General features: G+C 46.6%; 36 protein-coding genes and 1 pseudogene (1 of these 37 running past the window's edge). 29 read left to right on the top strand and 8 right to left on the bottom strand.

Features of this window, described 5'->3' with window-relative positions; all coding sequences use genetic code 11:
• The 8 genes from bcsA to Abor_RS02900 all read left to right on the top strand — a co-directional run.
• Nucleotides 1–1005: the 3' end of a UDP-forming cellulose synthase catalytic subunit gene (bcsA, locus tag Abor_RS02935; RefSeq protein WP_048840349.1), read on the top strand. The gene continues 3606 nt to the left of window position 1, outside the view; only the last 1005 of its 4611 coding nucleotides appear in the window; the start codon falls outside the window, past its left edge; the stop codon is at nt 1003–1005.
• Between the two features lie 8 nt (nt 1006–1013).
• A complete protein-coding gene (locus Abor_RS02930; protein ID WP_048840348.1) occupies nt 1014–4625 on the top strand; it encodes a cellulose synthase subunit BcsC-related outer membrane protein in 3612 nt (1203 codons plus the stop codon).
• Nucleotides 4626–4638: 13 nt separating this feature from the next.
• Nucleotides 4639–5058: a cellulose biosynthesis protein BcsD gene (bcsD, locus tag Abor_RS02925; protein WP_048840347.1), complete on the top strand. Its 420-nt coding sequence runs from the start codon at nt 4639–4641 to the stop codon at nt 5056–5058.
• Nucleotides 5059–5094: 36 nt separating this feature from the next.
• Nucleotides 5095–5739, top strand: coding sequence for an SGNH/GDSL hydrolase family protein (locus Abor_RS02920; RefSeq protein WP_048840346.1), 645 nt, complete (start codon nt 5095–5097; stop codon nt 5737–5739).
• Nucleotides 5740–5749: 10 nt separating this feature from the next.
• The gene (locus Abor_RS02915) at nt 5750–6829 is read left to right on the top strand and encodes a family 8 glycosyl hydrolase (protein WP_052946343.1); all 1080 of its coding nucleotides are present in this window, start codon (nt 5750–5752) and stop codon (nt 6827–6829) included.
• Between the two features lie 206 nt (nt 6830–7035).
• The gene (gene rfaD, locus Abor_RS02910) at nt 7036–8064 is read left to right on the top strand and encodes an ADP-glyceromanno-heptose 6-epimerase (RefSeq protein ID WP_048840345.1); all 1029 of its coding nucleotides are present in this window, start codon (nt 7036–7038) and stop codon (nt 8062–8064) included.
• Nucleotides 8065–8115: 51 nt separating this feature from the next.
• The gene (gene rfaE1, locus Abor_RS02905) at nt 8116–9552 is read left to right on the top strand and encodes a D-glycero-beta-D-manno-heptose-7-phosphate kinase (RefSeq protein ID WP_048840344.1); all 1437 of its coding nucleotides are present in this window, start codon (nt 8116–8118) and stop codon (nt 9550–9552) included.
• Nucleotides 9553–9582: 30 nt separating this feature from the next.
• Nucleotides 9583–10719 (top strand): AGE family epimerase/isomerase, encoded by a 1137-nt coding sequence (locus Abor_RS02900; protein ID WP_048840343.1) that lies wholly within the window; start codon nt 9583–9585, stop codon nt 10717–10719.
• A gap of 4 nt (nt 10720–10723) precedes the next feature.
• Here the strand turns inward: Abor_RS02900 and Abor_RS02895 are convergent, their stop codons facing one another.
• The 3 genes from Abor_RS02895 to aspT all read right to left on the bottom strand — a co-directional run bounded on the left by Abor_RS02895 (nt 10724) and on the right by aspT (nt 15180).
• Nucleotides 10724–11671, bottom strand: a complete 948-nt coding sequence (locus tag Abor_RS02895) for a transporter (RefSeq protein WP_232014972.1) — start codon at nt 11669–11671, stop codon at nt 10724–10726.
• Nucleotides 11672–11872: 201 nt separating this feature from the next.
• A complete protein-coding gene (locus Abor_RS02890) occupies nt 11873–13462 on the bottom strand; it encodes a bifunctional aspartate transaminase/aspartate 4-decarboxylase (protein ID WP_048840342.1) in 1590 nt (529 codons plus the stop codon).
• 26 nt (nt 13463–13488) lie between these two features.
• Nucleotides 13489–15180 carry an aspartate-alanine antiporter gene (aspT, locus tag Abor_RS02885; protein WP_048840341.1) on the bottom strand — a complete coding sequence of 564 codons (1692 nt, stop codon included), beginning with the start codon at nt 15178–15180 and terminating at the stop codon, nt 13489–13491.
• A gap of 936 nt (nt 15181–16116) precedes the next feature.
• Here aspT and Abor_RS02880 point away from each other — a divergent pair.
• The 9 genes from Abor_RS02880 (at nt 16117) to Abor_RS02840 (ending at nt 37973) form a co-directional block, all read left to right on the top strand.
• Nucleotides 16117–16983, top strand: a complete 867-nt coding sequence (locus tag Abor_RS02880) for a glycosyltransferase (RefSeq protein WP_048840339.1) — start codon at nt 16117–16119, stop codon at nt 16981–16983.
• A 50-nt stretch (nt 16984–17033) separates the two neighbouring features.
• Nucleotides 17034–18089 carry a glycosyltransferase gene (locus tag Abor_RS02875; RefSeq protein WP_048840338.1) on the top strand — a complete coding sequence of 352 codons (1056 nt, stop codon included), beginning with the start codon at nt 17034–17036 and terminating at the stop codon, nt 18087–18089.
• Nucleotides 18090–18352: 263 nt separating this feature from the next.
• Nucleotides 18353–19153 carry an ABC transporter permease gene (locus Abor_RS02870; RefSeq protein WP_048840337.1) on the top strand — a complete coding sequence of 267 codons (801 nt, stop codon included), beginning with the start codon at nt 18353–18355 and terminating at the stop codon, nt 19151–19153.
• A gap of 9 nt (nt 19154–19162) precedes the next feature.
• Entirely contained in the window at nt 19163–19909 is a 747-nt protein-coding gene (locus Abor_RS02865; RefSeq protein ID WP_048840336.1) for an ABC transporter ATP-binding protein, read from the top strand.
• 193 nt (nt 19910–20102) lie between these two features.
• On the top strand, nt 20103–22943 hold the full coding sequence (locus Abor_RS02860; RefSeq protein WP_048840335.1) for an ATP-binding protein: 2841 nt from the start codon (nt 20103–20105) through the stop codon (nt 22941–22943).
• Between the two features lie 24 nt (nt 22944–22967).
• A complete protein-coding gene (locus Abor_RS02855; RefSeq protein ID WP_048840334.1) occupies nt 22968–23681 on the top strand; it encodes a response regulator transcription factor in 714 nt (237 codons plus the stop codon).
• Between the two features lie 310 nt (nt 23682–23991).
• Nucleotides 23992–24633, top strand: a complete 642-nt coding sequence (locus Abor_RS02850) for an invasion associated locus B family protein (protein WP_048840332.1) — start codon at nt 23992–23994, stop codon at nt 24631–24633.
• Nucleotides 24634–24948: 315 nt separating this feature from the next.
• The gene (locus tag Abor_RS02845; RefSeq protein ID WP_146855174.1) at nt 24949–28665 is read left to right on the top strand and encodes a beta strand repeat-containing protein; all 3717 of its coding nucleotides are present in this window, start codon (nt 24949–24951) and stop codon (nt 28663–28665) included.
• Nucleotides 28548–37973 (top strand): autotransporter outer membrane beta-barrel domain-containing protein, encoded by a 9426-nt coding sequence (locus tag Abor_RS02840; protein WP_048840331.1) that lies wholly within the window; start codon nt 28548–28550, stop codon nt 37971–37973. Before Abor_RS02845 ends, Abor_RS02840 begins: the two co-directional genes overlap by 118 nt.
• 642 nt (nt 37974–38615) lie before the next feature.
• Here Abor_RS02840 and Abor_RS02835 read toward each other — a convergent pair.
• A complete protein-coding gene (locus Abor_RS02835) occupies nt 38616–41102 on the bottom strand; it encodes a sensor domain-containing protein (RefSeq protein ID WP_126621219.1) in 2487 nt (828 codons plus the stop codon).
• Between the two features lie 504 nt (nt 41103–41606).
• Here Abor_RS02835 and Abor_RS02830 point away from each other — a divergent pair.
• On the top strand, nt 41607–42170 hold the full coding sequence (locus tag Abor_RS02830) for an acyltransferase (protein WP_048840329.1): 564 nt from the start codon (nt 41607–41609) through the stop codon (nt 42168–42170).
• Nucleotides 42171–42565: 395 nt separating this feature from the next.
• On the opposite strand, the gene Abor_RS02825 is transcribed toward Abor_RS02830, so the two are convergent.
• The 3 genes from Abor_RS02825 to Abor_RS02815 all read right to left on the bottom strand — a co-directional run bounded on the left by Abor_RS02825 (nt 42566) and on the right by Abor_RS02815 (nt 45724).
• Nucleotides 42566–43870 (bottom strand): LTA synthase family protein, encoded by a 1305-nt coding sequence (locus Abor_RS02825; protein ID WP_158319714.1) that lies wholly within the window; start codon nt 43868–43870, stop codon nt 42566–42568.
• 232 nt (nt 43871–44102) lie between these two features.
• Nucleotides 44103–44855, bottom strand: coding sequence for a class I SAM-dependent methyltransferase (locus Abor_RS02820; protein ID WP_048840327.1), 753 nt, complete (start codon nt 44853–44855; stop codon nt 44103–44105).
• 191 nt (nt 44856–45046) lie between these two features.
• Nucleotides 45047–45724 carry a COG4648 family protein gene (locus tag Abor_RS02815; protein WP_048840326.1) on the bottom strand — a complete coding sequence of 226 codons (678 nt, stop codon included), beginning with the start codon at nt 45722–45724 and terminating at the stop codon, nt 45047–45049.
• Nucleotides 45725–45733: 9 nt separating this feature from the next.
• Here Abor_RS02815 and Abor_RS02810 point away from each other — a divergent pair, with 9 nt between their 5' ends.
• Genes Abor_RS02810 through Abor_RS02765 form a run of 10 tightly spaced genes read left to right on the top strand, consistent with a single transcriptional unit; the run spans nt 45734 to nt 55879 of the window.
• Nucleotides 45734–46021: a phosphopantetheine-binding protein gene (locus Abor_RS02810; protein ID WP_048840325.1), complete on the top strand. Its 288-nt coding sequence runs from the start codon at nt 45734–45736 to the stop codon at nt 46019–46021.
• Nucleotides 46018–47670: an AMP-binding protein gene (locus Abor_RS02805; protein ID WP_048840324.1), complete on the top strand. Its 1653-nt coding sequence runs from the start codon at nt 46018–46020 to the stop codon at nt 47668–47670. Before Abor_RS02810 ends, Abor_RS02805 begins: the two co-directional genes overlap by 4 nt.
• Nucleotides 47670–48581, top strand: a complete 912-nt coding sequence (locus tag Abor_RS02800; RefSeq protein ID WP_048840323.1) for an LpxL/LpxP family acyltransferase — start codon at nt 47670–47672, stop codon at nt 48579–48581. The genes Abor_RS02805 and Abor_RS02800 overlap by 1 nt, the downstream gene beginning before the upstream one ends.
• Complete coding sequence (locus tag Abor_RS02795) at nt 48578–49144, top strand: LolA-related protein (protein ID WP_048840322.1); 567 nt, start codon at nt 48578–48580, stop codon at nt 49142–49144. The genes Abor_RS02800 and Abor_RS02795 overlap by 4 nt, the downstream gene beginning before the upstream one ends.
• Nucleotides 49141–51477: an MMPL family transporter gene (locus tag Abor_RS02790; RefSeq protein WP_048840321.1), complete on the top strand. Its 2337-nt coding sequence runs from the start codon at nt 49141–49143 to the stop codon at nt 51475–51477. Before Abor_RS02795 ends, Abor_RS02790 begins: the two co-directional genes overlap by 4 nt.
• On the top strand, nt 51474–52676 hold the full coding sequence (locus Abor_RS02785; protein ID WP_048840320.1) for a beta-ketoacyl-[acyl-carrier-protein] synthase family protein: 1203 nt from the start codon (nt 51474–51476) through the stop codon (nt 52674–52676). Before Abor_RS02790 ends, Abor_RS02785 begins: the two co-directional genes overlap by 4 nt.
• Complete coding sequence (locus Abor_RS02780; RefSeq protein ID WP_084594332.1) at nt 52673–53467, top strand: beta-ketoacyl synthase chain length factor; 795 nt, start codon at nt 52673–52675, stop codon at nt 53465–53467. Before Abor_RS02785 ends, Abor_RS02780 begins: the two co-directional genes overlap by 4 nt.
• Nucleotides 53461–53901, top strand: coding sequence for a hotdog family protein (locus Abor_RS02775; RefSeq protein WP_048840319.1), 441 nt, complete (start codon nt 53461–53463; stop codon nt 53899–53901). Before Abor_RS02780 ends, Abor_RS02775 begins: the two co-directional genes overlap by 7 nt.
• The gene (gene fabG / locus Abor_RS02770) at nt 53898–54617 is read left to right on the top strand and encodes a 3-oxoacyl-ACP reductase FabG (protein WP_048840318.1); all 720 of its coding nucleotides are present in this window, start codon (nt 53898–53900) and stop codon (nt 54615–54617) included. Before Abor_RS02775 ends, fabG begins: the two co-directional genes overlap by 4 nt.
• On the top strand, nt 54614–55879 hold the full coding sequence (locus Abor_RS02765) for an NAD(P)/FAD-dependent oxidoreductase (RefSeq protein ID WP_048840317.1): 1266 nt from the start codon (nt 54614–54616) through the stop codon (nt 55877–55879). The genes fabG and Abor_RS02765 overlap by 4 nt, the downstream gene beginning before the upstream one ends.
• Nucleotides 55880–55942: 63 nt before the next feature.
• Here the strand turns inward: Abor_RS02765 and Abor_RS02760 are convergent, their stop codons facing one another.
• A complete protein-coding gene (locus Abor_RS02760) occupies nt 55943–56926 on the bottom strand; it encodes a chorismate transformation FkbO/Hyg5 family protein (protein WP_048840316.1) in 984 nt (327 codons plus the stop codon).
• 94 nt (nt 56927–57020) lie between these two features.
• On the opposite strand from Abor_RS02760, the pseudogene Abor_RS02755 reads away from it, so the two are divergent.
• Nucleotides 57021–57590, top strand: a pseudogene (locus Abor_RS02755) (transposase); the annotation flags it as partial.
• Nucleotides 57591–57671: the final 81 nt, after the last annotated feature.

Genomic DNA, 57671 nt, shown 5'->3' with positions numbered 1-57671 from the left:
GCGTTGCTGCCCGCACGCTCGACATTGCAACAGCACCATGTTGAAATACCCGTATGGGGTGTCTATGGCCAGAATGAACTGAATTTTTATTTTGATGGTAGACCCATGGCACGTCGGGACTGCAGTGCTATGGCGCAGGATCTTTCATTGGAATTAAATCCAGATTCTTATTTGGATCTGCGCCGTGCGTACCATCTTGCCACGTTGCCGAACTTAGCACTTTTCGCCAACAGCGGTTTTCCGTTCACAAAAATGGCTGATTTGTCGGAAACAGCTATTGTCCTACCAGATCGTGCAGGCGCAGGCGTTTTAACAGCTTATCTCGATTTAGCCGGTCTTTTTGGATCTTACACGTGGTTGCCTATTTCTGGGGTGGATATCGTGCCATCTCGAGAAGCAGAAACAATAAAAAATAAAGATATTATCGCTATTGGTCTTGCATCTGGTGGAGTGCAAACATTGGGCGAGGGAGGGGCGTCATTATTGCGCGCATCTCCTTACCAACTTGAAGGTGATAAAATAAGTTTAAAAGAGCGAAGCATCTTGAATGGTTTACGATATATGTTTGCCAATGAGGTACGCCAAGGCAGCCAGACCGTTACTTTCCAAGGTAGTGTTTCTCTTGAATCGAGTGCGGCACTGATTAGTGCTCAGTCTCCGCTGGCATCGGGCCGTTCTGTGGTTGTACTTGTAGCGGGTAATCCACAAGGGTTGAATACGCTTATAAATACGATTGAAGACCCTACACTTGAAAGGGGTATCCAAGGAGATCTAACCTTCGTTGCGGGAAATACAATTTCTGCTTCAAGAAGTGGTCCAACCTTTACGGTTGGTAATGCCCCTATTTGGATCTGGATAGACTGGTATTTCAGTGAGCATCCATTACGTGTTATTATTCTAGCAGTCTTAAGTATCTTGGTCTTAGGGAGTATATTGAAAAAGCTGCTAGCGGCTCATGCAGCTAAACGTCAAGCTTATCTGCGTGCAAACGAAGCGGAGGAATAGTTGCTAGTATGAAGTATTTCGCTGCACTCGGATTGGGCGTTGTTAGCTTTGGTGGTATTGCCGTACCTGCCTCTTGGGCCGAGCCATTGGATATGCCAAAATCAGCATCAGTTGATGTTGGTGCTTTACTGTTGCAACGTGCACAGTATTGGCATGATCACCAACAAATGGATAATGCTCGGCAGACCCTAGCGCAGGCTGCACATCTTTCTCCAAATAATCCACATATTTTAGAGCTGCAAGCACAATGGGCGCACGAAGATAACGATGCTGCGGGTATGCAAAATGCCTTGCAGGCTTTGCGTGCACGTTTTCCTGGCACTCCTGAGATGCAGCGTATTACGTCCAAACTTGCTACAGATGACGATGCGGTTATTGATGTCTCTGAAGCCCGTAGTTTGGCTCAAGCTGGAGAAACTAGTGCAGCAGCTGCCGCGTATCGTAAATTATTTCCTAATGGTCCGTCACCGGCGTATGCTGTTGAATACTATGAAACTATGGCGGGTGCTGTTGGGTATCGAGATAAAGGGCGTTTGGGGCTTAAGCAACTTGTTGCGCAAAGCCCCAATAATATGGATGCCCAAATTGCTTATGCCGAGGTGCTTACATGGCGGCCTGCGACGCGTAATGAAGGGCTGCAACGCTTACAGCAGCTTGCCAACATCCATGGGCTTTCTGATCGCCAAAAGACATCTATTGAGCATGCGTGGAGCGAAGCATTACATTGGTTGGCGGAAACACCTGAGAGTGTGACGGCGTATGATGCATGGTTAAAAATTCACCCGCAGGATACTGATATTCTTGCTATTCGTAAGCGTGCAGAATTAGCTGAATCAGAGAATGCAGTATTAAGTCGTACTCAAGGGTATCAGGCTCTCGCAAATGATGGTGTGGCTGATGCAGACACTTATTTTTCTCAAGCTGTAGCAGAGCGTCCCTCAGATGCAGATGCTTTAGGCGGGCTGGGTTTAGTACGCATGCGTCAAGGGCGCATGCAAGAAGCCGCTGACCTTCTACAAAAAGCAACGCAGGCTGACCCCCAAACAGCCAACAAATGGTCTTCAGCCTTAGCTGCTGCGCAGGTATCTGCCACTTATGGTCAGGTAAAGCCTTTAATACAGTCAGGTAACTACGCTGCTGCGAAAAATGCTCTTCAAAAAGCTATAGAATTAGATCCGCACCAAGCTGGTCTATTAACCTTGTCTGGAGATGTTTCCAAAAAAGAAGGAAATATTTCTGAGGCTGAAAGTTGGTATCGTCAGGCATTGGCTATACAACCCAGCAATGTTGGTGCTTTGCAAGGGCTTTATGGCATATTGCGGAACACAGCACGTAGCAGTGAACTAGCCCAAGTGGAAAAACAATTGGCTAGCGTGTCTCCAGACTATGCGAAAAGAATAGAAGATGCTGATTTGCTTAAAAAAGCAGAAAATGTCAGTAATTTAGACGAAAAAATAGATCTATTACGCCGTGCAGTTGCGAATACCCCGCATGATGCATGGGCTAATTTGCATTTGGCGCAAGCACTTTTGGCGGCTGGAAATAAAGCAGAAGCAAGGCAGACTATGGAGCCTATGTTATCAGCTCAAAGAGGTGCATCTTCCGCTACAATACAGGCGGGTATCTTTTTTGCAAACCAAACCCATGACACAGAGACAGTAGAACGCTTACTGCAAATTTTGCCAAGGCAAAGTATGAATGCAGATATTCGTCAGATATCAGAACGGCTAAAATTCCAGAAAATGGTTGATAGTGCACCAGAGGATCCACAGGAGGCGCGGCTATATTTTAGTCGTATGGCACAACAAAGTGGTGTGGACAAAAGTGGTATGCGCGGAGACCTGATGGCTAGAGCCTTGCTAAAACGAGGAGATGCGACCGGTGCAGTAGGTTTGTTGCGTGAGCTGCTAAGTCGTTCTTCTGTTCCTTCAGTTGGGCAGCGGATTACATACGCAGGTGTTATGATTGAGGCACGCCAACCTCAGGCAGCTCGCCGGGTTCTAGCTGGATTGGAAGAAACTTCACTCACTCTTGATGAGCGTAAATCTTTGCAGGGATTGCGCGATGGATTGGCGATTCAGTCTGCTGATCATCTTAATGAAGAAGGCAAGCGTGCGGAAGCATATGATGCGCTGGCTCCAGCTTTGAGAAAAGGAGAAGCGCCAGCACAACTTGCGTTATCACGGTTATATCAGTCCAATCATAATTTAGAAAAAGCGCTGTCTGTAACACGGGCTGTTCTGTTACAAAATCCTGATGATTTAGACGCACGCTTACAAGCCATAAGGTTGTGTGTAGAGCTGGATTCTATGGCGCAAGCACGAGAAGATCTAGACTTAATGCGTGAGCAAGCTCCGTCTGACCCACGTACATGGGTTGGGGCATCTGTAGTAGCAAAAGCCGCAGGTAAGTGGTCTGAAGCGTTAGATGCTTTGGCACAGGCCCGTATTCTTCGTCTGGAAAGTATCGGAACACCAATTGAGGTGCAGGAAGATGAAAATCCTTTCCTAAACGACAATTCAAAGGCTCGAGCCACAGCTGCAGCAGACCCAATGTTGGCTGCAATTGATCAGGAAATTGAAACGACAGGAAAAGCTTATGCGCCCTATTTAGATATCGGGCCAGTTTTTAATATGCGCAGCGGCAATGGGTATAGTAAATTAGCGAACGTAGCTCTTCCTATATTGGGCTCTATACAAGTTGGTGGTGGACGTTTTAACGCTTCTATTACACCAGTGTCTCTTTCTTCTGGTACAATTACGCAAGATTATGCCCAGCATTTCTCTGGTGGGAATGTTGCTGGTGCAGCACTAAAAGCTGGATATGATTGGCGTTGGTTGAAAGCGGATATAGGAACTACTCCATTAGGATTCGCAACAACAAATATTGTTGGCGGATTACAATTTTTCTTACCTCTTACGGATAATCTTCATTTTAATTTTGGTTTCGAGCGTCGTAATATTACTGACAGTGTGGTGGCGTATTCAGGTATAAAAAATAAAGAGACCGGCCAGAAGTGGGGCGGCGTTATGAAAAATCATGCACAAATGCAGTTAGCATATGATGTAGATGGTTTTAACCTTTACGCTGGGACAGGCTATTCTTATCTTGATGGTAAAAATACACGTACAAACGAGGAGTACGAAGCCAGTTTAGGTGGCTCTGCTGTTGTCTACAAGGATGATATGCAGGAGGTGAGACTGGGAACTGATATGATGTGGTTCCGGTTCGACAATAATCAGTATGTTCTTCCAGATTCTTATGCACCGCTTTCTAATTTATTGGTGAACGGGCAAGTAGATAGCTATGGTTATGGCGGTTATTTTTCACCGCAATCGTTCTTTTCGATCAGTGTGCCTGTCTCTTACAGGGGGCAGGTTGATAAATGGATGTGGGATACCGGTGCTCGGTTGGGTTATCAGACTTATCATTCACGCGCCGTTGCTGGTGTAAACGCCATTAGTCAATCCGGCCTTATTGGAGGGGCGCATGCTAATGTCTTTTATCAGGTAACCCCTATGTTGCGTTTTGGCGCTAATTTGGAATACCAGAAAGCTGGACCATGGAATCAGTTTATAGCTGGCGTTTCGGCACATTATACATTTCTGAATAGTAAATGAAAGTTTCTTGATTATGTCACTCTTTATTCAGGAATTTGCTCGTAGTTTTGATGCTCAGGTTGGGCGGGATGGGGGAGAACGCTTTCTAAAGGATGTGGGACGTCAGATGGCCACACGCCTATCACTTCCAGCTTGTGCGACTATGGACGCACTCGAACGTGAAATGAATGCTGCTCTTGCTTTAATACAGTGGGGAAGTGTCATTCTAGATATTGATACCTCAGATAGAAAACTTGTGCTAAAGCATACAGGTATCCCTACAGTGGCGAGTGTAGGAGAGCCATCTGGGTATTGGTTAGCACCTGTGCTTGCTGGACTGTATTCTGTATGGTTAGAGCAACAGCCTGATGCACTCCCAGATGCACGTATCAGTTGGGCGGTGGAATCAGATGTAAATAATATTCAACTTGTCATGCTAACGTATGGGCATTAGGCGAGTCATGCTCGTTGTAGATAAAAAGGAAGAACAATGAATCCCTTGCTTGCTGGTCTGACTATCCTAATGATTGGTGATAGTCATTTAACCTTTAAAAATACATTGCTTGCTAATCTGCCAGAAGCATTTGTGGCGCAAGGGGCTAAGGTCGTAACATACGGCTTATGTTCTTCAAAACCAGAAGATTGGGTTGATGAAAAGCCCGTCAATGCGTGTGGCTACACTCAACGTATTGGCACAGAACATATTACCCTTTCTATGAATAAAAATGATGCGCCGCCCAATGTTCAGACTCTCATTCAACAATGGCACCCCGACGCGGTGATCGTTGTGTTTGGAGATGCAATGGCTGGTTATAATCAGCCTCAAATGCCAACTGATTGGATAAAAGATCAAGTTCATGCGTTGGTCGAAAATATTGGCTCAACAAAATGTATTTGGGTTGGCCCAACATGGGGGCATTATAACCCGCGCTATGGTAAAACAGATGCGCGTACGCAGGAATTAGCTGCTCTTTTGAATAAAGAGGTTCAGCCTTGCCATTATATTGATTCAACAAAATTATTGGATCAGAAAAGTATCGCAACAGAAGATGGTCTTCATTTGACAACGTCTGATTATACAAAATGGGGCAATCAACTAGTTAAAACAATTGATCCGCTTTTATCAAATAAATAGTGATTATATAATGCAACATACGCGCCACCCTATTATTTCACGACGTAGCCTTCTTGTCTCCGGGGTCTTGTCTCCTTTTGCAATGCAAGAAGGGTATGCTCAGTCTGTAGATGATTGGGCATGGTACGCTGCCCAATTCATGCGTGATGATGGGAGAATTATTGATAATGGTAATGGATACCAATCGCATACCGAAGGCCAAGGGTATGGTATGTTGTTTGCACAGGCTAACGACGACAAAAAAGCCTTTGAGAAAATTTTTTCATGGACAGAAAAAAATCTGAAGCTCTCCAACTGTGCTTTGCATGCGTGGCACTACCTCCCTACATCTCCAGTGAAAGTGCCAGATTCTAACAATGCAACAGATGGAGATTTGTTGATTGCTCTGGCTCTTACATTTGCTGGATATCGGTGGCAGCGGAATGATTTTCTGAAAGCTGCTCATGATATTTATAAAGATGTGCGCCAAAAACTGGTTCAAAAAATTGGCGGTTTATATGTTTTAATGCCAGGATTAACGGGCTTCACAAACCAAAGTGGTGTTGTTGTTAATTTATCTTATTATGTTATGCCGTCTTTACTGCTCGCAACAGGCTTAGATGATGCGAAAATGTGGCAGTCTATTATGCGTAATGGTTTGGCACTTGTTCGCAATGGACGTTTTGGTCGTTGGAAATTACCACCAGATTGGTTGCAGGTCGCTGCGCACTCGGGGCATTTGTCTATAGCAGATCAGCACCCTCCACGTTTCTCATACGATGCTGTGCGTGTTCCTCTTTATCTTGCATGGGCTGGTCAATTAGGTAGTGACCTTATGGCTGGCTTTGAAAATTATTGGACAGCATGGCCAGCGAATAATTTACCTGCATGGGTTGACTTAAAAACGGGAGAACGCTCACCTTACAATGCGCCTCTTGGTTTTTATTCTGTTGGCGGTGCTTGTGATTTTGGTCAGATGAGAGCCGCTATGCCTTCTGTACAAAAGAATGATAATTATTATTCTGCTTCATTAAGTATGTTGGCAGGTTTAGTAAGTCAGCAGTTTGGTGCAGATATTATGGCAGCGCATAGTCGGAATTTCTTGCGTTAAGAATATATCACATGGTTATTTAAAATTTCGCGAAGCATTATTGAAGGATTTTAACATCAATCATTATAAGAATGATATTGCTCATCTATTGTTACGGCATTCTAAACTTAATTTTTGTTTAGTTCGTCGGCTATCAAATTGATGGATACTAAAAAGCATAGCTATGATACATTTCTATATCTTGGCTACATAAAGTTGTTTAACCTATGGCGAAACGCATCATTGTTACGGGAGCTGCCGGATTTATAGGCAGTAATATTATACGCGCTCTTAATCAGAGAGGGCTATTAGATATTATTGCCGTTGATAATCTAACTAATGGTGAAAAGGCGCGTAATCTTGTTGATCTTTCGTTGAGTGATTATCAGGATAAACAAGGGTTTTATGATGCTTTGTTAAATGGTTATTTTGGTGAAATTGATACTATTTTTCATGAAGGCGCGTGTTCTTCTACTATAGAAAAAGATGGCCGCTATATGATGGCGAATAACTATGAAAATAGTAAAAAATTATTGCAGTATTGCCATAATACGGGTGCTCGTTTGTTGTATGCTTCTAGTGCTGCAACATATGGAGCATCTTCCGTTTTCCAAGAGAATGCTATTTATGAACAGCCTTTGAATGTGTATGGCTATTCAAAATTGTTGTTCGATCAAATAGTGAGAAAAAGCATTCCAAATTTGAAATCCCAAGTTGCAGGGTTTCGTTATTTTAATGTTTATGGCCCATACGAACAACATAAAGGTGGTATGGCTTCTGTCGCATACCATAATTTTGAGCAATTCATGTCAGAAGGTCGTGTAAAATTATTTGGTGCATACGCGCATTGTAAGTCTGGCGAGCAAATGCGTGATTTCATTTACGTTAAAGATCTTGTGGCTGCTAAACTTTGGTTTTTTGATCATCCTGAACATAGTGGTATTTTTAATCTTGGTACAGGTAAAGCGCAGCCATTTAATGACATTGCTTTAAATACGGTGAATACAATACGTACCTTAATGGGCTTAGCCCCATTATCTTTAGCAGAAATGGTGACACAAGATATTTTGCATTATATTCCGTTTCCAGCACATCTTCATGGAAAATATCAGTACTTTACACAAGCTGACATGTCTCATTTCCGTTCTACTGGATGCGAGATTATTTTTCGCGATGTTGCACAGGGTGTAGCAGATTATACTAAATTTCTATATACGCAGCATCAGAGTTCATTTCCGAATATTAGCATGAAATAAAAAATATGAATTTGTTTTTTGATAAATGGCTTCATGAAAAGAATAATTTCTATGATTAATACTTTAAATTTTGGACGTTTGGTGGTTATTGGGGACCTCCTTCTGGATCAATATGTATTGGGTTCAGTAAAGCGTATTTCTCCTGAAGCGCCGGTACCTGTGCTGCTGAAAACGCACCAGAAAATTGTTCCTGGTGGAGCGGCAAACGTAGCAGTGAATGCTGCAGCACTAGGTTGCTCTGTGGCATTAGTTGGCGTAGTGGGAGCAGATAAAAATGCGACAGAGCTTAAGCATGCACTAAGTGTGTGGCCTTCAATTGATGTACAAGGGGTCGTGGAGCAACAGGGTTGGTCTACTATTTCTAAAATGCGTGTTCTTAGTGGACAACAGCAAATTGTACGTATTGATGAAGAAATGATTATTGAGTTCTCACAAGAAACACAAAATCGTTTGATTAAAGCTTGTATAGCTGCATTAGAAACAGCCGATGTGTTGATTTGCTCAGATTATGCAAAGGGTGTTTTATCCGAGAATATACTACAAAATGTGATTACATACGCACGATCAAAAAATATTCCTGTCATTGTAGATCCTAAGCGGGATAATTTTGCTTGTTATCGGGGGGCCTCACTTATTACGCCCAATCGGGCGGAAATGGAGCGAGCTACAGGCTTATCGTTGCGTACTAATCAAGAAGTTGAGCAAGCCGCAAGAGTGGCATCAGAGCAGTTTGGTGGAGACGTGCTGGTTACGCGCTCAGAAGAAGGTATGAGTCTGTGGCAGCGTAATGGGCATATAAAACATGAAGTGGCGCACAAATCTGAGGTCTATGATGTTTCAGGGGCTGGAGATACTGTAATTGCAACAATTGCTAGCGTAATCTCGGCTAAAAAAGATATTGATACAGCAGTAGTTATTGCTACAGTTGCAGCGTCTATTGCTGTGAGTAAGCTTGGTACAGCAGTCGTTACACAGAGTGAACTGAGCCAAAAACTCCGGAGTGATATAGGTGATAATACTATTCTTGTACCTTTAGAACGCGCTCAAGAGATCGTGCAGAACTGGCAAGAGCATGGTGCCTCTGTTGTTTTTACAAACGGATGCTTTGATTTAGTTCATCCTGGACATATTTCATTAATTCATAAAGCGGCACAGTTTGGAGATAAATTAGTGGTCGCGTTAAATAGCGACGCTTCAGTTCGTCGTTTGAAAGGTGATACTCGTCCTGTGCAGAGTGAAAGAGCCAGAGCCGCGGTTGTGGGAGCTTTACGGGACGTAGATATGGTTATTATTTTTGAAGAAGATACCCCATTAGAAGTAATTTCTGCGCTAAAGCCAAATGTCCTAGTTAAAGGTTCTGATTATACAGAAGATACCGTGGTGGGAAGTGAATTTGTAAAATCTTCTGGTGGACGGGTTGAGTTGGTTACCCTCATTGAGGGCCATTCTACAAGTAGTTTAGTGCAGAAAATGGCTAAAATAACTTAACGTATACTATTGATACGATGTGAGCGCATAATGCGAAAAAATATTCACGTGCTCTGGAAAAATTGGTTACCAAATAAGGCTTTGCCGCTATGGAGCCGTAAAGGCTACGACCCAGTACGCCGTTTATATTATGAGCGCTTGACGTATACTGCAACACCGGTAGTGTTGCCAGAGTTACGCCTAATGGTGCAAGCACGGCAAATTGCAACATTTTGTCGCGCACAGTTGGATGGTGTTTTTTATGCTGCAGAGGATGCGTTGCATTGCCTTACTGAAGTCGAAAGGCGCTATTGGCGATGTGATGGGCAAGCAGGCTGGATATTTTCGTTAGCAGAGAATGATGCTCCGGCTAGTACAGTAAGAGATCTTTATGCGCATGCTTTTATTCTTTTTGCTTACGCTTGGGCTTATCGACTAACGTCTGATAAACGTTTATTGCTCACGGTAAGGCAAACGATTGCAGAAGTTGAAAATATTTTTCAAGCACCTAATGGTGGCTTTATAAATAGTGTACCACAAAAAGAGACTATACGTAGTCAAAACCCGCATATGCATTTATTAGAAGCATATCTTGCTCTTTTTGAGGTTACGGCAGACCAATTTTACCTTGATCGTGCGCAAGGGCTGGTCAGTTTAGCACTCAATAAGTTTATTTGCCTTCAATCTGGCTTTCTCCTCGAGTTTTTTACAAAAGGATGGAAGCCCAAAGAACCTTTTGGGGAAAATATAGTAGAGCCGGGCCATCTTTTTGAATGGTCATGGTTATTGCAAGAAACCCTGCGCTTATGCCCAGACGTACGCCAAAAAGATGCCATTATTACTACAGCCGAGCGTTTATACGATCTTGGATTGCGCTATGGGGTGATGCAGCAAAGCGTGTGCGATGCCATAAACGAGTGCGGGCATATAATTGAGGCCAATACACGTATTTGGCCCCAAACTGAGCTTATACGGTTATTGGCGAGTAGGCGGCATAAAACGCATGAAGAGCATGCTATGTTGCATGGCATAACGGCACGGTTTTTTACATCTTATGCTCCACAAACACTAGATGGGGGCTGGATTGATCGTTTGTCAGAACAGGGGCAGCCGCTAGTAGACTATATGCCTGCTAGCTCTCTGTATCATATTTATGGAGCGGCAAGAGAGTTCTGTGCTGCTCCATAATGTTTTAGAAAATAGCATTCACGGCAAACTGGGGTGAGGCCTGAATGCTTTTGTTGTGTCCGGCAAAGTAGAAAGATGAGCCAATAATAACGCCCCAATGGGCGTTCCAGTTATATTCAAACGCTGGGGCTATTTGCCAGTCGCTTCCGGCGGAGCCGGTAGTGTTTTTGTAATGGCCGTTGGCATCATAGCCACGCACTTTAGAGCCATTTGACCAGTCACGTGCCAAGTCCATTGCCAGAACCCATTTTTGGCTAAGGGCATACTCTAAAGAAAACCCTGTTTGGCCGCTCATGCCAGGTTGGCCACGGCCTTGAAAACCATGTGCTGTGCCGTAGCTAGTTGTGTCTACAAGTTTGGCTGACGTAACTGCTCTACGGAACCAGTTCCAGACACGCAACCTTAGTTCATGATTGCCGGGTAGGGTGTAGGTAGATTGCTCAGTGATAGCAAAACGGAACACATAGGCACCGCTACCTACACCATCCTGGGAATCTCCTAGTTTGTTGTAATCACCGGTAGGGAAGATCATGCCAACAAATAAGTTGAGTGCAGGAATGTAACGTTTAGGGTCTGGGCGTAGAAAGCGGTAAATTAAGTCAACGGGAATGTCTCCCACTTTTGGCCCATGAGAATGACCCTTGCCATTTTTCCAGCCATAATCAACCACTGTATGCACCTGAATGCTCAGGTCTGGTAAAATGCCGTATTTCCAGAGTGTTGAATTTGCAAACATACGCTGCATAGGGTGTGCTGCAGGGCGTGCGCCGCCGCGTGCATCAAAGTACCCCATAGGCTGACTATAAGAAAAATAGGGTTCTACGTTAAGAATGTTTTTTCTTGTTGTGCCTGATGGAGAAACCAAAGACCCTGTGTACCACTGGTCAGCTTGAGCTGAAGAGATGGTAGCTACAGAAAAAATAGAAAAAATAATCGATTTTTTCAGTATCATTTTTTTATTATTCTGTCGGTTATTTTTACATTTAAAACGCATGTTGAAGCCTGTGGTACCTTATCAAGCAAAGGCATGATATCAAAAACGTAGCGCGCTGCTTGGTAAAAGCCATAAAGCTTCAAACCTAGTAGCGCGCTTGCTCATTGCATGGAGTAAGAGTTTCTATCTCACGTGACGAAACACTCTTGCGTGCAAGAGTTAGGCGTTTTTGGATGAAAACTGCTGGTAGTATTCATCAACCATTTTACGGAGAGCTCGGCCAATAGCAGCATACTGGAACTCGTTCAGGTTTGCGAGCGAGGCACGCGCAGCTGGGCGCACGCCGCCAAAACCTGAACCGGGTAGCAGCACGATGCCGGTTTCATCTGCTATACGGAATAGAATTTCACCTGTGCCTGCTTGTTTGAGCATCCATGCTGCAAAGTCTGCCCCATGCAGGGCGCGGCAGGTATCTTCCAGGTCAATCAGGGTATAGTAGTCAACCGCGTTGGCATCTTCAGAGGGTTTAACACCCAGCTCGCGATACAAGGCGGCTTCACGGCGGCGGATTACACTTTTGAGGGTCGCTTTATACCGGTCTTCTTGATCAATAAGCGCGAAGAGGGAGAAAAGCACCATCTGCACTTGTTGTGGTGTAGAAAGGCCAGCTGTGTGGTTAAGGGCCACAGCGCGGCTGTCTGCTACAAGCCGATCAATAAATTTAACGGCAGCAACGTCTGTTGTTAGGCTGGCATAGCGTTTATCTAGAGCCTGCTTTGTGTCTGCTGGAAGCTGGGCCAGTTTGGTGTCAAGCACGTTGTCTTTGTGCATACCAATAACGCCAAGGCGCCAGCCAGTTGCCCCGAAATATTTAGAGAAAGAGTAAACAAGAATAGTGTTACGTGGGCAAACAGCATAAAGAGAGCGGAAACCGTCAGCAAACGTGCCATAGACATCATCTGTCAGGATCATCAGATCAGGGCGTTCTTGAACGATGGCTGCCACTTTTTCCAAAGAGGCATCGTTCATTTTAACAGATGGCGGATTGCTCGGGTTTACACAGAAGAAGATTTTAATGGCTGGGTCACGGAGTTTTTCCAGCTCACTTTCAGGGTATTGCCAGTCAAGCGCTGGGTCTGCCTGAATAGCAACAACTTCTAGCCCGTATTCTTCCAGTTGTGGAATTTCAATATAGGGCGAGAAGATAGGCATACCAATGGCAACTTTATCACCCTTACAAACAAGGCCGTTTTGTTTGAGAGAGTTGAAAATATACGCCATGGCGGCGGTGCCGCCTTCTGTCGCAAAAAAATCTGTAGAGTCGAGGGGGAGTTCTCCTCCAACCATTTCGCGCAGGACGTATTGGCCAACAATTTTTTCACTTAAAGTTAGCATACGGGGCGGGGTAGGGTAGTAGCAGCCCAGAATGCCTTCAACCATTTCCAGCAAAAATGTATCGGCTGGTAGGCCCATTTGGTCGCGCACGTAGCTTAATGCAGAGCCAAGCAGGGTGGCTTCTTCCTGCCCCTGATGATCTGCCAAAAAGCGGTCAAAACGGGCTTCAATACCGTCTATGCGCACTGTGCCGCCAAGCCCAGGTGCTAGGTAAGACAAAGAAAGGCGTGCTTCTGTCAGGGCAAATTGGCCCAGCAGAAAAAAAGCACCACGAGGCAATGTGGCCAGAAAATTAGGGTTGCCACGGCCAGCATTGAGCATAACGCGGTCTGCTTTAGACGACGCAAGGCTGATAAGAGTGTCTTTAAGTTCGAAGGGGCTAAGGTTGCTGTATTTTGAATAATCAAGAGACATAGTGCTTTATCCTTTATAAGTATTTTTTAGGAAAAGGCGACAACAAGTGGGCCGAGCAGGGTCAACAGCACGTTTGCCACGGCGTAGGTAATGGCAAAGGGAGTGGTTGGTACGGCATTGCCTGCCTTGTTCAACACTTCCCCAAAGGCCGGGTTGGCACTGCGTGAACCCGCCAGAGCGCCAGCAAAAACTGCGGTATTGTCGTACCGCAGTACATAGCGACCAAACAGCATAGTAAGAGTGAGGGGTAAGAGGGTAACCACAACACCCAGTAGAAAAAGGGTAATGCCGTGCTGCATAATGGTTTGTATGGCTTGTTGGCCACTTTGCAGGCCTGTAACCGCCACAAATCCAGCCAGTCCAATATCCACCAACAATGCAGATGCGGCTGTTGGCATGTTGCCTTTAAGAGGGTGGCGGTTTTGATACCAACCAAACAGCAGGCCAGAAAGAAGAGCACCCCCGCCACTGCCTAAAGTGAGCGGAATAGACCCCAAATGCACAACCCCCAACCCAATAAGCAAACCGAGTGCTACACCTAAGGAGTGGAAAATGAGGTCTGTTTTGATGCTAGGCACCAGAATAGTGCCAATTTGTGCGGCTACACGCTGCACATCTTCTGATGTGCCGAGTAGTGTCACAATATCTCCGGCCTGCACTGTCATGTCGGGAGAGGCTGGAAGGGTTTTGCCGTCTCGCAAAAACGCGACCAAATATACCCCGTGGCGCGCAGCAGATGAAAGAGATTGCGCGCACTCATGCACCGTTTTGCCTGTAAAGTCGGGGCGGGACAAAACCACATTGCGGCGTAGCAGAGAGAGGCTCATGCCGGGCACATCGCCCAGTTCCTGACCCAACTTTTGCCCTGTTGCCAGTACGTTGGTGCGTTGCCCAACCAGCAGCACCTGATCATCTGCGTTTAGGGTGAAATCAGGGCTGATGCTGGTTGTTTTGCCATTGCGTAGAACTTGTTCGACAACAACGCCAGACGCCCAGCTTTCGACCTCGGCAATCGTGAGGCCAGCCTGTGCAACACGGTAGACACGCCCAACTAATGTTGGCAGGGCAGTGACCTCACCTTCCCCTAATACATGTACACCGCCAGCCTGCTCGGCCTCGGCTTTAAGGGCATCGTCACGAATGCTGCGCTTCATCAGCCAAGGCAGCACATTAATACAGAGTAGAATGGGGCCAATCGAACCAAAAATATAGGTTACAGCATACCCGACAGCGACATTCCCCTGTAGCTGCTGCACTTGTGCCAGTGGCAGGCCAAGTTTCTCCAAAGAAGAACCAGCCGTACCAATAATAGCAGATTGCGTGAGCCCACCAGCCGCTAACCCGGCCGAAAGTCCTTTGTCGAGATGGAAAAGGCGTGCCACGGCCACAACGGTAAGCAGGCCGGACAGGGCTAGAACAACCGCCATTAAAATTTCGCGCAAGGACTGCCGCCCAAGAGAGCGAAAGAACTGAGGCCCGCTTTGATAACCCACGGCATAGATAAAGAGGGCAAACAAAACGTTTTTAATGCCCGAATCAATATGAACGCCGACTTGGCTAATAAGCACAGCAGCAAGCAGAGAGCCTGCTACGCCACCGAGCTGGAATGAACCAAAGCGGAAACGTCCAATCCAGCACCCAATAACAAGGGCAAGGAACAGGGCAATTTCCGGGCACGCTCCAAACAGATTGGATAGAGAATGAGTGAGTGCGTGCAAAATGAGGTTCCTTAAAGTTTATCTAATTACAGAAAGAGCGTTTATATAAAAATCACATATAGTAAATTGACGAGAATCAATAGTCCTCACTTTATGGCTAATAATTATGTTTCTATATAATAATTATTACGGGTTAAAAACTTATTTATTTCATTAATATGGTTGTTGTTCCTAATAATATTAACAATATAAATTTTAAGTTTTATTTTTATTGAATAAGTAAAGATGAGTATTTGAAACACAATAAAAAAATTAAAGCGCCATAAAATTAGGTTTCGATCCATTGCATGTTTAAATAAAAAAATAATTCAAACAAGTTTATAATATTATTAAATAATCATATATTGTTATAAGATATATGGAGTATATAGAATTTACAATGTTTAAAATTGAAATGATTATCACAGTATACTTTCGTGTAAGAGATTTTCTTCCGTCTTGATGCAAATTGAATCGAGGGTATTGATGATTTCTGAGACAAGCTTGCCTCGGCTTGTTTTGACAAAAAATTGAGCCAAGCGGTTATTGCCAGAGAATGTATCCGTCATTGCTAATTTTATTACAAAGCGAACTTAATATAGGGCAAGCAATATAGCCTATTCGTGTCAGTGAATCACATTATATTTATTAAATTTACATTATTATGGAATTTATTTATAATAAAAATCATATATATTTTTAATAATTTATTTCTTCATATTTATCTATTATTTATATGAGTCATTATAATATATAAACGTTATATTTATTGTACTATCGTATAGTAGACCTTCATCGTGGATGAGTATGAAGAGGGATTTCAGCCATATGCTATAAAATTTGGGAAGATAAAGTATTGCTAAGTGTATTTTTTTTGAGCTAGAAGAAAGAAGCCTTATCACAATATTTGTAAACGCTCATAAAATTTTTGTTAATAGTAAAAATATTAGGTAAAATATGATAAACGAAAAAAATATAAATTTATCTATTATTCTTATTAGCTATAATCATGCATCTTATATAAGGGAGGCTATAGAAAGTATTTTAAAGCAAAAATTCAACTCTAAAATACAATTAATTGTCGCAGATGATAAATCGACTGATAGAACATTAGATATTATTCGTGAATATGATGGGATTGATCATCGATTTGCTTTTGAATATCTTTCTCAAGAGAAAAATATTGGTATTACAAAAAATTATCAGAGAGCCTTCCAAGCATGCATCGGCGATTATATTGCTATTCTGGAGGGTGATGATATTTGGGCTAATGATGAAAAACTCAGGAAACAAATTATAGCATTGGAAAATAATAAAAATTGTGTCTTTTGTTCGTCTAATTATTATTTATTTAATGAGAAAATAGGTATTCAAGGCACAAGAACACTCCATGGAAAAGGAGGGAGTATGTATTATGATGTTCCTTTTATTATCAAAGATAATTTGCCAGGAAATTTTTCAGCTATAGTTTATAGAAAGAATGTCATAGAGCGGCTTCCACAAGAGATATTTAACTTCAAATCATATGATTGGGTTATAAATATTTTTTCTGGATTGTTTGGTGATTTTATATATTTGCATGAACCATTATCTTTCTATAGAATACATGAAAATGGGACATGGAGTTCTTTGAGTTCAAAGCAGAAAAAAATAGAACAAATAAAAACTATTGTATTTTGTAAAGGTCTTATGCAAAATAAATATAATAAAGAATTTGACGATGTTTTCAAAAAGCTAAAAACAGAAAATGCAAAGATTTCATGGGGAGGTGTGTTTTTAATCAAAGTAATTAAGAAAATATTAAAATTTAAAAAAGAGATATGAAAATTCATGATTTTTGATATTAAAATAATATTTTATGAAAATGAGTTGTTATGCTGCCTATTTCTGTTGTTATGCCAAGCTATAATCACGCCGCATATGTTGGCCGTGCAATTGAAAGTGTGCTTCGTCAGTCTTTTGGGGAATATGAATTCTTAATAGCTGATGATGGTTCCAATGATGGTACGAGAGATATAATTCAAACTTTTCATGATAAAAGAATACAGTTTTTTCCACACCAAAATAATCGTGGTGCATGTACGGTGCATAATGAGTTACTTGCTCAGGCAAAAGGTAAATATGTAGCGCTCATTAATTCCGATGATATGTGGATGGAGGGAAAATTAGAAAAACAGTTTAATTATTTAGAAAAAAATAATCATATGGCAGGTCACTTTGGACGTGCGGTATTTGTGAATGCACAGGACGTTGTTTTAAAGAAGGATAGCCTTTCGTTTGGACGTATATTTGATCAACCTAATCGGACGCAAGCCGAGTGGATAAGATTTTTTTTCGATCATTCAAATTGTCTTTGTCACCCGTCTAGTATGATTAAACGTGAATGTTATTCAAGTTTGGGAGGATATAATAATCGTTTTAGGCAGCTTCCAGACTTTGATATGTGGGTAAGACTGGTAAAAAAATATCCTATTTACGTTGATAACGATCCTCTTATCTATTTTCGTATTTTATCTGAAAAAAATACAAGCTCTTCTACTCTTGAAAATAATATAAGAATTATGAATGAGCATTATTTTATTGCAGAGAATTTTTTTGAAGATCTATCGGAACCCCTGTTTAGCGAGGCTTTCTCTGATCGTTTTTATGATTTGCCTGCAGATGCAGTACGTGATTTGAAAGTTGAAAAAATATTACAATATTTTGTAGAAAATGATAATTTAGGAAAAATTTATCAGCAAATTGGGTTGCAGAAAATATTTTCTGAGCTAAATAATAGTGTTAGAAATAGAGTTTTAAAAGAAAACTACTGCATAGATGATAAGTATTTCCAAAATATTTCTGGAAAAAATAGTTTATTTTACGATCAAAATTTTAGTGAGAAAAGAAGTGTTGTAAAAAAAATTATAAGAAAATTTTTATATTCATAATAAAAACTAGATATGCGCGAAATTTCTACATTGAGAAATATTAAATTATATTTAATAGAAGTTGTTATCTAATTTTTCAGTGTATAAAAATGAATATTATTTTATGCTGGGCGTGATTTGGAAGGAATTATTGAATAGTCTGTTCCTGGTTCTGTTCTATTGTGGTGTGGCAGCTATGGTAAAAAGTTCTCAAAAATGGTATTTGTAGATACTAGCACGTGAAGCGTTGCGTATTCTTGGTCGTATAAGCGTTAGGGCTCTTAATGCACGGTGGTAGCTACTATAATTTAGCGTTAAAAGATATCGTTCAAGGGTTTTCTAAGTGGCAATTAGCTTGGCTGCTGGGAATTGGTGATATTAAGCAACGCTACGCGCGATCCAAGCTGGGGCAGTTTTGGATTACATTAAGCATGCTTATTTTTATTGTAGCGATAGGCGTCGTTTATAGTTTTCTTTTTCATCAAGAAATTAAGAGTTTTCTACCTTATGTTGCTTGTAATTATGTGGCATGGACTTGGTTATCTACTAGTATTATTGAAAGCTCTACTGTCTTTGTCCAAGCTCAGGGTTATATAAAGCAAACTCCTATACCACGCTCTATTTTTGCACTCCGAACAATAATTAGAAATTTTGTTAATTTTTTGCATAATATAATTATTATATTTTTAGTTTTTGTTTGTATGCTGCATCCAATTTCATGGAATATGTTTTTGGTGATTCCGGGTATATTTTTTATTTTATGCTGTGGTTTTTTCTCTAGCTTGTGTTTGGGAGTTATTTGTACACGGTTTCGTGATTTGCCGCAGATTGTGCAAGCTATCATGCAAATTCTAATGTTTCTTACACCCGTTATGTGGCCAGTCAGTTCATTGAGTAAGAATGCTCTGGCGATTGTTGAATACAATCCTATGGCAGCGTTAATGCATGTGGTTAGCAAGCCTTTCTTAGGAATAGTACCCGATATGTCCGACTATATTTTATCATCAATCACATTGTTGGTGTTGATGATAGGTAGCGGCTATATTTTTGCACGTTTCCGTGCCCGTATTGTTTATTGGTTGTGATGGTCGATTATGGTTGAAATTAAGTTAGATAACGCCAGCGTAGAATTTTCAATCTATAACGCGCGTAGCCGCTCATTGAAGAGTAACCTAATGAAGCGGGTTGGAGGGCATATTGGCCAGTCAGCTAAAGATGACCGTGTTGTTATTCATGCTTTGCGTGATATTAACCTACACTTAAAAACAGGCACGCGTTTAGCACTGGTTGGGCATAATGGCGCTGGTAAGTCAACAATGCTGCACTTACTGGGCGGGGTATATGAGCCATCGTCTGGCTCTGCCATAATAAAGGGGCGTGTATCTTCTTTACTTGATCTCTCTATGGGTATGGATCCGGAGCAAACAGGTCGAGAAAACATTATCCTGCGAGCTGTTTTTCTCGGTATGAGTATAGCGCAAGCAAAAGCGTTAGTACCCGAGATTGCAGAATTCTCAGAGCTTGGACCTTATTTAGACTTGCCAATGAGAACTTATTCTTCCGGTATGGCGATGAGGCTTGGCTTTGGTGTATCGACCGCCATTCAGCCAGATATTATTTTAATGGATGAAATGATTGCGGTAGGTGATGTGCGTTTTGCTGAAAAAGCACGAGCAAGGTTGCATAAAATTATGGATAACGCGGGTATATTGGTTATTGCATCGCATAGTTCAGAAACTTTGCGCCAGTATTGTGATCGTGCGATTTGGCTTAAAGAGGGGCAAGTGCTAGCTGGCGGGCCATTGGAGGATATTTTAAAAGAAGCTCATGGGCCAGATTGAGAGGTTTTCATTGGTAGCTTTTACTGGCTTCAATGAAGGAAGCGAATTTACGTGTAGGATGATGATTAAAATATGGGTCTTTATGGTTCGGGAGTAAAATGTCTATGCACGTAATTTTATTTTTTGTAACTATCAATATTAGAAAAAATATTGAATATGCTTAGGATGATTTCATAACAAAAGTTTTTAGATAATGAACTATAAAAATATATTGTTATTTTTAGATAAAAAAATATTTTTAAAATATGTTGTGTCAATATTTTTTCTAGGTAATGTTTTTGCTGTAGGCTATTTATATTCCACCTCTAAAAGTGCTTTGTCTGTTGTTAATGGCCCAGCAGTGCATAATGGCAAAGCTGACCTACGTTTGTGGGCGTTACAAGATGTTTTACCTTTAAATGGTGAGTGGCAAGTCTTTTGTAACATACTTGATGGTCGTACCCTTTCTCGTCCAACCGCTTCTATTCAATCGCCTTACAAAATTGTTAATATGCCACGTTTGTGGAATTATGGTGGTACACGTCCTAATAAAGATGGTACTTTTTCTGGTATGGGAAGAGCAACTTATCGTGTTTTTTTATATCTTCCAGCGCATACGCCTATAATAAGCTTACAAATTCCTCAAATTCTCTCAGCTTCTGCAATTTGGATAGATGGGTATAAGATTACGAGTGCTGGCCATGTTGCAGCGGAACCTCAAGATGAAATTGCAAAAACACCGCTTACTCAATTTATTACACTTGAGCCAGAGCAGCATATAGTTACGTTAGCAGTAGAGGTTTCTAATCATTTTCATTTTGAGGGAGGTATGAGTGCTCCTATTTTAATAGGAACTCGTGATAATTTAGAAAAAAATAGAGAATATAGGCTTGTATTTGATACAGGAGTATTTGCGGCTCTTCTTATTCTGGCGTTTTATATTGCAGCATTTGGGCTCACAACGCAGTCGTCTGGATGGGGGTGGCTGCTAGTTCTGGTTATTTCACTATCTGTCAGATTGGGGTGCACAAGCGGTGTGTTTGCCCAGATGTTTCCATCATTATCTATGTCTGTTCTTTTTAGGATAGAGTATCTTTCTATTTATGTGCCATGGCCGATTTATTTTAGACTTTTGGCGGTCATGTTTCCTGGGCATTTACATTGTTTAGCTGGGAATTTAATTACGGCTTTTGCGATATCTGGTTGCCTTTTGTCTATTTCAACGCCAGTTTATATTTTCACGCAATTTAGAGATGCTACGGTTTTATTTTTAATTATTTCAGCATTTTATTATGTATGGTGTGTTTCTGTCGCGATTTATAATAGAGAATATGGTGCAGATGTTTTAGGTATCGGTGTCGTTATTTTCTTGTTCTGTGTGCTGCACGACGGTTTAATGTATGCGCATTGGCTATCGGGTATTGATGTGGCCCCATTAGGAGGGCTGCTCTTGTTGCTTTTTCATATTATTGTTTTAGGACAGCGTTTTGTAAAAACACTTGATAAAGTGAAGGTATTATCCTCTTCCCTTGCAGCATTGAATAATAGCCTTGAAGGGCAAGTAGAAGAAAGAACGTACCAGCTGGAGCAAACCATAACTGAGTTACATCGTGCTAAAGAGTTAGCCGAAAAAGAAGCGGTTAATAAAGATCGCTTTTTGGCCCATTTGAGCCATGAAGTAAGAACACCTTTAAATGCTATTTTTGGTATGACTACCCTGTTGTTGCGCGATAACCCGAGCGAAGAACAAAGGCGCAGGTTAGACCTGATGAAATTTTCTGGTGCCGGACTTGTGCGTTTGTTGGACGACATACTGGAGATGTCTCGTCTAGAGGCTGGGCGCGTAAAAATAGCTCAGAAACCGTTTGATCTTTCTCTGCTATGCCAGAAATTTGCTGATTTAATGGCTGAAAGATGTCATCAGGTTGGGTTGGCTTTTACATATACATTTGATGTATTACCCAGTCTTGTGATGGGGGATCCCGATAGAATTCAACAGCTTTTAGGTAATGTTACTGATAATGCAATAAAATTTACAAAAAATGGTTCTATACAGTTTGTGGTTCGTGCGACTATGCATGCCTCGCAAGAGTGGGCGGTAGTCTTTGAGTTGACTAATAGTGGGCCGGGTATTCCTCCGCCTGTTTTGGGAATGTTATTTCAAGAGTTTGTGCGTGGGCCAGAAACAAATATTTTACCGGGTTCAGGTTTAGGCCTTGCGATTGTCAAACGGCTGGCTACGGCAATGGGGGGACAAGTTTCTTTAGATAATATAGCAGGAGGAAGCAGATTTACGTTTACATTACCTGTGAGAGACCTAGAGCCGGAACGTGTAACACACATAGCCGAAAAAAGCTTGCCTCGCTTTGGGTTGCGTATCTTGTTGGTGGAAGATACGCCTGAAAATCGTCTGGTTATGCAAGATATGCTAGCGACATTTGATATGCATGTTACGGTTGCTGAAAGCGGTCAAAAAGCACGTGAATTAATAGAAAATACTTATTTTGATGTTATGTTGCTCGACATGGTTTTGCCCGACATATCGGGTGAAGAAATAGCGCATTACGTAACGACTCATTTTAATACGACGATAGCGAGTATGCCCATAATTGCCGTGACGGCTAACGTGATAGAGAGTGATATTTTACGTTACCATGCTGTTGGTATAGAGCATATTGTTGCCAAACCTGTTGTGCTTGATGAATTGTTCAAAGCAATTTCAGAAGTTTGTGGAACCGCCTTGGTTAACCAAGGCGACAGTGTTGTGCAGGAGGCAGATCTTATTGCTGCGGGGTTGCCACTTTTTTTACAGGCCTGCCAAGAATGTCACAATGCGTTGTATATGGCGCTTGAAACAACCGACTATGATTGTATACGCCGTGTAGCGCACCGTATACGTGGGAGTGCCCGTACTTATGGGTACGAGGCATTGGGGCAGCTTGCCACAATTGTAGAAGACGGGTTACGTGAACCTTCCACGATTTATGATTTGTCAGAAGCAAAGTGTTTGCTGTCAGAACTAGATCGGACATTAAGGCAGAATGAAACCTTATAAAAGCTGACCGGAAAGCGTGTTTGTATGACCTTTGTAACCGGTGATGGTGTGGCATCTATCCTGCTTGTTGAAGACGCTGTTGAGTTGAGGGTGCTGATCCGTACATATTTGGAACAATGTGGTTATCGGGTTTATGTGGCAGTGACTGTGGCAGAAATGGAGGTGCAGTGGCGGCTTATGGCACCCGATCTGGTACTGTGTGATATTCAACTGCCCGATGGTGATGGTCGCGAAGCTGCACGGCGTTTGAGAGTGCATGATCATGCAGCCTTAATTTTTGTAACATCCTGTTCCGACATGGCGTATCGTATTCAAGCTCTTGATGATGGGGGTGATGATTACGTGACAAAACCTGTTGATTTACGCGAACTAGCTGCGCGTGTACGGAGTGTTTTACGCCGCAGAGCGTTACGGCCGACAAGTATAGTGTTGGGTAATTGGCGGCTGGAAGTTATCCGCAAACAACTGTGTTCGCCTAGTGGGGCTACTGCTTCTTTTACGTCTGGAGAGTTTGGTTTGTTGTTGGCATTAGCCAGCTCTATAGGCCATGCAGTAACCAGAAACATTTTGGTAGATGTGATTAGCCAGCGCAGTGAGCGTGAAGTAACGGAGCGTACGGTTGATACGCTTATGGCCCGTATTCGGCGTAAAATACCCCCTGCGGCAGGCCTGATGGATTTACCAAGGCCGGTTATTAATACCGTAAGAGGGAATGGCTACCGGTTAGACATGCTGTAAAGGCAGATATGGTTTGTTAACCGATGTTGACAAACCATTACGGTTTGCGGGTTGCCACACTTTTAACACTGTTGCACACTTTCCAGAGGTGAGCGTGCGTTTGGTTGCGAACGCACGGGTTGTTGTATGGGAAGTAGAATGTATTTTTAATATAGACTGTTGGGTAAATAAATTTTTTATATTTATTGCCTATTTTCTTATTAAAAATGAATGTTTTTCCTTTATCCATACAATAAATTTTTTATCGTATTTTGCATGTAACGTGCAGTAACGCATGACGGCAGATAGAGCGCAAGAGTTGGAGTAAGCCATGTATATTCGTAACGTTCTGTCGGCTTTAGGTCTTTTGGCTGTAGGTGCTTTATTAACACCGGCTGAGGCAGCTGTTTCTGCTAAGCAAGCAGCCCATAATGCTGCGCAGTCTGCAAATGCAGCCGCTCCTACTATGCAGCCTTCTCCTATTACCATGCAGCAAGATTTTGGGCCATGGCATGCAAGCTGTAGCTATATGCCTGCAACACACACGGCAACGGCCTGTGTTGTTTCTCAACAGCTGAGCATGCAGCAACAGGGACGGACTATTTCCATCGGTATGGTTATTGTTGGGCATTCGGTTAATGCGACAACGCCGGTTTTATCTGACCGGCCTTATGAAGTGAGCCTGATGACCCCTTTGGGTTTTGACCTTACAAAGCCTTCAACACTGACGCTGGATTCTGCGGCACCTCTTAGTATGCCGTATATCATGTGTACAACATCGGGTTGCCTTTCGAGTGTGCAGGCAACGCCAACACTGATGGCGAGTTTACGTGGTGCGAAGGATGGGCACATTCGTGTGGCACACGTTGCGGCACAAGGCGGAGATGTGGTGACAATTAATTATAAAATGGCACATTTTCTTGATGCTCTTCTTGCCGTAGAGGCATGGGGGAAAGCAAAGACACCACTTTAAGAACATGAGCCGTTGATGTTTTTTGAACTGGTTATGTAAAGAGTGGAATAGCTCAATAAATTTCTTTTGACGCGTATTTTCAGCATTTGTTAATACGCGTTGACACGAAAAATAAAGCATTTGGTATGCTGGCTTACACTCGTTTGCATTAGATACTTCTAATGCAAAAACATTAAATAAAAAATAAAAACTTTATCTCGCCTTTGGTGTGCGCGGAGTTTTGGCGTGTCTGCTAATCGAAAGTGACAGGTAGTGATGAAAAAGAAAATTGTATCCTCCGCTAAGGGGGCTCTCCCGTCACTTGATTGTAAGCATATGTCAAGAGTAAGTCAGCAAGAGTCAGTTGTACTTTCTGCCTTGGTGCAGAATAACTTTTCGCGCTCTTATGGTGTTGAGAGCAAAGTATATGTGCCGTCTTTTAGCTTAAAATTAATGTGTTCTACACCATTTTTGGTTGCTGTACTTTTTCCAGCGCAGTCTTATGCGGCAGAGTCACAAGCCGTTAACATTGGTGGTTTTACGTCTTCCTCTCCGTCATCATCGTTTTCTTATACTGCGGGCGATAATGCAGGCACGTTAACAGAGAGCGGCAAAAATGGTAAAAACGGCCATATTGGCGTGCTGTTTGTGCCCCCTAAAAAAGGGGGGAATGGTGGTAGCACGAATACGGCCATTACCATTACCAGTGTGCATTGGGATGCACCTACAAATACAGCAACGTTAACCTATAGCGATAATAGTACGGCTGTTTTTACGCCTAATTCGGGTAACACAGCTTATACTGAAGTATTAACCAGTAGTAGCGGTGACAAGCAGACGATGCACATAGATGGCACGCTTGCACCAGCAGATACGGTTGCCAGCGATGGTAGCGTTTCTGCGCTTACTTTGTCTCTACACGGTGCAACGCAGATTAATTCTGTGGGGCTTGCGGATAGTAGCAGTATTTCCCCTAATGATATGGGAACGTCTATTTTTGGTAGCGACGGTACCGTCAAAAATATTCAAACTAACGCCGATTATAGCAAAGTTGTCATTACATATGATGATGGTACGCAGCGTATTTATGATCAGGTTTTTACGCCGAGTGCAGATGGTACAACGCCGCCACAAGCTGCTGTCGATGAAAATGGGCTGTACCAATATAATGTTACGGTTGTTGGTGCAGATAACCAACAAAGTTCCGGTGGTACAGTATCGGCTACATTTGCAAGCAATAATGGTACTGGCACATTACCCACAGATGGTAGCCTAGGGGATGTAACGCAGGGGCTTACTGCGCAGGTTACGCAATCTGCCACAGGCGATCAGACCTTTAGTATAAGCCAAGGCGACCAGCTTGATGGTGGTGCTTCTGGGGTTGCGGTACCCAGTAACACAAGCCTGACCTATAAACCCAGTAGCCCGACAGCAACAATTAACGCAACGCAGGGCGAGTCAGGGGTTTTAGCCATTAGCCAAGGTGGCGATGGCGGTAAGGGCGGTACTTACTATGTGGGTGGTAAAGGGGCTAAAGGCGGTGTAGGCGGCAATGCTGGGAGCGTGGCTGCAATGGCTGATGGTATCATCAATATCTCTGGCAATGGTTCGGCAGTTTATGGCGTGGGTGCTGAATCTATAGGGGGTGATGGCGGTAACGGCGGTGGGTCTTATACCATTGTAGGGTCTGGCGGTAACGGTGGTGCTGGTGGCTCTGGTGGTGCGGCGCAGGTCGCTTTTGGTGGTAACGCTGCTAGTAGTATTACAACCACCGGAGATAACGCCGTAGGCGTTGCCGGGTTGTCTATTGGTGGCAATGGTTCTGCTGGCGGTAATGGCGGCAATGTTTCTGTTACAATTAACAACTATACAACGCCAGACCATGTATTGGTACCAACAACAATTACAACCAGCGGCAATTCTGCCGATGCTGTCCTTGCCCAGTCTGTGGGGGGAAATAGTGCGCATGGTGGCTCGGGAGATGGGTTTGTCGGCCTTGGTGGCGGTGGGGGCGCAGGCGGCAACGCAGGCACGGTAAGTGTTACCAACCACGGGAACTTAACCACGCAGGCATCTTATGCTGATGGTATTTTGGCTCAATCCATTGGTGGTGGTGGTGGTAATGGCGGCAGCAGTGCGGGTGTGTTTAGTATTGGTGGGCATGCCGGCGGTGGTGGTACCGGCGATAATGTTACCATTACAAATAGCGGTACGATTGTAACAGGGCTTAACGCCAAAGGCGGTGACCCCTCAAGCGTTACTGGCGCAATGGGTATTGTCGGCCAGTCTATTGGGGGTGGCGGCGGTAACGGTGGTTTTGCCGTTTCGGCTGGCCCCCTTGCTTTAAGCATTGGTGGCTCTGGTGGTTTTGGGGGCAGTAGCGGTACTGTCTCTATTGGTAGTTCGGGTGCTCTCACAACCTACGGTAATGCCTCAAGTGCTATCATGGCCCAGTCTATTGGTGGTGGTGGTGGTAACGGTGGCGGTGCTGTTGCTATTTCTGCATCAATCTCGATTGCTATGGGTGGCTCCGGGGGGGAAGGGGGTAATGGCGCAGGCGTAAGCGTTACTGCCACTAACGATATTGCCACGTGGGGCATGAATTCTAGTGGTATTATTGCGCAGTCTATTGGCGGTGGTGGTGGCAACGGTGGGTTTAGTGCTGCGGCCAGTGTGGGGGTAGCCGCCTTTTCGGTTGCATTGGGCGGTAATGGTGGCGCGGGGGGGGATGCCTCAAGCGTAAACGTTACGATGGGCGGTAACCTTGCAACACATAGTGATGAGTCCGCGGCTATACTTGCACAGTCTATTGGTGGCGGTGGTGGTAATGGTGGCTTTGGTCTTGCAATGGCTGGGTCTGTTACGCTGTCTGGTGCGGTTGCTATAGGCGGTAAAGGCTCCGGCGGTGGGTCTGCACAAGATGTTACTGTGCAGGTTAACGGGCTTAATTCTGATGGTATTCAAACACTCGGTAATCAATCAGGTGGTATTATTGCCCAATCTATTGGTGGTGGGGGTGGTAATGGTGGCTGGGCTGTAGCTGCCACAGGCACAGTAGCCGCTTTTGATGTGGGTGGTGCTATTGGTGTGTCTTTAGGTGGTAGTGCGGGTAAGGCCAGTACGGCCGGCCATGTGCAGATTACCGGCAATACGGAATCGATTATTACGCAGGGTGCTCAATCTACGGCTATCTTGGCGCAGTCTATTGGCGGCGGCGGCGGTAATGGTGGTACGGCTGTTGCTGTGGCTGGTACAGCCAGCTTGGGGGCTGCTGGCTCTATTGCTGTGGCAGTTGGGGGTAACGGCGGCGGCGGCGGCAACGGCGGGCAGGTTGATGTTACCAGTAGTGGCGCACTGCAGACCACTGGCGCGCAATCTTCTGGTCTTGTCGCTCAGTCTATTGGGGGCGGTGGTGGCAATGGTGGCACCACGGTTGCGGCCTCTGTTGCTCTGGGTCTTGGTTTTAGCGGCAATGTGTCTGTGGGGCTGGGCGGCTCGGGCGGCTCTGGTGGGAATAGTGCAGATGTGCATGTGCACAATGATGGCGCTGTGCACACTGCTGGTGCGTTATCGTCTGGCGTTGTTGCACAATCCATCGGGGGCGGTGGTGGCAATGGCGGTTTTGATTTGGCAGGCGGTTTATCGCTTTCCGCTTCAGGTGCCGTATCGCTTGACCTTGCTTTAGGTGGCTCTGGTGGTTCTGGCGGGTCTGCTGGGGCTGTGACGCTAGAGAATGCGGGCCAAGTGTTGACAGATGCAGCAATGGCCAATGGCCTTGTTGCGCAGTCTCTTGGCGGTGGTGGCGGTAACGGCGGGTTTGTGCTTGCTGGTGGTGCACAGGCAAGTATGGGGGCCTTGCTGCCTCTGTTGCTGTTGGCAGCAAGGGTGGGTCTGGCGGTACGGGCGGTGCCGTTAATCTTAATAACTCCGGCGCAGTGTACACGCACGGTACAAATTCTACCGCAGTTATTGCACAGTCTATTGGTGGTGGCGGTGGTAATGGTGGCACTACGGTCGGGGCCGCATTTTCAGGTGGTGTTGAAGGCTCAGTAGGCCTTGCTGTAGCGCTCGGCGGTTCAGGCGGGAATGGGAATACTGCAAACACTGTAACGCTTGATAACAGCGGGCAAATTAGCACTAGTGGTGATTTGTCTGGAGGTTTGGCTGCTCAGTCTATTGGCGGTGGCGGCGGCAATGGTGGCCTGACAGTGGCCGCCGATCTGTCTTTGTCGGTAACAAGTGGGGCAATTGCTGGTTCTGTCGCTTTAGGGGGTAATGGCGGTACGGGTGGGCGTGCTGCAGCAGTTAACCTTACAAATACAGCAAATATTCAAACACAGGGTAGTCTATCGAACGCCGTAGAAGCGCAGTCTATTGGTGGTGGTGGCGGCAATGCGGGAACTACGGTTGGTGGCTCTATGGCTGCCGGTCTTGAAGGTGGAGCGGGTGTTTCTGTTGCCCTCGGCGGCGCTGGTGGGAGCGGTAATACTGCCGATACAGTGACCCTGCACAATGAGGGCCAGATTGTTACTGCCGGAGCTATGTCTGGTGGTCTTGTTGCACAGTCTATTGGCGGCGGCGGTGGTAATGGCGGCCTGACGGTGGCGGCTAACTTGTCGTTGGCAGCTAGCGGGCCTGGTTTGTCGGGGGCTGTGGCCCTTGGGGGTAAGGGTGGCTCTGGGGGGCAGGCTGGTGCAACAACCCTGACCAATACAGGGATTATTCAAACTAAGGGTAGCTTATCTAATGCCATACTAGCCCAGTCTATTGGTGGCGGTGGTGGTAACGGTGGCACAACTGTTGCTGGCTCTGTGGCTCTCTCGCCAGATGTAAGTGGGTCTGTTGCTGTTGGCCTTGGCGGTGCTGGCGGCACAGGGGCCGACGCCGGCCTTGTAACTGTGTCTAATACAGCCGCTCTGCAAACCAGTGGCGCTCTGTCTTCTGGTATTGTTGCGCAATCTGTCGGTGGTGGTGGTGGTAATGGGGGCTTGGATGTTGCCGGTTCTTTGTCTGTGTCGGGAGAGGCGTCTGTTGCGCTGAACCTTGCCTTGGGGGGATCCGGTGGTGAAGGTGGAAACGCTGCTGGTGTAACGCTTGATAACCAAGGCCAAGTAGTAACGTCTGGTGCCATGTCTGGTGGTTTGACTGCACAGTCTATTGGCGGTGGTGGCGGTAATGGTGGGTTTGTTGTTTCTGCCAGTGGCTCTGCGGGTGAAGGGGCACTGAGTGCCGCTGTTGCTTTAGGTGGTTCTGGTGGTTCTGGTGGTGGGGGGAGTGACGTCAGCCTAACCAATAGTGGCTTGATCCAGACTGATGGGGTAAGTGCTACTGGTGTAACCGCACAATCTATTGGTGGCGGTGGTGGTAATGGGGGCACAACTGTTGCTGGTTCTGTGGCCATATCAAGCGAGGCAAACGGTAGCGTTGCCCTAGCATTGGGCAGTGCCGGTGGTGGCGGTGGTAATGCTGCTACTGTGTATTTAAAAAACACAAACCAAGTTGTTACAGCAGGTAATTTTTCAGGCGGTCTTGCTGCACAATCTATTGGTGGTGGCGGTGGTAATGGTGGCTTAAGTGTTGCCGGAGGGCTATCTTTTACCACAGGTACAGCAAGTGTGGCGGCGTCTCTTGCGCTTGGTGGCAGTGGCGGCTCTGCTGGTACTGCGGACCATGTTACCTTAGAGAATACCGGCCTTATTCAGACTGATGGCCTCCATGCAGATGGTATTTTGGCGCAGTCTATTGGTGGCGGTGGCGGTAATGCAGGCACAACTGTTGCCGGTGCTATTTCCTTGTCTGATCAGGTAGGGGCTGGGCTATCTGTTGCATTGGGCAACAAAGGCGGTTCTGGTGGTAAGGGGGGTGATGTCAGCCTGACCAATTCAGGGGATATCAAAACTCAAGAGGCCTCGTCGTCTGCTATTGTTGCGCAGTCTATTGGCGGTGGCGGTGGTAATGGCGGTATGGCCATTGCCGGGGCGGCTTCTGCCGCCACGGGTGCTTCGCTGGCTATTAGTGTTGGGCTAGGTGGTGCAGGCGGGAGTGGGTCAGAATCTGGGGCCGTCACGTTTGAAAACTCAGGTCTTATCCAAACAAGTGGTGCGTTATCTAACGGTCTTGTTGCGCAGTCTATTGGTGGTGGTGGTGGTAACGGCGGTGTAGTTGCCGCAGGTAGTCTTGCCCTGAGTGGAGATGACGGGTCGGCAACGCTGTCTTTGGCATTAGGTGGTGCTGGTGGCGGTGGTGGTGCGGCTGGTAGTGTTACGCTTGGTAATACAGCTACTATTGACACCACAGGTGCTGGGGCCAACGCCATTATGGCGCAGTCTATTGGTGGGGGTGGTGGTAACAGCGGCATAGTGGTGGCTGCTGGCATTTCATTAAGTGCAGATGGAAGCTCTTTTGGGGCCTCTGTAGGTGTTGGTGGTAAAGGTGGTTCTGGCAGTACGGCTTCGAGCGTTACGGTCAGCAATACGGCTATCATTACAACGCATGATATTTTGTCTGATGGTATTTTAGCTCAGTCCATCGGTGGTGGTGGTGGTAATAGCAGCATGGTGGTGGCGGGTACTGGTACTGTGGGTGAAAACTCAGGTGCGCTGTCTCTTGCTGTTGGTGGGCAAGGCGGTACAGGTGGTACGGCGGGCAATGTCAGTGTCACCAACACGGCGTATATTCAGACAGATGCGGCCATGTCGTCTGCTATTGTTGCTCAATCTGTTGGCGGCGGCGGTGGTAATGGCAGCATGAGCCTTGCTGGCTCGCTGGCCTTTTCGGCTGAAAACTCTGCATCTGGTGCATTTAGCATTGGTGGCCACGGTGGGTCGGGCAACACGGCTGGAGATGTTACTGTTTCCAGCAATACGCTAAACGGCGCCACCCCTACATCCAATATGGGTGCGACAGTTTTTACGAAGGGGAATGATTCTATCGGCATCGAGGCCCAGTCTATTGGCGGCGGCGGTGGTAATGGTGGTATTGCTGGCACGGCCAGCCTTGATGTGAGCACAGATGAAGGCACGTCTGTTGCCGCAGCGGTCTCTATTGGCGGTTTTGGCGGTAGCGGAGAAAACTCCGGCAATGTCACAGTTTCTAGTGATGATTTTATTGGCACACTTGGCAAAGGCTCCATTGGTATTTTGGCGCAGTCTGTTGCTGGTGGTGGCGGTAATGGTGGGTTCTCAACAGACCTAACCCTGTCTTACAGCGAAGGCACGAACGTAAGTGCTGGCTTTGCGTTGGGTGGCTTTGGCGGCAAGGCAGCGAGTAGTGCTGGGTCGGTGCTGGTGACGGTCGATGGAGCCATTGTTACCACGGGTGATGATGCTGGCGCGGTGGTTGCGCAGTCTATAGGCGGCGGCGGCGGTGTGGGTGGTTCTACACTCGGTGCACAGGTTGGTGCCTCTGAAGACAGCATTGGCGTCAGTGCCAGTGTTGGTGGTTGGGGTGGTGCTGGTGGAGATGGCGGCTCTGTAACCGTAAAAAGCAATAGCCCCATTAGTACGCAGGGTGCGCAGGCTAGTGGTATTTTGGCGCAGTCTATAGGCGGCGGCGGCGGTAACGGTGGGTCTGCTTTTACCGGTGAAATTAGCAATGAATCGTCAAAAAGCTTTGTAGCAACAGTAGGTGGCTTTGGGGGTGTTGGCGGTGCTGGTAGCACGGTAGATGTAATTTCTGTAGGTGATATTACAACCAAGGGTGATAGCTCACACGCTATCGCCGCTCAATCTATAGGCGGCGGTGGCGGTAACGGCGGTAACGCTGGTTCTCTCATGATTTCTTCTGGCGGAGAGGACACAACCGTTAACCTAAGCGCCACAGTAGGTGGTTTTGGCGGTGCCGGTGCGATAGGGGGCGATGTTTTTGTTAACAGTAACGGCCAGCTTTTAACATCAGGCGCTAATGCCCAAGCTATTGTGGCCCAGTCTATAGGCGGTGGTGGCGGTAATGGCGGCACCAGTTTGTCTGGTGTGGTGGTCTTTAACGGCAATAGCGGGGGGGATGTTATTAATGCAGCCATTTCTGTTGGTGGTTTTGGCGGCACGGGCGAAAACGCTGGTACTGTTGATGTAACTCAGCAAGGGCTTATTGCGACATCTGGTGTAAATGCAGCTGGTATTTTAGCGCAATCTATTGGTGGCGGTGGTGGTACAGGGGGGCAGGCTAACTCTATTTCTATGGTGCTTACCATTGAAAAAGCCGATATTCCAAAAATTGGCAAAACCTCTGACGACCCCGATGGTTTAACGTATATCAAAAATAATACGGGCGATAATAAATCGCTCTCTCTCAGCATTGGTGGCTCTGGTGGTGCAAGTGGTGATGGCGGTGCAACTACTGTTTCCAATGCAGGGCTTATTCAAACTGTAGGCAATTTTTCAGATGGTATTGCCGCACAGTCTATTGGCGGTGGTGGCGGTAGTGGTGGCAAGGCCATTATTGGCCTGTCAGGTGTTATTCCTGATGAATACGTCAATGACATGTCCAATTTGCAGTATTTATCTGCCTTAAGCGGTATGAACGACATGACCATTTCTATTGGTGGTTTTGGCGGTGCAGCTGGAAGTGGTGGAGATGTTTCAGTTACTAATACCGGCAATATTAGCACTACCGGTATAGATTCTATCGGCATTTTTGCGCAGTCTGTTGGCGGCGGAGGTGGCGATGGTGGGCAAGGTAACTCTGGCAGTTCTGGTCAGCTGGGTATTGGTGGTTTTGGTAGCTCTGCGGGTGATGGCGGCAACGTAAGCGTTATTAACGGCAGCGCAGATCAACCGAGTGGGCAAGGTATTATTCAAACAACGGGCAAAGGTGCTACGGGTATACTGGCGCAGTCCATCGGTGGTGGTGGCGGTAATGGTGGGGACGGTGCTGGCAAAATTACCATTGGTGGTATGGGCGGCGGTTTGCTTAACTCAGTTGCGGGTGAGGGCGGTGCTGTTAGCGTTACCAACTACGGTATTGTGCTAACCCAAAATGCAGAAGCTGCGGGTATTATTGCCCAGTCTATTGGCGGCGGCGGCGGTAACGGGGGTGATGCCTCAACAGGGGGCAGCACGTTTACACTCGGTGGTTTTGGTGGTGCGGCGGGTAATGGTGGCAAAGTTAGTGTAACCAACCTTAACGCTATTCAAACACAGGGTGATACCTCAAGCGGTATCATGGCCCAATCTATCGGGGGCGGTGGTGGTAATGGTGGCAACGCCAGCTCTTCCAGTGTGGTTGGTGTTGGTGGTTGGGGCACAAGCGCCGGTAATGGTGGCGATGTGCAGGTCATTAACGGGGTAACAGGAAATGCTACACCCGCAACTATTTTGACCGTGGGTAACCAGTCTAATGCCATTTTTGCCCAATCCATCGGTGGTGGTGGTGGTGGTGGTAATGGCGGCGCTGGTGGCGGCAAGTTAGGTATTGGTGGCAGTTCAACAAGTTTGCTGCCCGGCACTATTACCGGCAATGGTGGCACTGTGGCGGTCAATAACTACTCAGCACTAGTTACTCAGGGAGATGACTCCGATGGTATCATGGCGCAGTCTATTGGTGGTGGCGGTGGTAGCTCGGGCGGTACTGCTGGCAGCGGTATTGTAGCCATTGGTGGTGTTGGTGGTATTGGCGGCAATGGTGGCCTTGTTAGCATCAATAACCAGAACCTAATTTCTACACATGGTAGTGGCTCACTTGGTGTTTTTGCACAGTCCATTGGTGGCGGTGGTGGTGCCGGTGGTGATGCCAGCGCTTCTAGCAAAATAGGGCTAGGTGGCTGGGGTTCTGCCGCGGGTGACGGCGGTGATGTTGTTGTTCTCAATGGTACATTTGGCAACCAGTTGGCAGCCTCAGTCACCACTGTGGGTGATATGGCCACGGCCATTATGGCGCAGTCTATTGGCGGCGGTGGTGGCAATGGGGGTAAAGGCGGCGGCCTTATAAGCATTGGTGGCAGCACCACAGGCCTGATAACGGACGCCCTAACCAATAAAGTTACCGGCAATGGCGGCAGTGTTTCTGTAAGTAACTACGCGCAACTGGCTACGCAAGGTAACGAGGCGGATGGTGTTTTTGCGCAGTCTATTGGCGGTGGCGGCGGTAACGCTGGCGATGCCTCAGAAAAAGCTGTTCTGGCTGTTGGGGGTATTGGCGGTGCTGGTGGTAATGGGGGTGCGGTTACGGTCAGTAACCAAGGCGTTATCCAGACAGTTGGTGCAGCATCACGCGGTATTTTCGCCCAATCCATCGGCGGTGGTGGGGGTAATGGCGGCGGCACCAACTATGACGGCATTGCGGTTGGCGGGTCTGGCGGTGCCGCGGGTAACGGTGATGCTGTTACGGTATTGAATGGTACAGAGGGTTCTGACCAGCTAAGTGCAGCCATTCTTACAAAGGGTGACAATGCCGATGCTATTTTTGCGCAATCTATTGGCGGTGGCGGCGGTAATGGTGGTACCGCTGGGTTAAATGCTGTTTCTATCGGTGTTTTTGCTAATGGTGCTGGTGGGGGTACGGGTGGTGCTGTGAGCATCAACAATGCTGCTTATCTACAAACAGAGGGCACGTATGCTGCTGGTGCTGTTGCGCAGTCTGTTGGCGGTGGTGGTGGTAGTGCCACTGGTGGCCTTGGGATTGTACAAAGCATTTTAGGCATATTTAACAAAGGTAAGCAGCTTATTGCTCTGGCGTCAGGCTCTAACGGCGGTGCAGGAGATGGCGGCGCCGTTACTCTTACCAATAGTGGGCAGGTTGTTACCAAAGGTATGGCGTCTACCGGGTTGCTGGCCCAGTCTATTGGCGGCGGTGGCGGCCTTGCTACAGGGGGTGATACCGTAAGCATTGGTGGTACTGGCACAGGCAATGCTCAGAGCAGCAATGGGCAAACTGTTACCGTTACGTCTCTGGAGAGTGGGTATATTCAAACCACAGGTAACGAAGCAGTTGGCATTATTGCCCAGTCTGTTGGGGGTGGCGGTGGCATATCTCTAAACAGTGATGGCGATGTGAGTTTTGATATCACACAGGCTAATGGTTCTGCTGGGGATGTAACCGTAACAAACGCTGCGACTATTCAAACATCGGGCATTGGTGCAACTGCTGTCATTGCGCAGTCTGTTGGCGGCGGTGGCGCGTTGGTTGTGTCTGCTGGGCAAAACGTAAATATTAGCACGACAGGTAGCAACAATACAGGTAATGGCGGTGCAGTAACTCTTACCAACACAGCTCGTCAGATTATAACAACCGGCGCTGCGGCAAACGGTCTGGTAGCACAATCTGTCGCTGGTGGCGGTGGTTTGGTCGCTCAAGCCTCTGGCCAGCTAACTGGGCTGACACTGGGCGGGAATGGCACAGCCGGTGCTGTGCATATCAGCCAAAGCGGCGATATTGCGACAACCGGTGCTGGTTCTTACGCTATTTGGGCGCAGAGTGTTGGCAAAACCAATGGTGCTATAAGCATTAATATAGATGCCTCCAGCCATATTATTGGTGGTACAGGCACAGGTGCTGCCATAGGTATGATGGACGGTGCAGCGAATACGTTGGTTAACGCTGGCTTTATTACCGGAAAAGGGCAGGTAGAAGCTATCGTGCTTGATAGTGTTGGTCATTTAAGTAGCACAGGCGGTTGGATCGATGGCACCGCCATTCAAGGTAGTGGCACCCAAATACGTGATACCGTAGAGAATACAGGTACTATTATCGGTTCAATCAATCTTGGTAATGCTGCGTTAACCAACCATGTTGAAGGTCGCCTTATTACAGGTGATACTGTACATCTTGGTACCGGTACAGACGACGTACTGACCAATGCCGGGTATTTCTCGCCCGGAGGGGTAGGTCAGATTACCACGACCAATCTGACCGGCTCTTTTGTGCAGTTGGCAACAGGCACCTACGTGGCTGACGTAGAACTAGACCCTGTTACGGACAAACTGAACGTAAGCGGTAAGGCCACTTTGGCAGGCACGCTCAAGCTCAACATTACCGATCCGGGCGACATACGGCCCGGGACCCGCGGTGATGTGATTGTGAGTGCACAAGAAGGCACGACCAACAACGGTTTAGTTATAGATGCGCTGCCGTCTGCCGTTACCTCCTATGGGTTGGCAGGCAACGGTGCAGATTTGGTACTGGCGCGTGATGTCACCTTTACCCCTAAAGGCACAGATGCTGTTGCTGGGTCTTTGGCAAATATGCTGGGGGTAATACCGGTTACAAACTCAGCAGGTTTAACGCACCTGTATTCTGCGCTTTATTACCAACCAGATGTTAAAGCTCTCAACGCGATGTATCATGCGCTCAATGATGAAGCGCAAAGTGACTACCAGCAGGCAATTATCGATAATAATGATCTGTTTATGTCAACGGTCTTGCAGCAAACTGCATCATGGCGCACAGGCGTGCAAGCAGGCCGCGTTGTGTTGGGAGACTGCGCGGCACAAGGTGTTAACATAGCCAAGAAGGATAAAAAATCTGTTCAAGTCTGCAACAATACAGAAAACTGGCACGCATGGCTTAACAGCTACGGTGGCAACACTACATACGATGGGAATACCCATACTGGTACAGCGCAGTTTAATACCTATGGGTATGGTATGGCCGCCGGTTTAGATTATCAGGTAAATCCGAACATGCTCATTGGTTTAGCGGGTGGGTGGGATCGTTCTAATGTTAGTGCCGCAGAACGTGCGGCTTATGGCCAGCTTAACTCCGGCCATGCCGCTCTATATGGTGCTTTAAAGCAAAAGAATTTTTATGAAAATATGGTGCTAAGCTATACGCACACGCATGTTAACTCTAACCGGAGTGTGTATATTCCCGGCACAATGGCCTCATCTGTTGTTATTCCGTCCATTCAGGAGCGGTTTGCTAGCGCTTATGCAATTAACAGCGCCAGCGGTAAAATTGAGGGCGGCTATACGTTGCATCGTGGGGCAAGCTCTATCAGTCCCTTTGTGGCCTTACAGTTTTCTTCTCTAAATATGAATGGCAGTTACGAGCGTGCACAGACCGCTACGGCTATTACAGGGTTGGTGCATCATGACCGTACAATCTGGTCATTCCCACTTTCCGCAGGCGTGCAGATGGATACAAAACAGTCTTTGGGGGGGCATGTCTCACTCACCCCCTTTGCAAGGTTGGCATGGCAGCACGAGTTCCTGCCAGAGCGTTACACGACTTCTGCGCTGCAACTTGCACCCGAATATAGCTTTACAACCCATGGTACAGAGTCATGGCACGATTCAGGTCGTGTTGAGACTGGCCTCAATCTGTTCTCACTCGATGGTTGGTCTCTTTATGGTAAATTTACTGGAGTGTTTTCGGATGTTTCTCGCGGTATTGCAGGTACAGGAGGCTTCCATCTAGAGTGGTAAAAGACGTCAGGAGTATAAATAAAAGTGCAAAAAGGGCTTTTTTTAAAAAAGCCCTTTTTGCACTTTTCTCAAAAAATATAATTTTTTATTTTTTGTCAGATTCTGTTTTTTACTATGTTTGAATAGAGATATGATGCGCTATCCACTCTAACAAATTAAGCTTATTAGATAGTTTGCACTAAGTTGTTTTTGCGATATTACAAGGAGTCTGACCTCCAAATTTCACTATATCATATTCTGTTGGCCGGATTTAAATTTCATATCTAAACATAAAGGTTGGCGTTATAGAGTGCATGATATCTAAAAATAAGGCGCTTTAGATGTTCTTTCTAACGCTAATTTATACTGCTTAACTAAATTGTTGATATACATGTTAGTATAACGTTTTAATATTATTTCTTTGTAAGCATTTTCGTTCACATTAAATAATCAGTCATAAATTTTGGGTGTTTGGTTGTTTTTCAGGCAAGTTTAAGGCCCCACTATAAATCATAGTGGGGCCACATTGTTACTACCGTAAAGAGCAAAAACGTTTATCGATTTTTGATCGATAATTTAAATATATTTTCAACTATACTTTGATTGGGAAAATAAAAAATGTATTTCAATATCTCGCACAGTTATATCTGTCTGGTACAAAAATTAAACTAAGCATATTTGCTCTTTTTCTGTTAATGTCCCAGAGACTATCTCTGATTCATAGGACAATATCCACGGTAGAATATGTGTTTGTTCAAAAGGCTTACTAATATAGTAACCTTGATGCTCATAGCATTTATCGCGCATTAGCAAAGATATTTGGCTAGCAGTCTCTACACCTTCAGCGGTAATACTGACTCCAAGAGCATCTCCTATGCCTGCTATTGCCTTAATAATTGCAATAGAGTGTATATTACTTTCAATATCTTTGATAAAAGATCGATCTATTTTAATACGATTAAAGGGGATATCTCTTAGAAAACTTAATGAGGAATAGCCTGTTCCAAAATCATCAAGAGCAATTTTTATATTATTTTCAGTAAGTTTTTTAATTTTATTAATTGTTTCCTCAGCATTTAAAAGCATGCTGGTTTCTGTAATTTCAATTTCAACGCGGCCTGGGTCTATATTAACATCTTCAATAATTTTAAGTATGGATTCTGAAATATTATTCAATTCAAAAGTTTTAGCAGAAATATTAATAGAAACTGAAACATGATGTGGCCAAGAAAGAGCTTCTTTACAAGCTGCTTTTACAACCCACATATCAATAGACGGCATTAAACCAATTTCTTCAGCAAAGGGGATGAAGTTGATCGGTGGAATAATACCATCGACTGGGTGCTTCCAGCGTAGCAAGGCTTCAAAAGAAGAAACTTTATGTGTTTGAGCATTAACAACTGGCTGATAAACAAGGAAAAAATCTTCATGTTCGAGAGATTTTTTGAGATCAAATTCTAGTTTTCTTTTTTTCTGGATTGCTTCTCGCATTCCTTTTTCATAGCGGAGGAACTGATTTCTACCTGCCTCTTTGGCTGCATAAAGTGCTAAATCTGTATGCTGCACCCAGGTATCAATATTTTTGCAGTCAGATGAGCTAGCAACCCCGATACTAACACTTAAGGAAATATCTCCCCATTCAGTTTGAATTGGAGTATTAAACTCTCTTAAAATTCGACCACAGAGACTAAGAACATCCTCTTCAAAATTTGAATTCCTACAAATAATCGCAAATTCATCTCCCCCTATTCTATAAACTGTTTCTTTTTTGGAAAGATTTTTCTGAATTTTTTTTCCGACTTCTCTTAGAATATTATCCCCTGCAGGGTGACCAAACTGGTCATTGATCTCTTTAAATAAATCAACATCTACAAATAATAAAGAGTTATTATCTGCTCCAAATATTTCATCTATTTTCTTTTGGTAAGATGTTCTGTTTTTCAATCCTGTTAAAAAATCATGATGCGCAAGAATTTTAACTTCATTCTCAATTTTTCTCTTTTCTGTTATATCCTCAATGGTCGATACCCACCCACCATCAGCTAAAAATCTATTGCTAAAATTAATTGTTAAACCATTAAAAACGTATTCTTCGTGGTTTATTTTTCCAGGCTCAGCATGCTCGAAGTGTTTCTGTCTTTGTGTATCAACACTTTTTGCAATTTCTGAAATACTATCATTGGATGTTGTATGCAAAAGCCACAAAAAATCAGTAAACGTACTTCCCATTTCAAATTTTTCTTGGTTAATTCCAAGTAGTTGTGTGAAACGGTCGTTGCATATAACCATACATTCATTTTTGTCAAAAAGACATAGGCCTTGAGACATATGCTCAAGAGCTAGGTTGAGGTTTCTATAAATTATATTGGTAGCATCTTGATTTTTTTTCTGTTCTGTCAAATTTTTAGTTATTGTAGCAAAACCAATATGTTGGCTTTTTTCGTCATAGACTGGGTCAATTGTGGTTTGAGACCAAAAACTTGTACCATTACGCCTAATTCTAAACCCTTCGTGCTCAAATTTTCCTTTTGCTAAAGCGGTTGCAAGGGCGCGGTATGGTAGGCCAGATTGGCAATCGTCCTCCGTGAAAAAAATGGAGAAATGCTTACCCAAAACTTCTTCAGTGGTATAACCCTTGGCTCTTTGTGCTCCAGAGTTCCAATTTAAGATCTTCCCGTTTCTATCGATCATATACATAATATAGTCTTTTATACCTTCGGCCATAAGCCTGAAGTTTCTTGACTGCTCATCAGCTATTATTTTAGCTTTATATTCTCGCGTTATGTCTTTTGTTATTTTTGCGTAGCCAATAATTTCTTTTTTATCATTGTAAATTGGATCAATAACGACATATGCACGTAGCTTTGAACCATCTTTTCTAAAGCGCCAACCATCACCTTCAAATTTACCTTTTGTGTGTGCGGTTTCTAGTGCTTTTTGTGGTAGACCTCTTTTTTGATCTTTTTCTGAATAAAAGATCGAAAAATTTTTGCCAATAATTTCCTTTTCTGTGTAACCCTTGGCTTTTTCTGCTCCTGCGTTCCAACTTGTTACAACACCATCGGGGTTCAAAAAATAGATAGCGTAATCAAAAACATTTTGCACAAGAAGTTTGTATAAAAATTCATTTTTAGGCAATTCTGAACACATAATCACTTCCCCGGTATTTTCAATGTCCAGCAGCTTAAGTCATTGTTCATATGAGCGTCATTTAATTTCTTTTTAATTTTTAAATTAATGTTAAATTAATTATAGTTTATCAAAAATTTTAACAGCATATATAAAATAGATTATGTAGTTATTTTCATTTATTTAAAATTAACTAACACTTAATTTAGCATCTACTTTGTATTCTGAGTCAGTTTTGAGAAGAAAACATTTTTTCAGAAAATTTAGTAAATATTTCACGCACTACAAAGCTAGCTTCTGTTTCAGGAATGCTGTCAGGTAAATGTTTAAAATGTGGAAATTCTTTATAGAGAGTTTATGGTGCTAGTATAATTTTTAGGAATTGGCTTGGTTTCTGCTTTTTTAGGTTCAAACTCGATTTTCCATCTATAGTTTCTTTGTTCGTCAGATCATGTTAGACCTGATTAGCATAGAATTTTGAAGAGAGTTTATTAGAGTATAGAATTAAGGGTAGAGGAATATTGTATGGCCTATTTAACCAGGAAACAGCTTGAAGATATGCCATTCAAGTATTTAGGAGAAAATATTAAAATTAGTGAGAAAGCGTCACTATATGACCCAGACCAAATGACTGTCGGTGATAATACACGTATCGATGATTTTTGTGTTGTATCTGGAAAAGTTAGTTTTGGGCGTAACGTGCATATTGCTGTATTTTGCAATATTGCAGGAGGGGCAGAGGGGATTGTATTTGACGATTTTTCAGGACTTGCTTGTGGATGCCATATTTTCACGCAAAGTGATGATTATACGGGTTTAGCCTTAACAAACCCCACTGTTCCAAATAAATACAAAAAAATAACTAAGGGTAAAGTTGTAATAGGGCGCCACTCTATAGTTGGTACACACTCTGTTATTTTTCCAGGTGTCATTTTTTCTGAAGGGTGCTCTTTAGGGGCAATGTCTATGCTTACAAAATCGACAGAGCCTTGGGGAGTATATTTTGGCATTCTGGCAAAAAAGATAAAAAATAGGAAAAAAAATATGCTGCTTCTTGAGGCGCTTTATTTGTCTGATGATACTCCCTGAAGAGGTGGTTGAGGGTGCTTATCGTCTCACTGCCGAATGCTCTCTCCTGTTTCTGTATAGAGGTAATTTTTGAGAACCGCAGGGTGGGGGCGAGAATGGATTGCGACAGTGTGTAAGGTAGTAGCTCGTCGCAGAAGCGGGATCTGCAGACATGTTTTGCACCATCTGAAGTATAGGTAGTACTGAAAAGACACTGGTTTTCGGAATGATGTTTATTTTTATTCGGACAACGCGGTAGCATGGCGAGCCATGTCAATGGTGCCCGAGAGGGGAGCATATGATACACAGTCTTTTCTGGCTTATACTCTATGAATAGTGGTTTTTATGGAAGGTCTTTACGTTTCAGTATATAAATAGCATTATTAAAAATAAATGATAACTGTGCTGTGTTATTTTTAGTTATCACGAAAATTTATTATTGATTTCATGATCATGTGGTGTAGCTGTGCAGGAGTTAACGATACAATATTATTGTCGAATTCGTATGGTTTTTTGTTTCTAATAGGTGATACAAAATAAGGTGTGCTGCGTTCCGTGGTGGGTGGTAGGTCTGGGCAAATAGAAGGGCGGTGGTCACCAAAAAAGACAAGTAAGGCGGAGCGTTGGCTGGCTTCTAAGCTGTTGAGAATTTGGCCTATCATACGGTCGCTATTTTTAAGGTGTTCAAGATAGGTTTCGAGCGGTTTACCTTCTTCTTGCCAAGGGCCGTGGTTTTCTATGGTTACCGCGTAAAGAAACAAGGGTTGGGTTGCACTTGTGCAGAGGGCAATAAGTTTATCTGCTAAGAGTGTATCTGGCACATAAGGCATAGCGGGGGTGGGAATATGGGAGAAAGATTCTGCGCCCAGAACAGCATCAAATCCGATATGGCGCATTAAGCTGCCACGGTTAGAAAAATCGAGCGTGTAGGGGTGTAGAAAAACAGACGTGTACCCTGCCTGCCTCAGTTTGTGGGGGAGAGAAAATACCGTATCGTGTTTTGCTGTTAGGTAGGGGTCAAACTGTTGAAAAGCGAGCTCTTGCTCGCTACGGCCAAATAATACGCCATATTCAGTGCGAATTGTGTAAGCTCCAAAGCCGTTGACATGCAACGCGCCGTAGTGGCTGGCCATGCTTCTGGCGCGCTCTAATTCAGGCATGTCGGGTAAAGAGACGGTGTCTGGCAAATTAAGGGTTTGTGGGTCTGTAAAAGATTCGCATTGAACAACTACAATTAGGTCGAATGTGGGAGCGGTAGGTTCTGTCTGCTCTTGGTGGTTGGGTGGCACAGCTGGGGGCTGTTTTTGCCAGCAGCGCCAGTAAACAAATAAACATCCTAATAGTCCAAAGCGGCTAATATCAGTTTTAAGAGCAGGAGTAGGGGCCAGCCTAGTAACAGGAAGACTGGCAAGACATAGAGTGGTTGTGGCGGTAAGCACGAAAGCGCAAAGGCGCACTGTTACAGGGCAGGAGTGCCGTAGTGCGACAGCATAGCCAACGCCAATACAAAAGAGTGCAAAAACAACACATAAGCGTATGCGTATTGGAATGGCAAAAATATAAAATTTAGGGTGCTTTACAAAATCTTTTATAACACAGAGATCACTAAAGACTAAGGGTTCGCCTAGTACAGTCCATTTTAAATTTGATGCAATAACCAACGCGAGGGTTAAGCACCCTGCTAGGGCCGCAGCAAATAAAGCGGAACCTGAAAGCAGCAAGAATAGCCCATAGCATGCAGTGAGCAGCAAACTATGCAAAGCGAGACCAAGTGGATGCAAAAATTTTGTCGTTTTTGGGCGTACTAAGGCAACAAGAGGTAAACTACATACGATGAGGGCCAACAAGACGACTAGAGGCTCGCGTAAAAACATGAGGATTTATTTGGAGCCTCTTATACAGGGTCATGGATGTTAGGGGGTGGGTGGGGTTAACCAAGAAGTCGTATAAGGGTTAAGTAGACTGGTGTGGCGCGTTAGCCGCGTAAGCATAAAAAACCCCAAACGAAGTATAGCGGCGTACATTCTCTAACCCTGCATCGCGTAGGTTTTGCATGATTTCCTCGGGGGGCACGCATTCTGCAATGGTGTCCCAGTAATATTCCATCAGTTTGCGGCTGTCTTTTGTGGCGGCAATACCAGAGAGCATAGGCACCACACGGCCTAAATAGAATTTAAGGAAGGCCTGCAGAGCAGGGCTTTTTGCACGGGCAATTTCGAGAATAAGCACAGTGCCACCCGGTTTAAGGGCGCGGCGGTAGGCAATAAAGGTTTTACGCAGGTCGCTTACATGGCGCAGGGCGTAACCCATGCTGAGAAAATCTAGGCTACCATCTGCAAACGGCAGGCGTTGTGCATCGGCTTGCACAAGAGCTATGGGCAGGTTTTGGCGGCATTGGGCCAGCATGCCAGCACTCATATCTAGCCCAATAACATTACGGGCACCGGCAATGCGGGCAGCTTCTCGGGCGACTAGGCCGGTGCCGGTGGCAACATCCAGCACTTTATCACCGGGTTTAAGCCCTACGCGGCGTAGCATCCAGCCACGGTACCAACGGCCACTTCCTAAAGAGAAAATAGCATTGATCCGGTCATAATGGCGTGCTGTGCGGTCAAAAATAGATTGCACAAACCCCTGTCGGCTAGTTGGGTCTTGGTAATAAGCAGAAAGAACGGGGTGGGGTGGCCTGGCTGCGTTGTCGGTCATAATGGGGTCTGGTTCCTCACTTACATATGCCCCGTAACGAAGCAGTATTGCTGTTTTTTAAGAAAAATAGAGCGAGAGGCAAGGGAGGGTGCAGAAATAATGCCCAATTATAAGGGAAGTAAGAGAGTATTTCCTCTAAAATGGCTTAAAAATTCTTCTTTTTGGCTGTTGCATTATGCTTTTGCTGTATATCAGGCTTGCTTTCTAAAGAGGTCTATCGAGGTGCGAAGGGAAGCATGCTTGAAATTACGTATGACCAAGCGCCTAAGGCCATATTCCAGTAATCCACAAATAACAGCCAGTGCAAAAGTGCCGCCATTTAAAGGCCATTGCCATGCACCATGTGGGCCGTATTGCCAAAGTATAAGAGGGGCAAGAAGGGCTAATACAAAAAACAAACTCCAAAACCACGTTAAGCAATAAGTGTAACGCATAATATCGGGGCGTAGGCCGCCATGTGTTTGGCGGGCAAATTTGGTGATAAGTGCCTCTTTTTGAGGAAGAAGCGAGCCGATAAAAACCCAAGCTGGCGTGGCTAACGCAAGAGTATAGAGGCCACATACGTCTATAAGGCGTAGCGTGGTTGGCCAGTACCACGCTGGTAAAAGGGTAGCCGCAGTCACAGGCACCCATAAGCGGAATTTTTGAGTGAGCAGGGCAATGCCACCCCCTTGGCAAAAAAGCAGCGTAAGTGTGGTATAGTGCGGTGGCAGGTCGCACAGCGTGCCAAGACGCGGCACGATAAAACTACACACCAACAGAGCCAAACCGGCTTTGCGCAACAGGGGTGTTATGCCCAAAAAGCCTTTTGCTCGCTTTGCGTGAGCGGGGCTGTGTGATACTGGACTAACAAATTTTTCATCTGACATGAGAGTTCCGTGAATACGCAATCATTTGTTACTCTGCAAACGCCCTTTGAGCATGAAGTGGCTGAACGGCTGGTTGAAGCTTTGCAGCTTGAGGTCACGGCTGATGAAATTAACCCGGAAGCCCCGCTTTTTGGTGATGGCTTGGGGCTTGATTCTATTGACGCGCTTGAAATTGTGCTGATGATTGGCCGAGATTACGGCGTAACACTTCGTTCTGATGACCCCAATAGCCGGGAAATTTTTAGCTCTTTGCGTAGCCTGTGCACGCATGTGGCGGCACATCGCCAGCCGTCATGACACAGGTGGCCAGCTCTGTGCAGCATACAGCAGAGCGTGATTTAAGCTTAGTTTATACTCCTGAGCGAACGGTGTTTTATACCCCGTCCGGCCCTGCAACTGGGTACGATCTTTTGCATGCTGCGCACAAACTTGCGCAGCAGTTGCCAGATTGTCCAGTGGTGTCTTTGTGCCAAGATATTTGGTCTTTTACGGTTTTGTTTTTAGCCGTGGTATTGCGTGGCCAGTATTTGCTGCTTTCAAGTGATCGTACAGTAAGCCGCTTAACTGATTTAGTGCAGGATTATGGCGCGGTTTGCGTTGCGCTAGAAAATGACCTGCCCACCGAGGGGCTGCCGCCTAACAGCCTAGTGCTGCCAATAGGCGCTAGGCAGGCTGTGCCGCAAGAGGGGGTACATCTTTCCGCCAACCCGGTTATTGATAGTGCGCAACTTGTTGCCGTTGTGTTTACCTCTGGCAGCAGTGGGCAACCGGTTGGGCATAGAAAACATTGGGGCGCATTAGTCGAGCGTAGTTGTGTTGCGCGTGACTTATTAGACCCTGAACAAGCACCAGCTACCGCAGTCGGCACAGTGCCGCCGTACCATATGTACGGGTTTGAAACATTGGTTTTACAAGCCATACACACACGGGGCAGAACCACAACAGGGCCATGCGCTTACCCGGCAGACTGGCAAGCTCTGCTGGAGCGTTCTCCCGCACCGCGCATTTTGGTGACAACTCCGTTGCAGTTGCGCAGCCTTTTACGGGCCAACCTTGCTTTGCCACATATTGCCAGAGTTATTTCTGCCGCAGCCCCTATGGACATGGCCGTGGCGCATGAAGCAGAGCTTACGTTGGCAGCACCCGTGATGGAAATTTACGGCGCAACCGAAATAGGGTCTGTTGCTATGCGGCATACAACACAAACCCCGTTATGGCAGCTTTATAAAGGTGTTGTGCTAGAGGTGGCGGGTGAAGACGCCAGCATAAGTGCTCCGGGTGCGCCAGCTTTCCCGTTATCAGATTTTGTGGAGCCTTTGCCTGAGCGGCACTTTAAGTTGATTGGGCGTAAAAGCGATATTGTCAAACTTGCTGCTAAACGCACATCGCTTGCAGCATTGAATACTGTTTTGCTTGCCGTGCCGGGAGTTATCGATGGTGCGTTTTTAGCTCCAGAGGAAGACCAAAGCGGTGCCTTGGCGCGCATGCAGGTTTTTGCTGTGGCACCAGACCTTACCGCAGAGCAAATTATGCAGCACCTGCGCGAGCAGCTTGACCCTGCGTTCTTACCACGCCGTGTTGTGTTGGTTGAGGCTATGCCGCGTAACTCTGTTGGAAAGCTAACCGTGCAGGGTTTACGCCAGTTGGCTGCGCAGGAAGCTGATGGGGTACAGTTGGGTACGCTGTGCGTTAGCCCAGACCACCCTTGTTTGCCGGGGCATTTTCCCGGCCAGCCAGTTGTGCCCGGCGTGGTGGTGTTGGAAGAAGGTTTGGCGCAAGCCAAAGAAGCGCCCACACATATTTTGCAGGTTAAATTTATGCAGCCTGTTTTGCCGGGGCAGCAGGTGGTTTTTTTCTTGAAAACCGAAGGTGCTAGGGCACGCTTAACGGGCCGTGTAGGGGGTAATGCGGTGTTACGTGCCACTTTTCGCGTAGCGCACGCTTAATGAGTAAGCAGGCTGAAACATGGCTGGCCCCAGAGCGCGGCAATTATGCGGTTATGGCGGTTATGTTGTTTTTGGCCCGTATTTTAGGCCGGAAAGTCCTTACGCGTTTTATCTGGCCAATTTCATTTTATTATTTGCTGCATGATGGCACAGCACGGCGTGGCTCGTGGGTGTATTTATGCCGTGCATTAGGGCGTAGGCCAACAGGGCTGGAGCGCTGGCGGCATATCCATGCTTATGCGCTTACTGTGCTCGACCGTATTTTTATACTGGGCAATAAAGCGACAGTGCCGCCTTACACCGTGTGCGGGAGCGAGGCTATTTTTGAGGCTCTTGATAAAGGGAAAGGCTGTATTTTACTGGGGGCGCATGTTGGCTCGTTTGACGCGCTGCGTTCTGTCAGCCGTTTTGCCTCACGTAAAATACGTTTGCGCGTGCTTATGTACCGCCGCTTTGTTGGGGCCGCCAGTAAAGCGATAGAGCAGCTCGACCCGAATTACGAAAACGCCATTATTCATATTGGTGAGCCACACACCATGCTGCACGTAGCAGAAGCTTTGCAGCAGGGGCAGGTCGTGGCTATTTTGGGTGACCGCGCACCAGATATGGGGCGCTCTATGGCTGTGCCTGTTTTGGGTAAAGATGCCCCATTGCCGCTTGGGCCCCTAAGGCTTGCCGCCATAACGGGTGCACCAGTTGTCTTGTTTAGCGCTTTGCGGTGCTCAGATGGGCACTATGATATTCGCTTTGAGCCGTTTGCCGAGCACATAAAACTTGACGGTACACGCACACAACAAGCGCAAATATTAAAAACATGGCTGGCACGCTATGCTGCATGGCTTGAAACTTTATGCCGCCGAGACCCGTTTTCGTGGTTCAATTTTTATGATTTCTGGAAGGAGCGGTCATGAAAAGATGGTTTATGCTGGCCTGCGGTGTGTGTGTGCTACACTGGACCCAGCCAGTCTTTGCGCAAGACCTTGCCGACAGCCTTATAAACCGCCTAGGGCAGGTGCAAACCCGGCAAAAGCCTTTTCATGAAACACGCACGCTTGCTGCCTTAAAAGCCCCGCTTGAAAGTTCAGGCGTGCTTATTTACCGTCACCCCGGTTATTTGCAAAAAACCACCGAGCAACCACGGGCAGAAGATTTAGTGATTAATGGTGACATGGTAACCATTAGCCGCAACCACACCGCCCCCCAAAGTGTTGATACCGCCCGTGTGCCAGCCCTACGGCTGTTGGTTGATACATTGCGCGCGCCCTTAGATGGAGACGCCGCTTTATTACGGCGCTACTACCACATTACGGCAACAGAGCAGGGCGCTGACTGGAGCCTTTATTTAACGCCAGCGTCAGATAAAGTGGCGGCATTGGCTAAGAGTGTGACATTGAGCGGCAAGAACAATGCCATTTTGCGTATTGTGCTGGTGCAAGCCAACGGGGACACGCAAACCATGACCATTGCCCCTTGAGCGCGCGTAAAAACCCCAAGCGGCTTGCTTATGCTTTGTTGGCCTCGGCCCTTGTGGCGTTTATTGTTTTTTCGAGTATTCCGCTACGGCTTGATATGGCGGGGTTTTTACCGCAGGGCCATAATGCAGCTACCCGCTTTTTGCTTAGAGAGGTACGGGGCGGGGTAGCGGCATCGCTCATTACAGTGGGCATAGAAGGCGCACCAGAGACTGAGTTGGCACGCATTAGCCACCAGATGCAGGATAGCCTGAGCCAAGATTCTCAATTTCTGTTGGTTTTAAACGGGTCTTTCTCGCTTGATGATAGCCCCGCAATGCGGGATTTGCTGTTTGACCACCGCTACCAACTGGCACCCGATGCGAGCGTGCGCGATTTTTCACCCGGCGCTTTGGCTAAGGGGTTTGAACACGTATGGGACGGCCTTCAATCTTCAGCCGAGCCACTTGTGGTGGCCTTTGCCCTACGAGACCCAACCGGCGCTTTTTTTAATGTTATGCGGCATTTACAACCCGCTGTGCATGCCACTTTAAAGCAAGGGGTCTGGTTTGCCTCAGACCGTAACCGTGCTCTTATGCTCTTGCGTACACGGGCTGCGGGTATGGATCTTGCTGCGCAGCGTTTAACACAAAACGCCATTCAAGCGGCGTTTGCCAAGGCACAACCCGGCCAGGCGCGGTTGCTCGTAAGCGGGCCCGCTGTGTTTGCCGTGCAAAGCGCGCACAGTATGCGGCACGATATTGAAATGATGTCTGCCTTTTCAACCGTACTGGTCGTGGCGGTTTTGTATTGGCGTTTTCGCTCTTTATGGGTGTTGGCGGCTATTGGGGTGCCGTTTCTGCTTTCGCTTAGTGTGGCCATGGTGGTTGTTAGGCTTTGCTTTGGCTATGTGCATGGCATTGCCTTTGGGTTTGGCATGACCATGCTTGGTGTGTCTTTAGACTACCCAGTGCTGCTAATAGGTCACCGAGATGCGGGGGAGGGGCCACAAGCCACATTGCGCAGAATAGGCCCAAGCCTGCGCCTTGCGGTAACAACGGCCGTGTTGGGCCTTACCGGCATGGTGTTATGTGGGCTGCCGGGTTTAGTGCAGCTTGGCGTGTTTTCTGCCGTTGGGTTGCTTAGTGCGGCGTGTGTTACCTTGGGTGTTATGCCATCGCTTATTGTTGCAGCAGACCTAGCGCCCTCTGTTAGTGGGCCATCTGCCCCGCTTGCACGGGCCGAGCAATGGCGGCGGTGGCGCTGGCTTTGTGTGCTGCCAGTTATGGGCGCTATAGCTGTTTTGGTATGGCGGCCTTTGGTGGCTGAAAAAGACCTGACGGCGTTAAGCCCTATTCCTGCCTCGGCACGTAGTTTGGATATGGCATTACGACACGAGCTGGGAGCACCCGATTCCTCTCATGTTATTATTGTGCATGCACAGAGCGCCCAAGCTGTGCTGCAACGAGAGGAGGCCTTGCATGGGCTGTTTACCAGTCTGGCGCAAAAAGGGGCGCTGGTAGGGGTTGAAGATGCGGCGCATATTCTGCCTTCCGTTGCTTTGCAACAGACCCGTACACAGGCTTTGCCAGAGGGGGCAATTCTTGCAGCGCGCGTGGTGCAACAGCAGGCCGGTTTACCGTTTAAAAAAGAAGCGTTTGACCAGTTTGTGGCTGATGTTGCTAAAGCCCGTGCCATGCCAGCCCTTACCCCGCCAGACTTGGCCGGCACCCCGCTGGAAATGGCGTTAGCCCCACTTTTGTTTCAACGCCCAGATGGGTGGTGGGGTATGGTATTACCTGAGGCCGTGACAGATTTTGGAGTAATTCAGGTGGCTTTGGCTGGCCAGCCAGATGTTATGGCGCTTGATTTGAACCACGAGGTTAACGCGCTTACCGCACACCACACAGCTCGTACCCTAAAATGGATGGCTGTTGGTATTGGCTTGGCCTTTGTGGTGCTGGTTGTGGGGTTGCGTAATATTCAGCGACTTACCCGCGTTTTGTGTGCAGTGGGCGCTGCTATGGTTGTGCTGTTAGCCCTATTGGCGCTGCGCGGTGTGCCGGTTTCTCTTATTCATTTGGTTTCAATACAGTTTGTGCTGGGCGTAGGGCTTGATTACGCCCTGTTTTTTGCTAGGCCCCAGTTAGATAGTGCAGAGCGGGCCAGAACTATGCGCACGCTGCTAACCTGTAACGTTATGACCGTGTTGGCTTTTGGACTTTTAGGTTTGTGCCACACAGCTTTACTGCGCGAGATTGGTATAACTGTGGCGTGTGGTGCATTTTTGTTCATGCTGTTCAGCTTTATGCTGGCTGGACAATATTCGCCCTCTGCGGCAACAGACGGGGCATGAAACCGCTTGTTATCTCAGCCGGAACAGCCATTAGCGCCCTTGGGCTTGGTGTAGCACCTACGCGTGTTGCCCTACAGCAGCGGCGCAGCGGGCTGGTGCCCTGTAATTTTGCGGGCGTAGCACAAGGCTATATGGGCCGCGTGGTGGGGGTTGAAAACCACAAGCTACCAGAGCCTTTACAGCAGTTTGACTGCCGCAATAACCGGCTGGCTGATATGGCGCTTAATACAGATGGGTTTAGCCAAGCTGTAGCGCAGGCGCGGGCCTATTATGGCCCAACACGTATTGCGGTTATTATGGGTACTTCTACCTCTGGTATTTTGAGCACCGAGCAAGCCTATGCCAAGCGTGATGTAGAGCATGGCACCATGCCCCCAGGTTTTGACCAGCAACACACGCAAGACCTTTTTTCTTTGCCCACATATGTGGCGGCGGCTTTAGGGCTTGAAGGGCCCTGCCTTACCGTCTCCAATGCCTGTGCTTCTTCTTCCCATGCGTTTTTAGATGCATGGCATTGGATAGAGGCCGGTGTGTGCGATGCAGTGGTTGTTGGTGGGGCAGACAGCCTGTGCGGCATGACATTACGCGGCTTTGGCGCATTAGGTTTGGTAGATGAATACCCCACCCGGCCCGGTGATGCACAGCGGCATGGTATTTCCATAGGAGAGGCCGCGGGGTTTGCCTTGCTAGAACGCCCAGGCGTACGGCCCCTAGTGCAAGCTGTGTGGTATCAGGCTCTTTTATTAGGGTGCGGGGCTAGTAGCGATGGCCACCATATGTCTGCCCCAGACCCCCAAGGGCGTGGGGCTGTGGCGGCTATGCAGCAGGCTCTTACCCGCTCTGGCCTTAAACCGGCTGATATCGGGTACATTAACCTGCATGGTACCGGCAGCCTTGCGAATGACGCCATGGAAGACCGCGCAGTTTACACAGTCTTTGGCGATAAAGTACCGTGTGCCTCTACCAAAGGTTGGACAGGCCATACACTCGGCGCGTCTGGTATTCTGGAAGCCATGATGTGCAGCATAACGCTGCAAGACGGTCTGTTGCCGGGTGGGCTAAATATTACGCAGCTTGACCCTACGTTTAAGGCGCAGGTTATGACCCGCAATACAACAGCGCCAGTACGCTATGTTATGAGCAATGCGTTTGGGTTTGGGGGCACAAATTGTAGCCTTGTATTGGGGGCTGCTCAATGAAAATTAGTGTGCGTGGCGTGTCTGTCTGGGGGCCGGGGTTGGCTGGCTGGGCGCAGGCACAAGCCTGTTTGCAAGGTAGGGCAGAATGGGCAGATCAGGCGCAAATACCCCCGCCTGCTGCTGCCCTTGCCCCTAACGAGCGTAGGCGTTCTGGCCCGGTAACGCGCTTAGCTATTGCGGTAGCAGAAGAAGCTTGCGCTTTAGCCGGTGTAAAACCGTCTGGTCTATCCGTGGTTTTTGCGAGCGCAAATGGAGATGGCGGGGTTATAGACGGTATTCTCAAAGCATTGTCTGAACCGGGGGGTGAGGTCTCCCCCACGCAGTTTCATAACTCGGTGCATAATGCCCCTGCTGGCTATTGGACAATCGGGCACGGCTCTATTGCTTCTGCCACAGCATTGGGGTGTTACGACTGGTCTTTTGGGCTGGGGCTTTTAAAAGCAGTGTCTGAGGCAGTGGTAGAGCAGCACCCGGTTTTATTTGTGGCGTATGACCAGCCTATTCCCGGCCCGGTTGGTACAGTGCGTGTTACCAAAGCATCTTTTGCGTGTGCTCTCGTGCTTGACCCAGACTTAAGCCAACAGGCTATAGCCCAGCTAACACTGTGTTATGACCCTCAAAGCACCGAGAGAGCAGATATGCCCGCGCATGATGGTTTGCGGGCCTTAGCTGTGGGCAACCCTGCTGCCCGTAGTTTGTCTTTGCTCACCTGTTTGGCGCAGTCGCGTAATGGTTCTGTTAAGGTGGCCTGTCAGCCGGGGCAACTCAAGGTAGAGGTTAGCCCATGCTAGATCGTAACGCCATTTTAAGTCGTATTCCGCACCAAGGGGCAAGCTGCTTGCTCGATAGCTGTGTGGCGTGGTCGGCTACAACATTGCATGCCACAAGCCGCGCACATTATGATGTACACAACCCTTTACGCCGCAATGGGCAGCTAGGCCCACTTGTTGCGGCAGAAATTGCCATGCAAGCCGCAGCGTTGCACGGTACCTTAACGGGAGAGGCAAATAGCCCCCCCGGTTATTTAGCTGCCTTGCGTGATGTGGTTATTGCGTGCGAGCGGCTTGATAACCCAGCTTATGGCACGCTGCACATTCATGTTTGCAAAGAGCATGGCATGGCCGGAGGGTTAGCCTACGCGTTTAGGGTGTTGGCAGGAGATGGCACAGTGCTGGTGACAGGGCGCGGCACAGTCATGCTACGCCAAACAGAGGGCCACGTATGAAGCGGGCACTTGTAACGGGTGGTACTAGCCCTATTGGGGCGGCTATTTGCCAGCGTCTGGCGGCTGATGGCTTGCATGTTATTGTTCACGCCCATGCCTCAACCGAGCGCGCTTGTGCATTAGTTAGCAGTTTGCAGGCGCAAGGGTTTAGCGCAGAAGCATGGAGAGCAAATTTAGCAGATATTGCTGCAACACAGCATGCTCTGGCTACAGTGCTGGCGGGTGGGGTGCCCCAAATTGTGGTGCATAATGCTGGCACGCACGATGATGTCACCATGGCAGGTATGGAAGAAACTCAGTGGCGCGATGTGCTGGGCGTTTCGCTTGATGGGTTTTATGCGGTGGTGCAGCCTTTATTACTGCCCATGACCCGTACCCGTTGGGGGCGTATTATTGCCCTTTCCTCTGTTACGGCGCGTATTGGTAATAGGGGGCAGGTAAATTACGCTGCGGCTAAAGCGGGGCTGGAGGGGGCAGTACGTTCCCTCGCGCGTGAGGTCGGGGGGCGGGGTATTACAGTTAACGCTGTAGCCCCCGGTGTTATTGCCTCTCCCGCAACGGCAGCGGTTATGAGTGCTGAGCAAATTGCAGCACTGGTGCCAGCTAAAAGGGCTGGCCAACCAGAGGAGGTTGCTGATTTGGTGGCTTTTCTTGCCTCTGGGCAAGCGGGGTATATTAACGGCCAAACTATTGGTATTAACGGAGGCATGGCATGAACGTGCCAGAAATTTCAGTGCAGAATTGTGATGTGCTCGTTATTGGGGGCGGCCCAGCCGGGAGTACTGCTGCAACGCTTCTGGCCCGTAAGGGCCACAACGTTGTTTTGCTGGAAAAAGACGCACACCCCCGCTTTCATATTGGAGAATCTCTCCTGCCGTGTAACTTGCCCTTACTGCGCGAGTTAGGCGTATTAGAGCAAGTACAGGCCATGGGTATTTATAAGCCCGGCGCTGAATTTGTGGTGGAAACAGGCGAGGGCCGTCAGGCTTTTGCCTTTCATCATGCTATTGGTGCACGGTATGACCATGCGTATCAGGTGCTACGCGCAGATTTTGATGAGTTGTTATTCCGAAACGCGGCTAAAAACGGGGCTAAAACGTTTGAAAATATTAAGGTTACGCAGGCAGATTTTAAGCCAGATGCCGCAACCCTTGTAACAGCCCAAGACAAAGACGGGCAAGAGCACCATTTTGCGGCCCGTTTTGTGCTTGATGCCTCTGGCCGAGATGGGTTTTTGGCAACCCGTAAACGGCGCAGAAATGCAGATAAAAATAACTCCACAGCAGCAATATACAGCCACTTTAGGAATGTACCGCGCAGAGGGGCCGGTATGGAGGGGTATATTTCCATCCATCTGGTTAAAGAGGGTTGGTTTTGGATGATCCCGCTGCCTGATGGTATTATGAGCGTTGGGTTTGTGGGCGATAAAAGTGCGTTTCGTAAACACCAAGGGCCAGTACTAGACCTGTTTTGGCAAAAAGTGCAGGAAAGCCCAAGTGTAGCTGAGCGTATGGCCCAAGCTGAGTTGCTAAACCCACTTGCCACAACAGGAAATTATTCTTACCGCGCCGACAAAGCATGGGGAGAAGGGTATTATATGATAGGCGATGCTTACGCCTTTCTTGACCCTGTTTTTTCATCAGGTGTTTTGCTAGCAATGAAGAGTGCTTTTCGGGGGGCTGGTGTTGCAGAGGCATGGCTGCGTAGCCCACAGGCAGGTGCTAAGGCAGCACAGGCGGCAGAGGCTCAAACCTGCAAAGAAATGCGCCGTATTTCATGGTTGATTTACCGTATTAACCACCCTGTTTTACGCAAATTATTTATGCACCCACGTAATATTTTGCGTATGCGCGATGCAATTATTTCTCTCCTCGCGGGGGATTTTGCCGCAGGTTGGCGGGTAGGGCTGCCCATAACAGCTTTTAAAGCGGTGTTTGATGTAAGCGTATTAAAAAAGAAACTGGGTCTAAAAACCTAAGGTAGCTTCTTAAAAACATGATCTGCTCTGTATTGCAGTTTTATTCAATACAGAGCAGCCGTGTTATGGTGCGCGAAAAACACCTTCAACTTCCAAAGATAATTCTGCCCGGCAAATGTCTGAAATTAAAACGGGAGCTTGTGCGGCTTCAACACCAAAAGCAGCTTGGAGAGCCTGAGACACTAAGGGTATATCTTTTTTATGTCGCACGTAAATTTTTAAAGAATCACATATGCTCTGTTTAAAGGTAGGATATTTGGTAGCAGCTGTCTTCAAAAGCTGCTGAATATTTTGAATTGTTATGGCAATTTCTTGCTCGATATTCTGCGTGAGGGATGTATGGTTTCGGATACTTGCCGTTCCTGAAACATAAAGGCAAAAGCCGTTTTGTACCTTAATAACAGTTGCACGCGCAAAAGACGGTGCTTTAGGGCCGTAACGCTGGGGGTATTGGTAAGCGGGAACCTGTAGGGGGTTTTCAATATTTGTGGCTTGGGGTGTTTTACGCGCAATCAAAAACACAACGACCCCACCATTTTGGAAACCAATGCCCGTTGCCGCCGGTAATGTTGTGGGTGCATACTTTAAGGCTTCAAATGCGTCTGCCCGACCCAAACAAAAGTCACGGTAACGTTCAAGCCCATTATTATTTGGGGCGTTAATACGCCCGACATAATTCCAAATACGGTAAATATTGGCGTAACCAAGCTGTTCTGCCAGCTGTATTAAGCGCATATACGCCTGCTTTGAGGTAGGAGCGAGTTCTGGCCCATCAGGAACAAGGCAGGCTGCAAAAAAATTCTCACCATCAGTACACCACCCCTCAGTGCCCGTGGCGTGACATTGCCTTTGGTTTGCATCCTCTGTGGTTAGATGCAGCAAGCTCCAATATTCCGTAAGTTGCGTTTGAGCAGAGGGAATACAGATGTGGAGCACATCATTTTGAGTAGTGATACTGGTTTTTTCATTACCATAATGAACAACAGCAAGATTTTCTTGAATATCTTTTAGTGCGTAGTTAGGTATAAGAGCATTATATGTATACATAATTTTATCCAATGCAGAGATAAAATATGTAGTGCGGATTGTAAAGTCTATTTTCCTATTTTGTGTGTTCTGTGCTGATTAGGCTCGCTGGCTCATGATGCAGCCTGGTTTCTTTGATGTTGAAGAGCGGCTTGCTCGGTTGAGTGGGCTCGGTGACCAATTTGAAGCGTTTTCCCGGACTGTGGATTTTGAGGTGTTCCGTCCGGAGTTGAACAAGGCACTGGTCTATTCAGACGGAAGCAAAGGCGGTCGTCCTCCGTTTGATCCAGTGCTGATATTCAAAATTCTGGTCATCCAGACGCTGAGCAATTTGCCTCGACGAACGGACGGAAGACCTTATCAACGACTGCCTGTCCTTCATGCGCTTCCTTGGTCTGGAGCTGTCGGATCGCCTGCCGGATACCAAACACAGCCTGGCTGTTGCGCGAACACCTGATCCAGGTGGGTGCCATTGAAACGCTGTTTGATCGCTGTAATGTCACCATTCGGAACGCTGGTTACCTACCGATGTCAGGTCAGATCCTCGGTGCCACACTGGTAGCGGCTCTCAGGTAACGTAATACTAATGCGGAGCAGGCTGATCTGCGTGAAGGACGGATCCCACAGGACTGGAGGCAAGCCATCAAAGCTGCCCCATAAAGATCGTCATGCGCGATGGACGCTGATTAGGCTCAGGATCATTCTTTGAGGTAGAAGATGGCGCTTGCTGCGATGTGGATTGCGGACATGAAGGTATGAGCGCAGC

It is taken from the genome of Acetobacter orientalis (assembly GCF_000963965.1).
GTDB lineage: Bacteria > Pseudomonadota > Alphaproteobacteria > Acetobacterales > Acetobacteraceae > Acetobacter > Acetobacter orientalis.
Note: the sequence above shows the minus strand (reverse complement) of the source record. Positions and strands in the feature narration are given on the sequence as shown.

Excerpts from the sequence above, each read along its gene's own strand:
- Abor_RS02890 (WP_048840342.1), bottom strand. The coding sequence starts at position 13,462 with ATGTCTCTTGATTATTCAAAATACAGCAACCTTAGCCCCTTCGAACTT.
- Abor_RS02845 (WP_146855174.1), top strand. The coding sequence starts at position 24,949 with ATGTCAAGAGTAAGTCAGCAAGAGTCAGTTGTACTTTCTGCCTTGGTG.
- bcsD (WP_048840347.1), top strand. The coding sequence starts at position 4,639 with ATGTCACTCTTTATTCAGGAATTTGCTCGTAGTTTTGATGCTCAGGTT.
- Abor_RS02780 (WP_084594332.1), top strand. The coding sequence starts at position 52,673 with ATGAAAATTAGTGTGCGTGGCGTGTCTGTCTGGGGGCCGGGGTTGGCT.
- Abor_RS02870 (WP_048840337.1), top strand. The coding sequence starts at position 18,353 with ATGCACGGTGGTAGCTACTATAATTTAGCGTTAAAAGATATCGTTCAA.
- Abor_RS02895 (WP_232014972.1), bottom strand. The coding sequence starts at position 11,671 with ATGATACTGAAAAAATCGATTATTTTTTCTATTTTTTCTGTAGCTACC.
- Abor_RS02815 (WP_048840326.1), bottom strand. The coding sequence starts at position 45,724 with ATGTCAGATGAAAAATTTGTTAGTCCAGTATCACACAGCCCCGCTCAC.
- Abor_RS02835 (WP_126621219.1), bottom strand. The coding sequence starts at position 41,102 with ATGTGTTCAGAATTGCCTAAAAATGAATTTTTATACAAACTTCTTGTG.
- Abor_RS02785 (WP_048840320.1), top strand. The coding sequence starts at position 51,474 with ATGAAACCGCTTGTTATCTCAGCCGGAACAGCCATTAGCGCCCTTGGG.
- Abor_RS02765 (WP_048840317.1), top strand. The coding sequence starts at position 54,614 with ATGAACGTGCCAGAAATTTCAGTGCAGAATTGTGATGTGCTCGTTATT.
- Abor_RS02865 (WP_048840336.1), top strand. The coding sequence starts at position 19,163 with ATGGTTGAAATTAAGTTAGATAACGCCAGCGTAGAATTTTCAATCTAT.
- Abor_RS02830 (WP_048840329.1), top strand. The coding sequence starts at position 41,607 with ATGGCCTATTTAACCAGGAAACAGCTTGAAGATATGCCATTCAAGTAT.
- fabG (WP_048840318.1), top strand. The coding sequence starts at position 53,898 with ATGAAGCGGGCACTTGTAACGGGTGGTACTAGCCCTATTGGGGCGGCT.
- Abor_RS02800 (WP_048840323.1), top strand. The coding sequence starts at position 47,670 with ATGAGTAAGCAGGCTGAAACATGGCTGGCCCCAGAGCGCGGCAATTAT.
- Abor_RS02805 (WP_048840324.1), top strand. The coding sequence starts at position 46,018 with ATGACACAGGTGGCCAGCTCTGTGCAGCATACAGCAGAGCGTGATTTA.
- Abor_RS02920 (WP_048840346.1), top strand. The coding sequence starts at position 5,095 with ATGAATCCCTTGCTTGCTGGTCTGACTATCCTAATGATTGGTGATAGT.
- Abor_RS02775 (WP_048840319.1), top strand. The coding sequence starts at position 53,461 with ATGCTAGATCGTAACGCCATTTTAAGTCGTATTCCGCACCAAGGGGCA.
- Abor_RS02875 (WP_048840338.1), top strand. The coding sequence starts at position 17,034 with ATGCTGCCTATTTCTGTTGTTATGCCAAGCTATAATCACGCCGCATAT.
- rfaE1 (WP_048840344.1), top strand. The coding sequence starts at position 8,116 with ATGATTAATACTTTAAATTTTGGACGTTTGGTGGTTATTGGGGACCTC.
- Abor_RS02900 (WP_048840343.1), top strand. The coding sequence starts at position 9,583 with ATGCGAAAAAATATTCACGTGCTCTGGAAAAATTGGTTACCAAATAAG.
- Abor_RS02880 (WP_048840339.1), top strand. The coding sequence starts at position 16,117 with ATGATAAACGAAAAAAATATAAATTTATCTATTATTCTTATTAGCTAT.
- rfaD (WP_048840345.1), top strand. The coding sequence starts at position 7,036 with ATGGCGAAACGCATCATTGTTACGGGAGCTGCCGGATTTATAGGCAGT.
- Abor_RS02795 (WP_048840322.1), top strand. The coding sequence starts at position 48,578 with ATGAAAAGATGGTTTATGCTGGCCTGCGGTGTGTGTGTGCTACACTGG.
- Abor_RS02915 (WP_052946343.1), top strand. The coding sequence starts at position 5,750 with ATGCAACATACGCGCCACCCTATTATTTCACGACGTAGCCTTCTTGTC.
- Abor_RS02850 (WP_048840332.1), top strand. The coding sequence starts at position 23,992 with ATGTATATTCGTAACGTTCTGTCGGCTTTAGGTCTTTTGGCTGTAGGT.
- Abor_RS02820 (WP_048840327.1), bottom strand. The coding sequence starts at position 44,855 with ATGACCGACAACGCAGCCAGGCCACCCCACCCCGTTCTTTCTGCTTAT.
- Abor_RS02860 (WP_048840335.1), top strand. The coding sequence starts at position 20,103 with ATGAACTATAAAAATATATTGTTATTTTTAGATAAAAAAATATTTTTA.
- Abor_RS02930 (WP_048840348.1), top strand. The coding sequence starts at position 1,014 with ATGAAGTATTTCGCTGCACTCGGATTGGGCGTTGTTAGCTTTGGTGGT.
- Abor_RS02855 (WP_048840334.1), top strand. The coding sequence starts at position 22,968 with ATGACCTTTGTAACCGGTGATGGTGTGGCATCTATCCTGCTTGTTGAA.
- Abor_RS02760 (WP_048840316.1), bottom strand. The coding sequence starts at position 56,926 with ATGTATACATATAATGCTCTTATACCTAACTACGCACTAAAAGATATT.